Annotated in this window: 52 protein-coding genes (1 of these 52 cut by a window edge); 21 read left to right on the top strand and 31 right to left on the bottom strand. The window is 72.2% G+C overall.

All coding sequences use genetic code 11. The features are described 5' to 3' along the window. Positions 1-202 precede the first annotated feature (202 nt). Positions 203-1,675 carry an SDR family NAD(P)-dependent oxidoreductase gene (locus ABH928_RS32950; protein ID WP_370072363.1) on the top strand — a complete coding sequence of 491 codons (1,473 nt, stop codon included), beginning with the start codon at positions 203-205 and terminating at the stop codon, positions 1,673-1,675. A 25-nt stretch (positions 1,676-1,700) separates the two neighbouring features. Here the strand turns inward: ABH928_RS32950 and ABH928_RS32955 are convergent, their stop codons facing one another. Then, complete coding sequence (locus ABH928_RS32955) at positions 1,701-3,722, bottom strand: FAD-dependent oxidoreductase (RefSeq protein ID WP_370072364.1); 2,022 nt, start codon at positions 3,720-3,722, stop codon at positions 1,701-1,703. Between the two features lie 183 nt (positions 3,723-3,905). On the opposite strand from ABH928_RS32955, the gene ABH928_RS32960 reads away from it, so the two are divergent. Beyond that, on the top strand, positions 3,906-4,277 hold the full coding sequence (locus tag ABH928_RS32960; protein ID WP_370072365.1) for a cyclophilin-like fold protein: 372 nt from the start codon (positions 3,906-3,908) through the stop codon (positions 4,275-4,277). Between the two features lie 18 nt (positions 4,278-4,295). Here the strand turns inward: ABH928_RS32960 and ABH928_RS32965 are convergent, their stop codons facing one another. Continuing rightward, on the bottom strand, positions 4,296-5,567 hold the full coding sequence (locus ABH928_RS32965) for a methyltransferase (RefSeq protein WP_370072366.1): 1,272 nt from the start codon (positions 5,565-5,567) through the stop codon (positions 4,296-4,298). 164 nt (positions 5,568-5,731) lie between these two features. Here ABH928_RS32965 and ABH928_RS32970 point away from each other — a divergent pair, with 164 nt between their 5' ends. From ABH928_RS32970 to ABH928_RS32980, 3 genes are all read left to right on the top strand, one after another. Then, positions 5,732-6,706 (top strand): phosphatase PAP2 family protein, encoded by a 975-nt coding sequence (locus ABH928_RS32970; protein ID WP_370072367.1) that lies wholly within the window; start codon positions 5,732-5,734, stop codon positions 6,704-6,706. 92 nt (positions 6,707-6,798) lie between these two features. Further along, the gene (locus tag ABH928_RS32975; protein WP_370072368.1) at positions 6,799-8,418 is read left to right on the top strand and encodes an MDR family MFS transporter; all 1,620 of its coding nucleotides are present in this window, start codon (positions 6,799-6,801) and stop codon (positions 8,416-8,418) included. A 53-nt stretch (positions 8,419-8,471) separates the two neighbouring features. Beyond that, entirely contained in the window at positions 8,472-9,323 is an 852-nt protein-coding gene (locus ABH928_RS32980; RefSeq protein WP_370072369.1) for an MBL fold metallo-hydrolase, read from the top strand. Positions 9,324-9,398: 75 nt separating this feature from the next. Here the strand turns inward: ABH928_RS32980 and ABH928_RS32985 are convergent, their stop codons facing one another. The 4 genes from ABH928_RS32985 to ABH928_RS33000 form a co-directional block, all read right to left on the bottom strand. Next, positions 9,399-9,746 carry a hypothetical protein gene (locus ABH928_RS32985; protein WP_370072370.1) on the bottom strand — a complete coding sequence of 116 codons (348 nt, stop codon included), beginning with the start codon at positions 9,744-9,746 and terminating at the stop codon, positions 9,399-9,401. Continuing rightward, entirely contained in the window at positions 9,743-10,354 is a 612-nt protein-coding gene (locus ABH928_RS32990; RefSeq protein WP_370072371.1) for a DUF6232 family protein, read from the bottom strand. The genes ABH928_RS32985 and ABH928_RS32990 overlap by 4 nt, the downstream gene beginning before the upstream one ends. A gap of 251 nt (positions 10,355-10,605) precedes the next feature. Further along, entirely contained in the window at positions 10,606-11,613 is a 1,008-nt protein-coding gene (locus ABH928_RS32995) for an NADPH:quinone reductase (protein ID WP_370072372.1), read from the bottom strand. Positions 11,614-11,655: 42 nt separating this feature from the next. Further along, positions 11,656-12,573, bottom strand: coding sequence for a S41 family peptidase (locus tag ABH928_RS33000; protein WP_370072373.1), 918 nt, complete (start codon positions 12,571-12,573; stop codon positions 11,656-11,658). Between the two features lie 198 nt (positions 12,574-12,771). Between ABH928_RS33000 and ABH928_RS33005 the strand changes: the two genes are divergently transcribed. The 4 genes from ABH928_RS33005 (at position 12,772) to ABH928_RS33020 (ending at position 16,917) form a co-directional block, all read left to right on the top strand. Further along, positions 12,772-13,344 carry a hypothetical protein gene (locus ABH928_RS33005; protein ID WP_370072374.1) on the top strand — a complete coding sequence of 191 codons (573 nt, stop codon included), beginning with the start codon at positions 12,772-12,774 and terminating at the stop codon, positions 13,342-13,344. A gap of 25 nt (positions 13,345-13,369) precedes the next feature. Next, complete coding sequence (locus ABH928_RS33010) at positions 13,370-13,999, top strand: class F sortase (protein ID WP_370072375.1); 630 nt, start codon at positions 13,370-13,372, stop codon at positions 13,997-13,999. A 123-nt stretch (positions 14,000-14,122) separates the two neighbouring features. Continuing rightward, the gene (locus tag ABH928_RS33015) at positions 14,123-15,796 is read left to right on the top strand and encodes an MFS transporter (protein WP_370072376.1); all 1,674 of its coding nucleotides are present in this window, start codon (positions 14,123-14,125) and stop codon (positions 15,794-15,796) included. Positions 15,797-16,044: 248 nt separating this feature from the next. Continuing rightward, on the top strand, positions 16,045-16,917 hold the full coding sequence (locus tag ABH928_RS33020) for a phosphatase PAP2 family protein (protein ID WP_370072377.1): 873 nt from the start codon (positions 16,045-16,047) through the stop codon (positions 16,915-16,917). 19 nt (positions 16,918-16,936) lie between these two features. Here the strand turns inward: ABH928_RS33020 and ABH928_RS33025 are convergent, their stop codons facing one another. From ABH928_RS33025 to ABH928_RS33045, 5 genes are all read right to left on the bottom strand, one after another. Next, complete coding sequence (locus ABH928_RS33025) at positions 16,937-20,020, bottom strand: bifunctional [glutamine synthetase] adenylyltransferase/[glutamine synthetase]-adenylyl-L-tyrosine phosphorylase (RefSeq protein WP_370072378.1); 3,084 nt, start codon at positions 20,018-20,020, stop codon at positions 16,937-16,939. Between the two features lie 293 nt (positions 20,021-20,313). Continuing rightward, positions 20,314-20,802, bottom strand: coding sequence for an RDD family protein (locus ABH928_RS33030; RefSeq protein WP_370072379.1), 489 nt, complete (start codon positions 20,800-20,802; stop codon positions 20,314-20,316). Between the two features lie 43 nt (positions 20,803-20,845). Then, positions 20,846-22,207, bottom strand: a complete 1,362-nt coding sequence (locus tag ABH928_RS33035) for a glutamine synthetase family protein (RefSeq protein WP_370072380.1) — start codon at positions 22,205-22,207, stop codon at positions 20,846-20,848. Between the two features lie 151 nt (positions 22,208-22,358). Next, positions 22,359-23,252, bottom strand: a complete 894-nt coding sequence (locus ABH928_RS33040) for a C40 family peptidase (protein WP_370072381.1) — start codon at positions 23,250-23,252, stop codon at positions 22,359-22,361. A 92-nt stretch (positions 23,253-23,344) separates the two neighbouring features. Further along, the gene (locus ABH928_RS33045; protein ID WP_370072382.1) at positions 23,345-24,490 is read right to left on the bottom strand and encodes an SPFH domain-containing protein; all 1,146 of its coding nucleotides are present in this window, start codon (positions 24,488-24,490) and stop codon (positions 23,345-23,347) included. A gap of 310 nt (positions 24,491-24,800) precedes the next feature. Between ABH928_RS33045 and ABH928_RS33050 the strand changes: the two genes are divergently transcribed. Further along, positions 24,801-26,576 (top strand): NAD+ synthase, encoded by a 1,776-nt coding sequence (locus tag ABH928_RS33050; protein ID WP_370072383.1) that lies wholly within the window; start codon positions 24,801-24,803, stop codon positions 26,574-26,576. Between the two features lie 14 nt (positions 26,577-26,590). Here the strand turns inward: ABH928_RS33050 and ABH928_RS33055 are convergent, their stop codons facing one another. Then, positions 26,591-26,992 (bottom strand): DUF4345 domain-containing protein, encoded by a 402-nt coding sequence (locus ABH928_RS33055; RefSeq protein ID WP_370072384.1) that lies wholly within the window; start codon positions 26,990-26,992, stop codon positions 26,591-26,593. A gap of 92 nt (positions 26,993-27,084) precedes the next feature. On the opposite strand from ABH928_RS33055, the gene ABH928_RS33060 reads away from it, so the two are divergent. Beyond that, positions 27,085-27,684 (top strand): TetR/AcrR family transcriptional regulator, encoded by a 600-nt coding sequence (locus ABH928_RS33060; protein WP_370072385.1) that lies wholly within the window; start codon positions 27,085-27,087, stop codon positions 27,682-27,684. 39 nt (positions 27,685-27,723) lie between these two features. Here the strand turns inward: ABH928_RS33060 and ABH928_RS33065 are convergent, their stop codons facing one another. Further along, positions 27,724-28,698 carry an endonuclease/exonuclease/phosphatase family protein gene (locus ABH928_RS33065; protein WP_370072386.1) on the bottom strand — a complete coding sequence of 325 codons (975 nt, stop codon included), beginning with the start codon at positions 28,696-28,698 and terminating at the stop codon, positions 27,724-27,726. Between the two features lie 279 nt (positions 28,699-28,977). Here ABH928_RS33065 and panB point away from each other — a divergent pair, with 279 nt between their 5' ends. Both panB and ABH928_RS33075 read left to right on the top strand, forming a co-directional pair. Beyond that, a complete protein-coding gene (gene panB, locus ABH928_RS33070) occupies positions 28,978-29,847 on the top strand; it encodes a 3-methyl-2-oxobutanoate hydroxymethyltransferase (RefSeq protein ID WP_370072387.1) in 870 nt (289 codons plus the stop codon). 171 nt (positions 29,848-30,018) lie between these two features. Next, positions 30,019-30,822: a site-2 protease family protein gene (locus tag ABH928_RS33075; RefSeq protein WP_370072388.1), complete on the top strand. Its 804-nt coding sequence runs from the start codon at positions 30,019-30,021 to the stop codon at positions 30,820-30,822. 8 nt (positions 30,823-30,830) lie between these two features. Here the strand turns inward: ABH928_RS33075 and ABH928_RS33080 are convergent, their stop codons facing one another. Further along, the gene (locus ABH928_RS33080; RefSeq protein WP_196196544.1) at positions 30,831-30,992 is read right to left on the bottom strand and encodes a hypothetical protein; all 162 of its coding nucleotides are present in this window, start codon (positions 30,990-30,992) and stop codon (positions 30,831-30,833) included. A gap of 117 nt (positions 30,993-31,109) precedes the next feature. Continuing rightward, entirely contained in the window at positions 31,110-31,838 is a 729-nt protein-coding gene (npdG, locus tag ABH928_RS33085; RefSeq protein WP_370072389.1) for an NADPH-dependent F420 reductase, read from the bottom strand. Between the two features lie 47 nt (positions 31,839-31,885). Here npdG and ABH928_RS33090 point away from each other — a divergent pair, with 47 nt between their 5' ends. Together ABH928_RS33090 and ABH928_RS33095 are read left to right on the top strand one after the other, a co-directional pair. Next, positions 31,886-32,482, top strand: coding sequence for a hypothetical protein (locus ABH928_RS33090; RefSeq protein WP_370072390.1), 597 nt, complete (start codon positions 31,886-31,888; stop codon positions 32,480-32,482). Positions 32,483-32,601: 119 nt separating this feature from the next. Continuing rightward, positions 32,602-33,663 carry a hypothetical protein gene (locus ABH928_RS33095; protein ID WP_370072391.1) on the top strand — a complete coding sequence of 354 codons (1,062 nt, stop codon included), beginning with the start codon at positions 32,602-32,604 and terminating at the stop codon, positions 33,661-33,663. A gap of 13 nt (positions 33,664-33,676) precedes the next feature. Here ABH928_RS33095 and ABH928_RS33100 read toward each other — a convergent pair whose 3' ends face one another. The 6 genes from ABH928_RS33100 to ABH928_RS33125 all read right to left on the bottom strand — a co-directional run bounded on the left by ABH928_RS33100 (position 33,677) and on the right by ABH928_RS33125 (position 38,778). Continuing rightward, entirely contained in the window at positions 33,677-34,321 is a 645-nt protein-coding gene (locus tag ABH928_RS33100; RefSeq protein ID WP_370072392.1) for a hypothetical protein, read from the bottom strand. Next, positions 34,318-35,652: a DUF58 domain-containing protein gene (locus ABH928_RS33105; RefSeq protein ID WP_370072394.1), complete on the bottom strand. Its 1,335-nt coding sequence runs from the start codon at positions 35,650-35,652 to the stop codon at positions 34,318-34,320. The genes ABH928_RS33100 and ABH928_RS33105 overlap by 4 nt, the downstream gene beginning before the upstream one ends. Beyond that, entirely contained in the window at positions 35,649-36,752 is a 1,104-nt protein-coding gene (locus ABH928_RS33110; protein WP_370072395.1) for an AAA family ATPase, read from the bottom strand. The genes ABH928_RS33105 and ABH928_RS33110 overlap by 4 nt, the downstream gene beginning before the upstream one ends. A gap of 66 nt (positions 36,753-36,818) precedes the next feature. Further along, the gene (locus ABH928_RS33115) at positions 36,819-37,490 is read right to left on the bottom strand and encodes a hypothetical protein (RefSeq protein ID WP_370072396.1); all 672 of its coding nucleotides are present in this window, start codon (positions 37,488-37,490) and stop codon (positions 36,819-36,821) included. Beyond that, on the bottom strand, positions 37,490-38,452 hold the full coding sequence (locus ABH928_RS33120; protein ID WP_370072397.1) for a DUF4129 domain-containing protein: 963 nt from the start codon (positions 38,450-38,452) through the stop codon (positions 37,490-37,492). Before ABH928_RS33120 ends, ABH928_RS33115 begins: the two co-directional genes overlap by 1 nt. A 134-nt stretch (positions 38,453-38,586) precedes the next feature. Then, positions 38,587-38,778: a hypothetical protein gene (locus ABH928_RS33125; RefSeq protein WP_370072398.1), complete on the bottom strand. Its 192-nt coding sequence runs from the start codon at positions 38,776-38,778 to the stop codon at positions 38,587-38,589. A gap of 70 nt (positions 38,779-38,848) precedes the next feature. Between ABH928_RS33125 and map the strand changes: the two genes are divergently transcribed. Continuing rightward, positions 38,849-39,706 carry a type I methionyl aminopeptidase gene (map, locus tag ABH928_RS33130; RefSeq protein WP_370072399.1) on the top strand — a complete coding sequence of 286 codons (858 nt, stop codon included), beginning with the start codon at positions 38,849-38,851 and terminating at the stop codon, positions 39,704-39,706. An 18-nt stretch (positions 39,707-39,724) separates the two neighbouring features. Here the strand turns inward: map and ABH928_RS33135 are convergent, their stop codons facing one another. The 8 genes from ABH928_RS33135 to lysA all read right to left on the bottom strand — a co-directional run bounded on the left by ABH928_RS33135 (position 39,725) and on the right by lysA (position 48,121). Further along, positions 39,725-40,441, bottom strand: a complete 717-nt coding sequence (locus ABH928_RS33135; protein WP_370072400.1) for a bifunctional DNA primase/polymerase — start codon at positions 40,439-40,441, stop codon at positions 39,725-39,727. Between the two features lie 226 nt (positions 40,442-40,667). Beyond that, positions 40,668-41,249 (bottom strand): hypothetical protein, encoded by a 582-nt coding sequence (locus ABH928_RS33140; RefSeq protein WP_370072401.1) that lies wholly within the window; start codon positions 41,247-41,249, stop codon positions 40,668-40,670. A gap of 129 nt (positions 41,250-41,378) precedes the next feature. Continuing rightward, complete coding sequence (locus tag ABH928_RS33145) at positions 41,379-42,023, bottom strand: response regulator (protein WP_370072422.1); 645 nt, start codon at positions 42,021-42,023, stop codon at positions 41,379-41,381. Between the two features lie 59 nt (positions 42,024-42,082). Then, positions 42,083-43,402 carry a sensor histidine kinase gene (locus tag ABH928_RS33150; RefSeq protein WP_370072402.1) on the bottom strand — a complete coding sequence of 440 codons (1,320 nt, stop codon included), beginning with the start codon at positions 43,400-43,402 and terminating at the stop codon, positions 42,083-42,085. 41 nt (positions 43,403-43,443) lie between these two features. Next, positions 43,444-44,274: an ABC transporter permease gene (locus tag ABH928_RS33155; RefSeq protein ID WP_370072403.1), complete on the bottom strand. Its 831-nt coding sequence runs from the start codon at positions 44,272-44,274 to the stop codon at positions 43,444-43,446. Positions 44,275-44,304: 30 nt separating this feature from the next. Further along, a complete protein-coding gene (locus ABH928_RS33160) occupies positions 44,305-45,102 on the bottom strand; it encodes an ABC transporter ATP-binding protein (protein ID WP_370072404.1) in 798 nt (265 codons plus the stop codon). A gap of 139 nt (positions 45,103-45,241) precedes the next feature. Next, complete coding sequence (locus ABH928_RS33165; RefSeq protein WP_370072405.1) at positions 45,242-46,717, bottom strand: amino acid permease; 1,476 nt, start codon at positions 46,715-46,717, stop codon at positions 45,242-45,244. A gap of 105 nt (positions 46,718-46,822) precedes the next feature. Continuing rightward, positions 46,823-48,121: a diaminopimelate decarboxylase gene (gene lysA / locus ABH928_RS33170; protein WP_370072406.1), complete on the bottom strand. Its 1,299-nt coding sequence runs from the start codon at positions 48,119-48,121 to the stop codon at positions 46,823-46,825. Positions 48,122-48,262: 141 nt separating this feature from the next. Here lysA and ABH928_RS33175 point away from each other — a divergent pair, with 141 nt between their 5' ends. Beyond that, a complete protein-coding gene (locus ABH928_RS33175; RefSeq protein ID WP_370072407.1) occupies positions 48,263-49,483 on the top strand; it encodes a PucR family transcriptional regulator in 1,221 nt (406 codons plus the stop codon). Positions 49,484-49,605: 122 nt separating this feature from the next. Beyond that, positions 49,606-51,237, top strand: coding sequence for a phytoene desaturase family protein (locus tag ABH928_RS33180; protein WP_370072408.1), 1,632 nt, complete (start codon positions 49,606-49,608; stop codon positions 51,235-51,237). A 52-nt stretch (positions 51,238-51,289) separates the two neighbouring features. On the opposite strand, the gene ABH928_RS33185 is transcribed toward ABH928_RS33180, so the two are convergent. Further along, positions 51,290-51,943 (bottom strand): TetR/AcrR family transcriptional regulator, encoded by a 654-nt coding sequence (locus ABH928_RS33185; protein WP_370072409.1) that lies wholly within the window; start codon positions 51,941-51,943, stop codon positions 51,290-51,292. A 205-nt stretch (positions 51,944-52,148) separates the two neighbouring features. Between ABH928_RS33185 and ABH928_RS33190 the strand changes: the two genes are divergently transcribed. The 3 genes from ABH928_RS33190 (at position 52,149) to ABH928_RS33200 (ending at position 56,430) form a co-directional block, all read left to right on the top strand. After that, entirely contained in the window at positions 52,149-53,567 is a 1,419-nt protein-coding gene (locus ABH928_RS33190; RefSeq protein WP_370072410.1) for an aldehyde dehydrogenase family protein, read from the top strand. Positions 53,568-53,632: 65 nt separating this feature from the next. Next, positions 53,633-54,721 carry a Zn-dependent alcohol dehydrogenase gene (locus ABH928_RS33195; RefSeq protein WP_370072411.1) on the top strand — a complete coding sequence of 363 codons (1,089 nt, stop codon included), beginning with the start codon at positions 53,633-53,635 and terminating at the stop codon, positions 54,719-54,721. Positions 54,722-54,816: 95 nt separating this feature from the next. After that, a complete protein-coding gene (locus ABH928_RS33200) occupies positions 54,817-56,430 on the top strand; it encodes a peptide chain release factor 3 (protein ID WP_370072412.1) in 1,614 nt (537 codons plus the stop codon). A gap of 21 nt (positions 56,431-56,451) precedes the next feature. Here ABH928_RS33200 and ABH928_RS33205 read toward each other — a convergent pair whose 3' ends face one another. Further along, positions 56,452-56,767: the 3' portion of an alpha/beta fold hydrolase gene (locus ABH928_RS33205; protein WP_370072413.1), read on the bottom strand. The gene runs 566 nt beyond the window's last position; the window shows 316 of its 882 coding nt (coding positions 567-882); the start codon falls outside the window, past its right edge; the stop codon is at positions 56,452-56,454.

The following is a 56,767-nucleotide window of genomic DNA, read 5'->3' on the forward strand; positions in this document are numbered from 1 at the left end:
ACTACGGCGTCGTCGGCGACCTCTTCCAGGTCCTGCCCCAGCTCACCGACGAGATCAAGACCCGCAAGGGCTGACCCCCAACAAGCCCCCACGGTCGCTGAAGCACCGAAATCCGTTCGAAGCGCACGTCAGGCGAGCTCTAGGCTGACGTGCGCTTCGAACGTTTCGAGCGTTTCGGCACACAGGAGTTGGGGGTAGGGCGGTGCAGGACATACAGCCGGTCGGGATCTCGGACGCGGAATTCGCCACCTTTGAGGGGCTGGTGGGTCGTTTCCGCGCACTGCCCTCGGGCGACGCACGCCGGATGCGGGCGGAGGAGCTCGCCGCGCGGTTCGTGCGGCAGGGCCGGAACGGGCGGCGAAAGCAACTGCGGGCGGAACGGCGGATCGCCGACGCCCGGTTGGCCGCCGCGACCGTGACCGGCGCGCCGGACCGGGTCGAGGACGCGCCGCTGACGCTGCCGCAGAAACCAGTGGCTGTCGGGAAGTTGCAGCCTGTCGGGGAGTTCCAGTCCCTTAGGAAGTTGCAGACCGTCGGTGAGTTGCAGAAACCGCGGCGCTGCTACGTCTGCAAGTCGCTCTACCGACAGGTCGACGGCTTCTACCACCTGCTCTGCCCTGTCTGTGCCACCGACAACGCGACACGGCGCGGGCTGACCACGGACCTGCGCGGGCGGCGGGCGCTGCTGACCGGTGGGCGGGTGAAGATCGGGTTCCAGCTGGCGTTGATGCTGCTGCGGGACGGGGCCGAGCTGATCGTGACCAGCCGGTTCCCGCACGACACGGTGCGACGGTTCCAGGGCGAGCCGGGCAGTGACGCGTGGCTGGACCGGCTGACCGTCGTCGGGATCGACCTCCGGGACCCGCGTCAAGTGCTGGCGTTCTGCGATGAGTTGCGCAGCGAGGGGCGTCCGCTGGACATCCTGGTCAACAACGCCGCACAGACCCTGCGTCGACCGCCGGAGTCCTACACCCGGCTGGCGGCCGGGGAGTTGACGCCGCTGCCCGCCGCGCTGCGGGGACTGGTTCGACACGCGCCGGGCTTCCGGCCGATGCCCGCTCTCGCACCGGCGTGGCCCACGGCGGAGTTGGAGTCGGGCACCTACCCGGGGCGGCCGTGTCCCACATCGCCGCAGGAGCTCCCACAGCAACTCCAACAGACCGACGAGGCCGGGCTGTTGCCGGACCTCTCGGCGGAGAACTCGTGGTCGGCGAGGCTCGGCGAGCTGGACGCGGCCGAGGTGCTGGAGACGCAGCTGGTCAACTCCATTGCCCCCGCGCTGCTCTGTGACCGGTTGCTGCCGCTGCTGCTCGCCTCGCCGTTTCCCGCGCGCTACGTCGTCAACGTCACGGCCGTCGAGGGCCGGTTCACCGTGCGCAACAAGACGGCGTGTCACCCGCACACCAATATGGCCAAGGCCGCGTTGAACATGCTCACCCGCACCAGCGCCGAGGAGTTGGCTCGGCAGGGCGTGCACATGTGCGCGGTGGACACCGGGTGGATCACCGACGAGAATCCGGCGCCCAAGAAGGCCCACGAGGCCGCGCGCGGCTTCCGCCCGCCGCTGGACGTCGTGGACGGGGCCGCTCGCGTCTACGACCCGATCGTGCGCGGCGAGGCCGGCCACCCGGTGTCCGGGGTGTTCCTCAAGGACTACCGGGTGGCCGACTGGTGACCCTCGACCGAGAGCCCCCGGGTGCTTACAGCTCCGCGGCCAGGCGGGTCCCCTGGTCGATGGCGCGCTTGGCGTCGAGTTCGGCCGCGACGTCCGCGCCACCGATCAGGTGGGCCTTGATGCCGCGGTCGGCGAGCTGCTGGTGCAGGTCGCGGCGGGGCTCCTGGCCGGTGCAGAGGACGACGGTGTCGACCTCGAGCAGGCGGTCCTCGCCGTCGACCGTGAGGTGCAGGCCCGCGTCGTCGATACGGCGGTAGGTGGCGCCGGCCACGGAGACCACGCCGCGGTGCTTGAGCTCGGCACGGTGGATCCAACCGGTGGTCTTGCCGAGGCCCTGGCCGACCTTGCTGGTCTTGCGCTGGAGCAGGTGCACCTGGCGTCCGGCGCGGGAGCGACGAGGGGCGGTGAGGCCGCCCGGCGTGGTGTGCTCGGTGTCGACGCCCCACTGGGCGAAGAAGACCTCGGGGCGCTGGCTGGCCTGCTCGCCCGGGTCGGTGAGGTACTCGGCGACGTCGAAGCCGATCCCGCCCGCGCCGAGGATCGCGACGCGCTCGCCGACCTGCGCGTCGCCCCGCAGCACGTCCGCGTAGCCGACCACGCTGGGGTGGTCCACGCCGTCGATCTCCGGGACACGCGGGGACACGCCGGTCGCCACCACGATCTCGTCGAAGCCGCCTTCGGCGAGCGTGTCCGCACCGACCAGCGCGCCGAGGCGCAACTCCACGCCATGAGAGTCGAGTTGGTGGCGGTAGTAGCGCAGCGTCTCGTTGAACTCCTCCTTGCCCGGGACCTGACGGGCGAGGTTGAGCTGACCGCCGACCGTGTCGGCGGCGTCGAAGAGGGTGACCGCGTGGCCGCGTTCGGCGGCCGAGACGGCGCAGGCGAGCCCGGCCGGACCGGCCCCGACGACGGCGACGCGCTTGCGCAACCGGGTCGGCGCCAGCACCAGCTCGGTCTCGTGGCAGGCACGCGGGTTGACCAGGCAGGACGCGATCAGCAGCGAGAAGGTGTGGTCCAGGCAGGCCTGGTTGCAGCCGATGCAGGTGTTGACCGCCTCGGGCGTGCCGGCGGCGGCCTTGGCGACGAAGTCGGGGTCGGCGAGCAGCGGACGGGCCAGCGAGACCAGGTCGGCGGTGCCGGAGGCGAGCAACTCCTCGGCCAGTTCGGGGGTGTTGATGCGGTTGCAGGTGACCAGCGGGACGGAGACCTGACCCATCAGCTTCTTGGTGACCCAGCCGAAGGCGCCGCGCGGGACGGAGGTGGCGATGGTCGGGATGCGGGCCTCGTGCCAGCCGATGCCGGTGTTGATGATCGTCGCACCGGCTGCCTCGACCGCCTTGCCGAGCTGGACCACCTCGTCGAAGGTCGAGCCGCCGGGGACCAGGTCCAGCATGGAGAGCCGGTAGACCAGGATGAAGTCCGACCCGACCCGCTCCCGGACGCGCCGCACGATCTCGACCGGGAACCGCATCCGGTTCTCGTAGCTGCCGCCCCAACGGTCGGTCCGCCGGTTGGTGGGCGCGGCGATGAACTCGTTGACCAGGTAGCCCTCGGAGCCCATGATCTCGACGCCGTCGTAGCCCGCCTGCTGGGCGAGCTCGGCGCAGCGGACGAAGTCCTCGACGGTCTGCTCGACCTCGTCGTCGGTCAGCTCGTGCGGGACGAAGGGGCTGATCGGCGCCTGCAGCGCGCTGGGCGCGACCAGGTCCTGGTGGTAGGCGTAGCGGCCGAAGTGCAGGATCTGCAGCGCGATCTTCCCACCGGCGGCGTGGACGGCGTCGGTGATGACGCGGTGCTGCTCGGCCTCGGCCTCGGTGGTGAGCTTGGCCCCGCCCTCGAAGGGGCGGCCGACCTCGTTGGGCGCGATGCCGCCGGTGACGATCAGACCGACGCCGCCGCGCACGCGGGTGGCGTAGAACTCGGCCATCCGCTCGAAGCCGTTCGGGGCCTCCTCCAGGCCGACGTGCAGCGAGCCCATGATGACCCGGTTCGGGAGCGTGGTGAAACCGAGGTCGAGCGGGCGGAGCAGGTTCGGGTACGCGGTCATGGCGCGGCGTCTCCTCGCGGGGGGCACGGCGGGATGCAGGGGTAGGGCAGGGGTCGGACAGGACCACGGTAGGGCCACGCCGGGTGTTATGCAACAAGGTGCAAAACACCGCGACGACAGGCGCCCCTTCCACCCCTCGGGCACTCGTTGACAAAATGTTGAAGGATTGGCTTGTCTGCCGCCATGAAGATTCGCATCCTGTGGCCTGCCGGCTCCGTCACCGCCACCCTGCGCGAGACGCCGACCAGCAAGGCGCTGCTCGCCGCCCTCCCGTTCCAGGCGAACGCCCACACCTGGGGCCAGGAGGTCTACTTCCGCACGCCGATCAGCCCGGAGCTGGAGAGCGACGCCCAACAGGTCGTCGAGCCGGGCACGGTGGCGTTCTGGACCGACGGCGACAGCCTGGCGCTCCCCTTCGGACCGACGCCGATCTCGCGCGGCGACGAGTGCCGCCTGGCCAGTCCGTGCAACCTGCTGGGCACGATCGACGGCGACCCGTCCGCCCTGGGCACGGTGCGTGAGGGCGCGGCGATCCGCGTGGAGGTGATGGACTGACGAGCCGTCAGTTGGCGGTCAGCCGTTCTTGACGGCCCGTAGGATCACGAACTTCGGGTTTCCGGCCACGGTCCGGCAATTGCCGAAGATCCGGCGCAGCCGGACGTGGTAGCCGAGGTGGCGGTTGCCGACGACCCACAGCTCACCGCCCGTTCGCAGCGCACGGCGTGCGCCGGCGAACATACGGTGGGCGGTGGCGTCGGTTGCCGCCTGGTAGCTGTGGAACGGGGGGTTGTTGAGGACCAGGTCGACCGAGCCGGGGGCCAGGTCGCCTGCACCGTCGCCCGCCAGGAACCTCGCCCGGCGCGCCGTGGCCTCGGGGACATTGGCCCGGAAGGTCTCCTCGGCCGAGGCGACCGCGCCGAACGACTCGTCGACGAAGGTGAGTTCGGCGTCCGGGTTGGCCAACCCGGCGGCCAGGCCCAGGATCCCGTTGCCGCAGCCCAGGTCGACGACCCTGCCCGCCCCCTCCGACGTCGGCAGGTGCTCCAGGAAGAACCGGGTGCCGATGTCGAGGCGCTCGGCGGAGAAGATGCCCGCGTGGTTGGTCACCGTGCGCCCGGCCAGCAGACCCGTCTCCGGCGGGAGCGGGTAGCGGCGCGGCCAGGGGTTCTCCGGGCGCCCAGCCAGCACCTCCGGGTCCGGGGTGCAGAAGATCAGCCGGGCCTTGCGCCTGGCCAGTGAGGTGCGGGTCGGGCCGAGGATCCGCTCGAAGAGCTGGAGCGTCGAGGTGTGGATCTCGGTGACCATTCCCGTGCCGACCACGACCGTCCCCGGATGGACGGCGGGCGCCAGACGCAGCAGCTGATCCTCCAGCAGCGCCAGGCTCTTGGGGACGCGGACCAGCAGCAGGTCGACCCGCTCCGGCGGGGTCTCGCGGCTGGAGAGCAGGCGGACGGCGTCGGCGGCGAGCCCGTTGCGGGCCAGGTTGGCCTCCGTCGCGCGCTGCGCGAGGTAGGAGTCGGTGATCTGCACCGGACGTACCGCAGGGTCAGTAGCCAGGTCAGTGGCCAGGTCAGCGGCCAGGTCAGTGGCCAGCGCAGTCGCCAGCGCGCCCCAGCGGTCGCCCAGCACCACGGGCGCGGACGCGAGCGGCTGCGCCGCGTCGGCCGTCTCCGCCAGGTGATGCAGCAGGTACTCGTCCGCGGCGTCCCAGGCGCGGAGCCGGTCGCGGGGGTCGACCGGGAACCGGCGCAGCTCAAGCTCCGGTCCATGGGGAAGGGCGAGGCTGGTCGTGCTGACGGGAGTGCTGGGGCCGGCGGGCGAGCTCTGGTCGCTGGGGGTGCTCATGGTGGTGCCAGTCTGCCCGATCCCGCCCGTGGTCAGCACTTCCCGGCTCCACGCCGAAGATCGCCGAGCCGGTTGCAGGAGCAGTTAACGTACGGCGTACGGTAGAGCCTGACCACAATGTGCCCAACCACGATGTGAAGCGAGATACGGGGGGACCTGGCGCCATGGCAGGAACCAAGGTCGGGGACCGCCCCGACTCAAGCGGTACGGCCTCCAGCCGTACGGCCGCCGGCGGAACGGCCGCCAGCGGCACGGCGCCGGGCCACCCGGGTTCGGGGCGTACGAAGCGGTCCGGACCGCGCCGCTTCGAGCGGCTCCGGCGGTGGAATCCGCGCCAGTGGGGCCTGGAACTGGTGCTGTTGGTCTACGCCGCCTACGACGGCAGCCGGCTGCTCGTCCACGGCAAGGAGACCGAGGCCCGGCATCACGGCGAGCTGCTGCTGCGCGCCGAGCGCCACCTGCACGCGGAACCCGAGCACGCGCTCAACAGCCTCTTCGCGCACCACGCCTGGCTCGGCATACCGGCCGACTTCGTCTACGCGAGCCTGCACTACGTGATCACGCCGCTGGTGCTGTTCTGGCTCTACCGCAGCCGCCGGGCCCACTACGCCTTCGCCCGCACCTGGCTCTGCCTGGCCACCGCGCTGGGGCTGGTCGGTTACGTCCTCTTCCCCACCGCCCCGCCGCGCCTGCTGGCCGACCCGGACGGGTTCCTGGACATCATGGCCCAGCACTCCTCGATCGGCTGGTGGGGCGGAAGCGGCAGCGCGCCCAAGGGACTGGCCGACATGACGAACGACTTCGCGGCGATGCCCAGCCTGCACTTCGGCTGGGCGCTCTGGTGCGGACTGCTGGTCTTCAAGCACGCGCGCCACCGCTGGGTCCGGGTGGTCGGCCTGCTCTACCCGCTGCTGATCGCGGTGGTGGTGATGGGCACCGCCAACCACTACCTGCTGGACTGCGTCGCGGGCGGCGCGGTGGTGTTGATCGGCTGGGCGCTGACCGGCCCGCTGACCCGCCTCGCGCACCGGCTGCGACGCCGAGCTCGCCGAGGTCGCCCAGGTCACGCGGCGGCGCCCGCCGTGCCCGACTATCCGGAGGCCGCTCGCGTGGTGGCGCCGCGCGCGCCCGTGGAGTGACCGGCCGCCGACCACTCCCACCACAGCAAAGTCATCCCATGAGAGGCTGACCCTGCGGGGGCGCACACGGGGCTTGGGGAGGGTGGTCGTTCATGGGCAACGGCGGCAGCGGCACCGAAGGGGAAGCCCGCCAGGACCGACTGAACCGTCAGGACCCCAAGGACCGCCAGGGCCCGGCCGTCCGAGGCGGGCAGGCCGTACCTGACGCCCCGCCCGGCGACGGGCGGCGGAAGCTGGTCGTCGCCGCGCTGATGCTGTCCATGGCGCTGGTCGCGCTCGACTCGGCCTGCGTCTCCACCGCCGTCCCGCAGATCGTCAGCGAGCTGGGCGGCTTCAGCTACTTCTCCTGGATGTTCTCCGGCTATCTGCTGGCGGTCACGGTCACGCTGCCGATCTACGGCAAGCTGGCCGACGCGCGAGGACGCAAGCCGGTGCTGCTGATCGGCTCGTCGATCTTCCTGATCGGCTCACTGCTCTGCGCGGGCGCGTGGAGCATGACGGTGCTGATCGTGTTCCGGCTGGTCCAGGGGCTCGGCGGCGGAGCGATCCAGGGGACGGTGCAGACGCTGGCGGCCGACCTCTACCCGCTGGAGAAGCGGCCCCGGATCCAGGCCGCGATGTCCACGGTCTGGGCCGTCTCCGCGGTCCTCGGCCCGGCGCTCGGCGGGGTGCTGGCCACCTACGCCAACTGGCGCTGGATCTTCCTGATCAACCTTCCGGTCGGTCTGATCGCGCTGGTGCTGCTCAAGCGGAACCTGCGCGAGCCGCAGGTCGCGGCGGCCACCCGGTCGCGGATCGACTGGCTGGGCGCGGTCGGGCTCTTCCTGACGACCGGTCTGCTGCTCTTCGCCATGGTCCAGGGCGGCGTCGCCTGGCCCTGGCTGTCGGCCCCCAGCATCGGCCTCTTCGCCGCCTCCCTGCTGGCGGGCGTGGCGACCTACGGGATCGAGCGGCGTGCCGAGGAGCCGATCATCCCCGGCTGGGTCTGGCGACGGCGGGTCATCGCGGGCGTCAACCTGGCCCTGGGCTGCCTGGGCCTGCTGATGATCGCCCCGATGGTCTTCCTTCCCACGTACGCGCAGTCGGTGCTGGGACTGGCCCCGGTGGCGGCGGGCTTCGTGCTGTCGGTGTGGACGATCAGCTGGCCGATCTCCGCCGCGCTCTCCAACCGGCTCTACCGGCGGATCGGCTTCCGCAACACCGCGCTGATCGGCGCGGCCGTCGGGACCGCGCTGCTGGCCGCCTTCCCGCTGCTCCCGTATCGCGGCGCGGCGTGGCAGCCGGCCCTGCTGATGCTGATCCTCGGCGCGGGTCTCGGGCTGTTCCAACTGCCGCTGATCATCGGTGTGCAGAGCAGCGTGCCGTGGCACGAGCGCGGCACGGCGACGGCCTCCATCCTGTTCTGCCGTCAGGTCGGCCAGAGCGTCGGCGGCGTGATCTTCGCGGTGATCGCCAACGCCACGCTGACCGATTGGCTGCGCTCCGCCCCCGCCGCGCTGCACGGCAGTCTCCCCCAGGGCCTGGACCAGATAGCGGGCGCGCTGCTGCACCCGACGAGCACGCTCAGCCCCTCCGGCGCGGACTACCTGCGACACGCGCTCGCCTCGGCCGTCAACCACGTGTACGTGGGTGCGGCCGTCGCCGCCGCGCTGGCGGTGGTGGTGCTCGCTACAGTGACGCCGAAGCGCTTCCCTCTCGCCGAGGGCAGCTGACGCAGGCAGAAACGACGCAGACGGAAACGACTTGGGCAGAAACGGGGAGCGTGATGTCGGGCACCGGCTGGATCGAGGTCGGCGACCGGGTCTACCAGCGCCGGTACGACCCGTGCGACGTGACGGTCTCCGTCGTCGTCGGCACGGACGGCCTGCTGGTCGCCGACACCCGGTGCAGTCTCGCCGAGGCGCGTGAACTGCGGGAGCACCTGCGCGCGTTGTCGGCCACCCCGGTTCGGTGGGTGGTCAACACCCACATCCACTGGGACCATGTCTGGGGCAACGCGGAGTTCGTCGCCCCGCGCCAGCTACCCCCGGCCGAGGTCTGGGGCAGCGCGCAGACGGTCACCGCGATGCGCGCCGAGGCCACCGATCCGGAGGCCGCCGCCTTCCGCGAGCGGATGGCGCGCCGCAGCGCGACGTGGGCGGCGAAGATGGCCGAGTTGGAGGAGTACGTGCCCGACCACGAGGTCCACGGCGCGCACGACCTGGACCTGGGCGACGGCCGCACCGTGTCCCTGCGCCACGTCGGCCGCGGCCACACCGCCGGCGACCTGCTCCTCCATGTCCCGGACGCGGGCGTGCTGCTGACGGGCGACCTGGTCGAGGAGTCCGGGCCACCGGCCTACGGCTCCGACTCCTTTCCCCTTGATTGGGCCCCCACGCTGGACGCCGCGCTGACCCTCGCCGGTCCGGACGCCCGGTACGTCCCCGGCCACGGCGCGACGGTCGACGCGGCCTTCGTCCGCGCGCAGGCGGACGCGATCCGCGCGGTCGCGGAGCAGTGCCGGGCGCTGCACGCGGCGGGCGTCGCGGCCGACGAGGCGCTGCAGGCGGGCGAGTGGCCCTTCCCGCCCGAGGCGCTGGGCAGCGCGATCCCGCGCGCCTACGGGCAGTTGGGCTGAGCCCCGGCACTGCTCGCCCGCTGCTGACGTGCTGTTGACGTGCTGTTGACGTGCTGTTGACGTGCTACTGACCTGCTACTGGTGCGGGTTGACCAGATCCAGGATCTTGTTGACCAGCTCGACCACCGGTGCGCCCAGCACCCCGACCGTCTGGGCGATGGCGCGGATGCTCCGCAACGCCCGGCTCCGGCGGTCGGGTTGTCTGTCGTCGGTCGCCTCGGCCAGATGGGCGTCCAGGTCCTCGGCGACCTCCGGCGCTACGGCGGCGTCGCCGCGGAGAGCGGCCACCAGACCGCGCAGCTGCGCCAACTGCGCGGCGAGCTCCGGGACCTGGCCGGCGCCGTACTGGTTCTTGACCATCCCGATGTTGTTGCTGCCGCCCTCGATCCGGACGACGTCACCGAAGTAGCTGTCTCCGCTCACGACTTCACCATCCCCATGTTGCTGGAGCCGCCGTACATGTTCACGACGTCGCCGAAGTAGTAGTTGGACGGCTTGCTGATGTGGAGCCGCTGCACCTGGTAGATGGCCTCGGGGCCCGGGTGCTCGATCGCGCCCACGATCGCGTCGACCAGCCGGTCCAGCTCCCGCCGCTCGGGGAGGGTCACCAGCGCGGTCGACGGACCCGAGGTCTCGATCGCCAGGGCGGGGTGCGGGTTCTCGGACAGCACCTGCACCAGCTGCACGACATAGGTGATGATCAGAGCCACCCCGACGAACCACAGGAAGACCAGCCACCCGCTGACGCCGGACTGCTGGCCCGTCTGGTCTCCGGTGCTGTTGGCCAGGGCGTCGAGAAGGCTGAACATCCCCAGGGCCGCCAGCGTGACGGCCGTACGCCAGAAGAACCTGAACACCGCCAGGCCGTAGCGGGGCCGCAGCTCGAAGGTGAACACCCGCGCGATGTTCCGGATCGGATAGGCCGCGTGCCCGACCCAGAGCACCCGCTCGGTGACCCGCAGGTCCAACTCCCGCCGGGGCGACGCGGACGGCCTCCCGATCGGCGGCGGTGGCGTCGCGGTACGCCGCACCGGCGGCGGTTGTTCCGCGGGCGGAGGTGCCTGCTCCGAAGGCGCTGGTGGTTGCTCCGGCAGTCGTGGCTGCTCCGTCGGCGGTGGTGGATACTCCGCGCTCACCCGTACAAGCCCCCGTTCCCCTGGCTTCCCAGGATCGATCTGCGATCGTTCGATCACCGACAGAGCATAGTTACTGTCGGCAACGGGGAGCCAGGGGAATGACGTTGACGTGACATCAGATGTCGCCGAGTTGTGATCGGGCGCGATCAGATGTCGATCAGCACCTTGCCGACCGCCCCGCCCTGGACGGCGTCGTGAGCCGCCGCCGTCTGCGCGAGCGGAAAGCGGTGCCAGGGAAGACCGGCCTCCGCGCCGCCGCGGAGCGCCCCCGCCGCCACCGCGTCCCGGATCGCGGCGACCGCCGCGACCTTCGCAGTGTCAGGGATGGTGTACACCAGAACGCCCAACCAGCGGAGGTTGCGGAACATCGACGGGCGGACCGGGAGGGTGACCTCCGCGCCGCTGCCGTCGGCGTAGAAGGCGACCGTGCCGTTGTCGGCCAGCACGGCCAGATCGAGGTCCACGTTGGCGGTGACCGCGACCTCGACCACCACGTCGACCCCCTCCGGCGCCAGCCCGCGGATCACCGCCGCCGCGTCCTCCGCACGGTAGTCGACGACGTGGTGCGCGCCCGCGGCCTGCGCCAGCTTGGCCTTCTCGGGGCTGCTGACCGTGGTGATCACCGTCGCGCCCGCCCAACGGGCCAGCTGGATCGCGGCGTTGCCGACCGCACCCGCGCCGCCCGCGACCAGGACGGTCCTCCCGGCCAGCGCGCCCGGTGCCAGGAGCGCGGGCGCGTCCTCGGCGAGGGTGAGGGCGCGGTGCGCGGTCATCGCGGGGATGCCGAGGCTCGCGCCGAGGTCGAAGGAGGCGTGCTCGGGCAGCGCGACGGCCTGGCGTTCGGGGAGGACGACGTACTCCTGCGCCGTCCCGTCGGGTCGCTGCCAGGCCGACTCCCAGATCCAGACCCGCTCGCCGACGCGGCCCGCGTCCACGCCGGGACCGACCGCGTCGACGACGCCCGCGCCGTCCTGGTTGGGGACCTGCTGCGCACTCAGCCCCGGACCACCCGAACGGGACTTCCAGTCGGTCGGGTTGACGCCGGAGACGACGACGCGGACCCGGACCTCGCCGGGACCGGGCTCCGGGACGGGGCGGTCCGCCAGGGAGAGGACGTCGGAACCGCCGCTGCGCTCGTACACGATTGCCTTCATGTCCGGCGCAACCGCCCGCACGCGGCCGATGTTCCCGCTGCCTCAGCGATTCTCGGCCAGCCGGCCCAGCGCCTCGCGGTGGGCGCGGTCCAGCGCCTGCGCCGCCGGGACCTCGATGTCCGGGGTGATGCCGGTGCCCTCCCAGTCCGTGCCGCTGGTCGGGTTGATCGAGCGGCCGACGGGGATGGTGGCCTCCAGGTGCGGGTGGACCGTCCAGCCGTTGCGCGGGTGCGCACCGCCCTTGGTGCGCTCGCCGACCACGACGGCGCGGCCGAGCTGCTGCAGGTCGTAGGCCAGCTCCTCGGCGCCGGAGAAGGTGGTGGCGCTGGTCAGCAGGTAGACCGGCTTCTGCTGCCCGAGTCGGCGGCCCGGGACGTGGGGCAGCGTCCAGGACTGCTCCTCCTGGTCGCCCTCACGCCAGTACTGGGTGTTGATGTGGGTCGGCTGGTCGAAGAAGTAGCTGCACAGGTACTGGACGGTGTGGGGGTCGCCGCCCTCGTTGCGGCGCAGGTCGACGACGAGGGCGCGCGCCTGGGCGGCCAGGGTCATCGCCGCGGTCAGCGAGTCCGCCGAGAGGTGCAGCGGGAAGATGATCGGCGCGAGCTCCAGCACCGCGACGCCGCCCTCCAGCAGCTCGAAGCGCGGGACGCCGCCGCAGGACTCGGCGGAACGGCGCTCCATCATCTGCCCCGCCGCCGCGTCCTGACCGTCGGGGACCTCGTCGGCGTGGAAGGCCAGCCTCAGGTGCTTGTCTCCGTTGACGGACTGCAGGTCCTCGGTGACCAGTGCGCCGAGCCGCTCGACGTCCCCGGCCGCGCCGGCCTCGGTGTACCGCCCGGCTGCCAGCGCCGCGCGGAGCTGAGCGGCGATCTTGTCGCCCTGCTCGGGGAAGACGTAGTGGGCGGTCACCAGGTCGGCGGTCCGCTCGACTATGCCCACGTGATCGAGTGTCGAATTCATGATCGGCAGTAAAGCGGTCCCGGGCCGAACCGAACAGGGTTTCCGCAGCTCGCCGACTGCATCGATCGGATTAATTGTGTGACCGGAACGCTTCAATATGCGCACGGACGGTGACATATGGCCCCAGACAGTCGCGGTGTGTCCCCCGTACCCCGGGCCCGACGCCCGAGGTCCGCACCCGACGCCCGGAGGTGCCGGATGCGCCGCATACCGCCCCGCCCCACCCGCCGTCGCGCCGCCGCACTCGCTGCGGCCACCGCGGCAGCCACCGCGTTCGCCCTCGCCCCGGCCGTCGCGCTCGCGCCGACCGCCTGGGCCAGCGGCGTCAACGGCGCCGACATCACGCTCAGCCCGGACACCGTCGACCCGGGCGACACGGTCGGCCTGATCGTCAACTGCAGCTCGTCGTACTTCGGCACGCCGAACCCGACGATGGTCTCCTCGCTGGCCTTCGTCACTGCGGTCAAGCTGCACCCGATGCCGGGTCAGGCGGGCTTCTTCTCCGGCGCGGCCACGGTCAGCCACGACGTGAAGCCCGGCGACTACAACGTCTCCGGCGCGTGCCAGGTGACCAACACCTCCCTCTCCGGATTCAACGCGACGGTGACGGTCAAGGGCCACGAGCACGAACACCCGCACGGCCCGGTGCACACCGGCGTCGGCGGCAGCGTCGACCCGGGCAACGGCACGCAGGTCGCCTTCGGCCTCGGCATCGCCGGTCTCGGCGGCGGCGCGCTCTACTGGAGCCGTCGGCGCGGCGGGCAGCACTGACACACCGACCGGTGAGGGGTAGCGGATGGGCCCTGCGGGGCGGCGGTTCGTCGCGCGCGCGGTGCTGGTGCTCGGGCTGGTGATCGCCGGGCGCGGCGTCGGGTCCGCCCCGCCGCAGCCGGACGCGAGCGCGGTCTCCTCCGACAACGGCGTCTACTGGTACAGCGACGAGGACCGTCCCGCCCCGCCGCTGCCCGCGTCGAAGCCGCTCCGCGTGCGGATCCCCTCGATCGGCGTGGACGCGCCCCTCACCGCGCTCTCGCTGGACAGCGGCGGCCAGCTGCGGCCGCCACCGGAGAGCCGGAAGAACCTGGCCGGCTGGTTCGCCGACGGGACCGCGCCCGGCAGTGCCGGACCGGCCATCATCGCCGGGCACGTGGACAACGCCCACGGCCCGGCGGTCTTCTACGGTCTCGGCGCACTGCAGCGCGGCGACACGGTCGACGTGCTCCGCGCCGACCGCCGTACGGCCGTCTTCCTGGTCGACGACGTGGCGGTCTTCCCCAAGAACGCCTTCCCTGACCAGCGCGTCTACGGGCCGACCCCGCTGGCCGTGCTGCGGCTGATCACCTGCGGCGGCGGATACCGCGCCGGGCAGGGCTACCTGGGCAACGTGGTGGTCTTCGCGCATCTGGTGAAGCGTCAACCCTCCTGACAGAAGCGGGAATGAGGATGGTCCTGATTCTTCGCACACGTTCGGTGCTGCAGACGTCTAGGCCGTACCGACTGGTCGGTACTACCCTCCTGGCACACTCCGGCTGCCACCCCGGGAGGGCCCATGGCCACTGCCACCGCTCCTGCCCCGCTCGTGCTCCACCGACTGTGGAGACGCGAACTCGCCCACTACCCCGACTCCGCCCGGCGTTACGTCTACCTCGGCATCGTGGTGCTGACGACCGTCGTCCTCTACTACGCGCTCTACGTCCAGTACGCGGTCGCGACCTCGATCATCACCCACTACCAGATGAGCTACCGCTACTTCGTCTGGATCAGCGTCGTCGGCAACGCCGTCGGCGCGTTCGCGTCCCTGATAGCCGGGCTGGCGGACCGTTGGGGGCGGGCCAACATGGTCGTCTACGGCCTGCTGGCCACCGGCCTGCTGGTGCTCTTCGGGCTGCCCAACGCGCCGGACCAGGGGACGTACCTGGTGCTCTTCGCACTGGTCGGCTTCGTCGAGGGCCTGGTTCTGGTCGCCACGCCCGCGCTGATCCGCGACTTCTCACCGCAGTTGGGGCGGGCGGCGGCCATGGGCTACTGGACCATGGGCCCGGTGCTCGGCAGCCTGGTGGTCACCGAGGTCACCTCGCACACGCTCGGCTCCGGCGCGGGCAGCGCCACCTGGCAGGACGAGCTGCGCTACGCGGGCATCGCGACGCTGCTGGTCTTCCTGGTCTCGCTGTTCGGCCTGCGCGAGCTCGCACCGAGACTGCGCGACCAGCTGATGGTCAGTCTGCGCGACCGCACGCTGGTCGAGGCCCGGGCCAAGGGACTCGACCCGGACGCGGCGCTGAGCGGCCACTGGCGGCAGATGCTGAAGCCCGACGTGATCGGATCGGCCCTCGCCATCAGCGTCTTCCTGCTGCTCTACTTCGCCGCCGTCGGCAACTTCGTGGTCTACTTCGCCACGAACTTCGGCTACAGCGAGCAGCGCGCCGACGCGCTGGCCAACTGGTACTGGATCAGCAACGCGATCGCGCTGGTGATCGCGGGACTGGCCTCGGACCGGCTTCGGGTCCGCAAGCCGTTCATGCTGGTCGGCGGGATCGGCAGCATCGTGGCCACCGTGCTGTTCGCGCTGCGCGCGACCCAGGCCACCACCGGCTACTACACCTTCGCCTGGCTCTCCGTCGCCATCGGCGTGCTGGGCGGGCTGACCTACGCGCCGTGGATGGCGAGCTTCACCGAAACCGTGGAGCGCCGCAATCCGGCGGCCACCGCGACCGGGCTGGCGGTGTGGGGCTGGATCATCCGCGTGGTCGTCGCGGTCTCGGCGGCGTTCCTGCCGGTGGTGGTCACCTCGGTGACGCCGCTGGTGGAGCACGGCTCCGAGGTGGCGGCGGCCCAGGCGCGCGCCGCGAAGGCCTTGGCCGTCGTAGACGCCCACCCGCAGCTCTTCGCGGAGCTGGCGAAGTACCAGCCGAACGCGATCCCGCCCGCGCTGCTGGGACAAGCCGTCCAGCAGGTCGGCCTGCCGGGCCTGCAGACCGTCCAGGCCGAGCAGTCAGACCTGGCGCTGCTGCAGAAGTACGGGCCGCAGGTGGCCGCGGCGGCGAAGGACAACCCGCACGACTGGCAGGTGTGGTGGTGGGTCTGCGTGGGCGGCCAGGTGCTGTTCCTGCCGTGCGTGCTGCTGATGGCCGGCCGCTGGAGCCCGCGCCGGGCGCGTGAGGACGCCGAGGCGCACCAGCAGGCCGTCGACGCCGAGTTGGCGGCGCTGACCGGCGAAGCGTGACCGAACGTGAACAGTGGGGCCCGGAGCGCATCGCTCCGGGCCCCACTCCATGCAGTGAAAAATTCAACGAAAGCGCGACCGTTCGATAAGAAAGTGTTGCTGCTCCGTTCGGCCTATTCCCCCGTTCGGAGCAATGTCATGACCATCCCCGCCGGGCGCTCGCTGCAGGTATTTGGTCCACTAGGACTTGAGGGGTATTTCGTTCGAAGAATCCCCGACCAGAGGGTGATCAGAAGATCCCAGGCCGCATGGCAGACTACTCACCCATGGGGAAAGCAATGGAAGCCCGCGACCTCACCAGCAGCCCGTTGGGCCACTGGGCAGGATCGGTGCGTGGCCACTTCCGTTCGCCCGGTCGCCCCCGATTGTGGGTCGAGCTGCTGCTGATTGCCGTGAGCTACTGGATCTATTCGATGGTCCGCAATGCGGTGCCCGAGATGGAGACCCGCGCCCAACAGAATGCCCACGACATCTGGTCGCTCGAACAGACGCTGCACATTGATGTTGAACGATCGATCAACCACGGCTTGGACTCGATCGGCTGGTTGATCACCGGGCTCGACTACGACTACGCGACCCTGCACTTCATCGTCACCATCGCGGTTCTGGTGTGGTTGTTCCGCGCCCATTCCGGGCGCTACGCCGCCGCCCGACTATCACTCTTCGTGACTACGGGCATGGCTCTGGTGGGGTACTACTTCTTCCCCCTTGCGCCGCCCCGGCTGATGACCCACGGCGGTTTCGTCGACACCGTCGCCACGCACCACACCTGGGGCTCCATGGCCTCCGGCGACATGGCCCACGTGTCGAACCAGTTCGCCGCCATGCCGTCCATGCACATCGGCTGGTCGCTGTGGTGCGGCATCACCATCTGGTTCCTGGCGAAACGCCGCTGGGTCCGCGTGCTCGGCGTGATCTATCCGGTCACCACGCTGGTGGTCATCGTGGCGACGGCCAACCACTTCTTCATGGACGCGATCGCCGGCGCGGTCTGCACCGGCATCGGGCTGACCAGCTCCCGGCTGGTCTACCGGCGCTGGCCCTACAGCTTCCCGAAGGCCGCGCCGGTGCCGACGCCGCTGCCCGAACCGGTCAAGGAGCCGGTCGGCGCGTCCCGCTGAGGACCCTTCTCAGGTCTTCTCAGCCCTTCTCGCCGTAGACCCGGTTCTCCATGACCTCGCGGGCGAGCCGGGCCGTGCGGCGGTAGTCGTCGACCATCTCGCCCGCGTGGCCCTCGCCGTAGCCGAGGTAGCGCGCGACGCCGGCCAGCTCGCGCGACTCCGCCGGGAAGCTGTCGCCCGGCCGTCCGCGCACCAGCATCACCGCGTTGCGCACCCGGGTGGCCTGTACCCAGGCGGCGCTGAGCGCCTCCGCCTCGTCGGCGGCCAGCAAGTCGGCCTCCAGGGCAGCGGCCAGTGCGCGCAGGGTCCGGGTGGTGCGCAGGCCGGGGACCTCGGCGGCGTGCTGCAGCTGGAGCAGCTGGACCGTCCACTCCACGTCCGCCAGCCCGCCCCGGCCCAGCTTGGTGTGGGTGGTCGGGTCCGCACCGCGCGGCAGCCGTTCGGTCTCGACGCGGGCCTTGATCCGGCGGATCTCCAGCAGCTCGGCCTCGTCCAGCCCCGCCTCGGGGTAGCGCAGCGGATCGATCAGCGCGGTGAACTCCGCCCCCAGCGCGACGTCGCCCGCGACCGGCTTGGCCCGCAGCAGCGCCTGGCTCTCCCAGGTGCGCGACCAGCGGCGGTAGTAGGCGGCGTAGGAGCCGATGGACCGCACCAGCGGGCCCTGGCGGCCCTCCGGGCGCAGGTCGGCGTCGATCAGCAGCGGCGGCTCGGTCGAGGGTACCTGGAGCAGGCGGCGCAGCTCCTCGAAGACCTGGCGGGCGGCGTTGCTCGCCGCCGTCTCGTCCGCGCCCGGCAGGGGGTCATGGACGAACATGACGTCGGCGTCACTGCCGTAGCCGAGCTCGTGGCCGCCGAAGCGGCCCATGGCGATGACCGCCAGCCGGGTCGGCAGCGGTTCGCCGGTGGCGGCCTCGGCCGCGGCGACGCAGGCGGCCAGCGCGCCGCTGAGGGTGGCCCGGTTCAGGCCGGTCAGCGCCAGCCCGGCGGCCTCGACCGCGTCGGCCGGCGTGTCCCCGAGACGGCCCAGCACGTCGGCCGCCGCGGTGCGGAACAGCTCGCGGCGGCGCACCGACCGGGCCGCGGCGACGGCCGCCGGCGCGCCCTCCGCGCGCCCGACGGCGGAGGCCACCTCCCGGTCCAGCGCCTGCGGCGAGCGCGGGTCCAGGCCGTCACTGTCGCCGAGCAGGGCGACTGCCTCGGGGGCGCGCAGCAACAGGTCCGGCGCCAGGCGGCCGGAGGAGAGGATCCGGGCCAGGTTCTCCGCGGCCGCGCCCTCGTCGCGCAGCAGCCGCAGGTACCAGGGCGTCGAGCCGAGGCTGTCGGAGACCTTGCGGAAGCCGAGCAGCCCCGCGTCCGGGTCGGCGGAGTCGGCGAACCAGCCGAGCATCACCGGCAGCAGGGTCCGTTGCAGCGCGGCGCGGCGGCTGACTCCGGTGGCGAGCGCCTGCAGGTGACGAAGGGCGTCGGCGGGCGCGGTGTAGCCGAGGGCGGCGAGGCGTGCCTGGGCCGCCGAGGCGGAGAGCGCGTTGCCGCCCTCCAGACGGCCGGTCAGTCCGGCCTCCTCCAGATCCAGCTCGGCCACCGCGTCCAGCAGCGGGCGGTAGAAGAGCTTCTCGTGCAGCCGGCGCACCTCGCGGCTGTGGCGCTTCCACTCGGTCAGCAGCGCGGCCACCGGGTCGGCGCGCAGTCCCAGCGAGCGGCCCAGCCGCCGCAGTTCCTGCTCCCCGGTGGGGACGAGGTGGGTACGGCGCAGCTGGAACAGCTGGATCCGGTGTTCCAGCGTGCGCAGGAAGCGGTAGGCACTGTCCAGCGCGGCGGCGTCGGCCCGGCCGACGTAGCCGCCGACGGAGAGGTCGGCCAGCGCGGTCAGCGTGGTGGCGCTGCGCAGCGACTCGTCCGTCCGGCCGTGCACCAGCTGCAGCAGCTGCACCGAGAACTCGACGTCGCGCAGTCCGCCGGGCCCGAGCTTCAGCTCGCGGTCGACCTCGGCGGCCGGGATCGCGTCGACGACGCGACGGCGCATCTGCTGCACGTCCTGGACGAAGTTCTCCCGCTCGGACGCCTGCCACACCATCGGCATGACCGCGTCCACATAGGCGCGGCCCAGCTCCGCGTCGCCCGCGACCGGGCGCGCCTTGAGCAGCGCCTGGAACTCCCACGTCTTGGCCCAGCGCTGGTAGTACGCGAGGTGGCTCGCGAGGGTCCGCACGAGCGGGCCGTTCTTGCCCTCGGGGCGCAGGTTGGCGTCGACCTGCCAGATGGTGCCCTCGCGGGTCGTGTCGGAGCAGAGCTGCATCATCCGGGCGGCGAGCCGGGTGGCCGCCTGGATCGGGTCCGCCTCCCCCGCGGGCCGGCCTTCGGGCCCGTCCTCGCGCTCGTCACGCTCCTCGCGCGGCTCGGCGACGAAGACCACGTCGACGTCGGAGACGTAGTTGAGCTCGCGTCCCCCGCACTTGCCCATCGCGATCACTGCCAGCCGGCAGGCCCGGGCGGCGGCCGGGTCCTCCTCGGCGGCGATGTCGAGAGCGGCCTGGAGGGTCGCCCCGGCCAGGTCGGCGAGCTCGGTGGCGGTCTGGCCCAGGTCGGCGGTGCCGGTCAGGTCCCGGGCGGCGACGGTGAGCAGCAGGCGGCGGTAGCCGGAGCGCAGCGCGTCCGCGCGGGGCGTGTCCGCGTTCTCCTCCCAGATGTGCCGGTAGAGGCGGCGGACGAACTCCTCCGGCCCGGGGTGGATGTCGTGCAGCTCGAAGGTGACCAGCTCGTGCCAGTCGTGCGGGTGCCGGCGCAGGTGGTCGCCGAGGGCGGCGCTGGCGCCGAGCACGCCGAGGAGCCGGTCGCGCAGCGGCTTGGCGGTGGTGACGGTGTCGAGCAGGGCGTGCCGCTCGGCGTCGGTCGGGCAGGCCTCGACCAGCTCGGCGAAGCCCTGCAGCGCCTGGTCCGGGTCGGCGGTGGCGGCGAGCGCGTCCAGCAGCACGCTGTCCGAGGCGTGCGCGGCCAGCGTCGGCTCGGCGAGCCGCTGGGCCGCCGCCTCGGGGTCGGTGAACCCGCGCCGGATCAGCCATCCCAGTGGATTGCTCCGCCGCGCCCCGCCGTGCACCTGCTCCACGCTTCTCGCCTCCGGCCGACCGCCTTCGCGGACCTCGCTGTCGATCCTCCCCGACCCTACGGGGTTCGAACACTCGACACAGCGACCGTCCGCGCAGGCGCTAGGCCCTGTCTGACAATTCCCGTCGGATCAGCCCGGGTCGGCTGGCGCGGTCAGCTGCAAGGCGGAGGATCGCCCTCGTACTGGGCCGTACTTGGGCGATTCGACAACGCAGCATGGGGGCACCCCCTAGCCGAAGGCCGGGGGAGGCCGTGCCAGGCGGGTCGGGCCCGACGGGAATTGTCAGACAGGGCCTAGGCCCGGACGACGACCGTGCGGGCGGCCTTGTCGTGCAGGGTCTGCTGGTTCGGCCGGTCCCACAGCATCCAGAGGCAGTCCAGCATGCTCAGGTACGCGCCGACCCCCAGCACCGCGGCGGGCAGGACGTACACCGCCGTCCGCAGCCACGCCTGACCGGCCGTCAGCCGGCCCGCGCGCTCGGTTCCGATCGGCACCACCCGGATGCGGAACGCCCGCATGCCGAGCGTCCGGCCGCCCCCGAACTGCAGCTGGAGCGCGCCGTAGAGCAGCCGGATCCCGGTGAGGACGAGCAGCACGAGGACGCTGTTGGTCATGCCCGGCAGCCGCAGGCTCGCCAGGTACAGCACCACGATCACGACCATGTCGACGGCGGCGGCACCGAGCCGCGCCCCGAACGAGGCCAGGTCGTGGCCGCCGACGACACGGAGCTCGGAGACAACGGTTCCCGCGGCGAACGGGCTGTCGACAGGGTTCTTCTGCACCGCGGCATCCAAGCACGCGACCCTGACCTGCGACAAGCAGCCGTTACAGCACCGGGAGGTTCTTCTTCAGCTCGAAGGGGGTGACCTCCTGGCGGTACTGCTCCCACTCGTCGTGCTTGTTGCGGAGGAAGAAGTCGAAGACGTGCTCGCCGAGCGTCTCGCGGACCAGGTCGCTGCGCTCCATGAGTTCGATGGCCTCGCCCAGGTTCTGCGGGAGGGGCTCGATGCCCATGGCGCGGCGTTCGAGGTTGCTGAGCGCCCAGACGTCGTCGTCCGCCCCCGGAGGGAGCTCGTAGCCCTCGGCGATGCCCTTGAGACCGGCGGCCAGCACCACCGAGTAGGCCAGGTACGGATTGCAGCCGGTGTCGAGGGAGCGGATCTCGACGCGGGTCGATCCCTGCTTGCCCGGCTTGTACATCGGGACGCGGACCAGGGCCGAGCGGTTGTTGTGGCCCCAGCAGATGTAGGACGGCGCCTCGCCGCCCGCGCCCGCGGCGCGCTGCGAGCCGCCCCAGATGCGCTTGTAGGAGTTGACCCACTGGTTGGTGATCGCCGAGGTCTCCGCCGCGTGGCGGAGCAGACCGGCGATGAAGGAGCGGCCGACCTTGGAGAGCTGGTACTCCGCGCCCGCCTCGTGGAAGGCGTTGCGGTCGCCCTCGAAGAGGGAGAGGTGGGTGTGCATGCCGGACCCCGGGAAGTTGGAGAACGGCTTCGGCATGAAGGTGGCGTGGACACCCTGCTCCAGCGCGACCTCCTTCATGACCAGACGGAACGTCATGATGTTGTCGGCCGTGGAGAGTGCGTCCGCGTAGCGGAGGTCGATCTCCTGCTGGCCCGGGGCGCCCTCGTGGTGGCTGAACTCCACCGAGATGCCCATCGACTCCAGCATGGTGATGGCCTGTCGGCGGAAGTCGTGGCCGACGCCGCGCGGGGTGTGGTCGAAGTAGCCCGAGTGGTCCGCCGGGGTCGGCGGGGTGCCGTCCGCGGGGAGGTCGTTCAGCAGGAAGAACTCGATCTCGGGGTGGGTGTAGAAGGTGAAGCCCAGGTTGGACGCCTTCTCCAGGGTCCGCTTGAGGACGAAGCGCGGGTCCGCGAAGGACGGCGAGCCGTCCGGCATCAGGATGTCGCAGAACATGCGGGCCGTCCCCGGCGCCTCCGAGCGCCACGGCAGTATCTGGAAGGTCGCCGGGTCCGGCTTGGCCAACATGTCCGACTCGTACACCCGGGCGAAGCCCTCGATCGCGGACCCGTCGAACCCGATGCCCTCCTCGAAGGCCTGGTCCAGCTCGGCCGGAGCGACCGCGACGGACTTGAGGAAGCCGAGGACGTCGGTGAACCAGAGCCGGACGAACCGGATGTCACGCTCTTCGAGAGTGCGGAGCACGAACTCCTGCTGCTTGCCCATGACTACAGTCTCACCTCTGCGCTTTACGGATGCGTTAACGCGGAAGCGCCGTCGGGCGCGTCGTCCACTGTGCGCATCATTGCAGATTATGAGGCTGGTGGGACGATCCGAATGTCGCCCCGCCCGTCACCCCGCTCGTTACGCTGCCGCGTCAGCAGACGCGGCCGAACTGGGTCGGGTAGTAACCGGTCGACAGGACCGAGATCCGGACGTCGGCACCGGGGTGGGGCGCCTCGATGTACCGGCCGCCGCCGAGGTAGATCGCGACGTGGTGGATGCCGGAGGCGCGGCTGCTGGAGGACCAGAAGACCAGGTCACCGCGCCGTAGCCGGCTCGCGGTGATCGGGGTGGTCGCCCGGTACTGGTCGGCGGCCACCCGCGGCAGGCTGACCCCGGCCCGCTGGTAGGCCTGCTGGACCAGACCGGAGCAGTCGAAGCCGTAGGGTCCGTTGCCGCCCCACACGTAGGGCTTGCCCAGCTGCGCCTCGGCGTACCTGATGGCCGCCTCGAGGCTGCCCGCGCTCGGGCCGGGGGCCGGATTCGGCTCGGGGGTCGGGCTCGGGGACGGAGTCGGATTCGAGCTCGGGCTCGGGGAGGGGTGTGCGCTGCCGACGTGGGCGAGGTAGATGTCGTAGTGCGTCGTCCAGCGCCACTCGCCGTTCTTGCGGAACCAGTAGCGGTGCCCGTCCCAGCCCTGGCGTATGCCCCCGCTGGTCGCGGCGGCACCACCGCCGGACCCGCCGCCGCTGCTGTGGCGCAGGTAGATGTCGTAGTGCGAGGTCCAGCGCCATTCGCCGTTCGCGCGGAACCAGTAGCGACTGCCGTCCCAACCCGCATGCGCGGGGGCCGGGTCCGCGTGCGCGGCCGGGGCGGATATCAGCGCGACGCCACCGCCGACCGCCAGCATCGCGGTCGTCGCAGCGGCCCGCGCCAGGGGACGCACGTGCGGTGTGACCGGGGGCGTCGGGGATGCCGGGGTGCCGTGGGTGCGGCAGTGGACACAGGTGCAGCCGGTCGTGTCCAGCTCGGCGAATGCGGTGCTCATGGCGGACGGGCTCCGTTCTCTTCGGGACGGGGGTGCTTACGGCGTCACGGAAGGTCTGCGTCGCTGAAGGTCTGCGTCACGGAAGCTCCGCGTCACTGAGGTTCTGCGGCGGACGGTTCGGTTACGGAGAGCGGGACGTCCGGTCGGCGCAGGGCGGGGAGGCCGCCGCCGATGTCCTCCAGTGGAATCGCTGTCACCGAACCGGGGGTTGGCGGCTCGGCTGCTGTCCGGTCCGCGTCGGCGGTCCGGCTCGGCGGGCTCGACGGGCTCGGCGGGGTCGGGACCGCAAGGAAGGCGGTCACCAGGTCCCGCGTCAGCAGCGTGCGAAACTCCGCATCCAGGGCCATCCCCTGGTCCCGCTCGAACTGACGCAGCGTCAACCCGGCTGTCTCGACCGCGTCGCCGACGATCACCTCACGGGTGCCGGCGTCCAGCTCGGCGAGGCGGCGACGACGCATGCCGTCGGCGAAGTCGGCGCGGTAGTCGAGGCCGACGGCCTGGACCGAGTAGACGGCGATGCCGACGGGCGCCATCTCCGCGCCCAGCAGGCGGGTCAGTTCACCGCCGAGCCACTGGCCGTCGCGCAGCGAGGGGCCCGGGGTGACGAAGCTGTCGCACGGGAGCGTGGAGGCGACCCGGCAGAAGACCGCCTCGGCGCTGGCCGCCAGGTGCCTGCCGTGGTCGTCGACGGCGAAGCGGGCGCGGGCGGTGTCCTTGACCTGCCAGACCAGCATCAGCTCGGCCGTGATCGGCGAGCCCTCGCGGTCGGTGGCCTGGATCGCCTCGCTGCGCCAGTGCCGGATCCGGACGTCGATCGGCCGCCGCTTGAGCAGCGGGTTCACCCAGACCAGCCCGGAGCGGCGGACCGTGCCGCGGTAGCCGCCCCAGCGGCTGAGCACGCGGGCGGTGCCCACCGGATTGGCCATCAGCCCGAAGAACCCGACAACGGAGACCAGCGCGCACAGCCCCTGCAGTACGACGGCGGTACGCGAGGCCAGCGCCGGCCCGCTGCCATGGAGGGCCTGCGCACCGGGCACCCAGCCCGGCAGGCCGGCGGCCCGGGCCTGGACCAGCGCCGCCGCGAGTGCGGCGGCCGGAATCAGCAGCAGGGCGACCCACCCGGGCACGACGCCACGGGCCGGACGCTCCCTCAGTTCCGCGTCCGAGCGGGGCGGTCGGCGTACCGCCCAGGGAGCGGTGGCCTGACGTTCGGCCGACTGGTCCACCGACTGGTCCACGTGGTCCATCCCCTCTGCAGGCATCGCGCCCCGCGATCGACTTCGCAGGCGATCTTCAGGCGGCACGAACGTACCCTTAATTCGAACATACCGTCAATACAGCTATAACTCAGTAGTAATACCGGCATGCCCTGATCATTCGGACAGTCAAACGCATCCGAACGAAGGACATCCGGGACATGGCGAAGCCCCGCCGACTCCCGCCGGGCACAGGCCTTCGGCGATCGCCAGTGCACGAACGAAGCTTCCCCGCGCTCCTGTCCGAGCATTCCGGCAGACATCTCGTCGGACAGACGATTACTGTGGAGTCATGCCTTCCCTTCGTCTCGCGCTGAACCAGGTCGACAGCGTCGTCGGCGACCTCGACGGCAACGCCGAGCTGATCGTCCGCTGGACCAGGCACGCCGCCGAGCAGGGCGCCCACCTGGTGGCCTTCCCCGAGCTGACCCTCACCGGCTACCCGATCGAGGACCTGGCGCTGCGCCCGTCCTTCATCGAGGCCTCGCGCGCGACGCTGGTCGCGCTGGCGGCCCGGCTGCAGGCGGAGGGGCTGGGCGAGACCCCGGTCGTGGTCGGCTACCTGGGCAAATCGCTGACCGACACCCCGGGGCCGGGACCCGAAAGGACGTTGGGTCTGCCCGCCGGCTCGCCGCAGAACTGCGCCGCGCTGCTCCACAAGGGTGAGGTGGTCACCAGGCTGGCCAAGCACCACCTCCCCAACTATGGCGTGTTCGACGAGTTCCGCTACTTCGTCCCCGGCGACACGCTGCCGGTGGTCCGGCTGCACGGGATCGACGTCGCGCTCGCCGTCTGCGAGGACATCTGGCAGGACGGCGGCCGGGTCCAGGCCGCACGCCAGGCCGACGCGGGACTGCTGCTGGTGGTCAACGCCTCCCCCTACCAGGCGCGCCGCGGGGCCGAGCGGCTGGAGCTGGTCCGCAGGCGGGCGGCGGAGGCCGACTGCACCCTCGCCTACGTCAACCTGGTGGGCGGCCAGGACGAGTTGGTCTTCGACGGCCAGTCCGTGGTCGTCGCCGCGGACGGCACCGTGCTGGCCCGCGCGCCGCAGTTCGAGTCCGGCTGCCTGCTGCTCGACCTCGACCTGCCGGAGGCGACGGCGCCGCTCGACGACACCACCCGGATCGTCGCCGACGGCCTGGAGATCCGCCGCACGGTCCTCTCCGAGGAGCCGCTCCCCGCACCGGACGAACCCGTCGCGCCGGGCCGGGCGCCCGAGATGGACGAGCTGGAGGAGATCTACGCCGCGCTGGTCTGCGGGCTGCGGGCCTACGTGGAGAAGAACGGCTTCACGTCGGTGCTGATCGGCCTCTCCGGCGGCATCGACTCGGCGCTGGTCGCGGCGCTCGCGGTGGACGCGGTGGGGGCGGAGCACGTCCAGGGCGTCTCCATGCCGAGCGCGTACTCCTCGCAGCACTCACAGGACGACGCGGCCCAGTTGGCGGAGAACACCGGGCTGCGGTTCCGGACGGTCCCGATCGCGCCGATGTTCGACGCCTACATGTCCGCGCTCGGCCTCAGCGGTCTGGCGGAGGAGAACCTGCAGTCGCGGCTGCGCGGCACGCTGCTGATGGCGATCTCCAACCAGGAGGGCCACATCGTCCTCGCCCCGGGCAACAAGAGCGAGTTGGCGGTCGGCTACTCGACCCTCTACGGCGACTCGGTCGGCGCGTTCGGACCGATCAAGGACGTCTACAAGTCGCTGGTCTTCCAACTGGCCCGCTGGCGCAACGAGGCCGCGGCCAAGCGCGGCGAGACGCCGCCGATCCCGGAGAACACGATCACCAAGCCGCCCTCCGCCGAACTGCGGCCCGACCAGGTCGACACCGACTCCCTGCCCGAGTACGACGTCCTGGACGCGATCCTCACGGCCTATGTGGAACAGGACCGGGGCCGCGCCGAGATCGTCGCCGGGGGGTACGACCCGGCCCTGGTCGAGCGGGTGATCCACCTGGTGGACACGGCCGAGTACAAGCGGCGGCAGTACCCGCCGGGGACGAAGATCTCGTCCAAGAACTTCGGCCGCGACCGTCGGCAGCCGATCACCAACCGGTGGCGCGAGCGGTAGTCAGGCAGCGGCAGTCACGCGGCAGCAGTCACGCCTGCGGACGCCCGCTCGTCGGCGTCCGCCAGCCAGAAGTAGACGGGCGGCAGGCCGAGCTCGATCACCGAGAGCACGATCTGGAACCACTGCGGCCAGCCGTGCAGGGCGAGGGAGAGCACCCGGCCGAGACCCCCCAGCAGGAAGACACCCGCCAGCCAGCGCACGGCGGTGGCCGGGACGGGCCGCTGCCGCGCGGCCCAGAGCCAGGCCAGGCCGTAGCCGCAGAAGCTCGCGCCCATGAAGCGTCCCCAGCTGTCGACGGTCGTCCCGGCGTTGCCCGCGCCGGGGATCGCCGCGTTGCCGAGGGCCACGTGGAACAGCCCGATCGCCACGCACGCCCAGCCCATCAGCTGGACGAGCAGTCGGAGAGTCCTGGCCATGACGCACCACCAGCCTTAGTTGACATATGTCTACTAGCCCTGGAACCCAGGGTAGGCCCGCCTGGTAGACACGTGTCAAGTAATCTGGTGACGTGCCACCTCCCCGCCGGCGACTCAGCCCGGCCGACCGTCGCGCCCAGCTCCTCTCCGTCGGAGCCGGGATGTTCGCGGAGCACCCCTACGAGGAGGTGCTCATGGACGAGGTCGCCCAACGGGCCGGGGTCTCGCGGGCGCTGCTCTACCGTCACTTCCCGAGCAAGCACGCGCTCTTCGCCTCCGTCTACCAGGAGGCGGCCGACCGGCTGTTGGTCGAGACGCGCATCGACCCGGCCGACTCCCTGCGCCAGCAGCTCGTTCAGGGCATGGACGTGCACCTCGACTACTTCATCGCCAACCGCAACGCCGTGCTGACCGCGAACCGGGTCCTCGCGGGGGACCCCGTGATCCAGACGATCATGACCGGTGAACTGGACGCCCTCCGCGCGCGCTTGCTCGGCGTCCTGCCGCCGGCCGACGACACCACCCGCGCGGCGGTGTCGAGCGTGCTGAAGAGCTGGCTGGTCTTCGTCCAGGTGCTCGTCGTGGACTGGCTCGCCGACGAGACCTGCAGCCGGGACGAGATGCGCGACATCTGCGTTGGCGCGGCCCTCGGCGCGCTGCGCCCGCTGCTCCCGGAGGCCGCGTCGGCCTGAGGCGTCCCGCCGTCGGGCGCGGCCCCGCCTCCTCCGGGCCTACAGCTCGAAGTGCGCGGCGATCGGCCGGTGGTCGCTGCCCGTCCGGGGCAGGACCCAGGCCGAGGTGGGCGTGATGCCCCGGGACATGATCTGGTCGATCCGGGCCATCGGGAACTGGGACGGCCAGCTGAAGCCGAAGCCCCCGCCCGCGCTCCCCTGCGCGGACTGGAGCTGCATGGTGACCGGGGCCAGCGCGCGGTCGTTCATCGTGCCGTTCATGTCGCCGAGCAGCAGCACCTTCTTCAACGGCTCCGCGCTCAGCGCCTCGCCCAGCGCCTCCGCGCTGTGGTCGCGCTGGTTGGCGGTGAAGCCGTTGTCGAAGTTGACCCGGACCGACGGCATGTGGGCCACGTAGACGGCGAGCGGACCCTGCGGGGTCTGGACGGTGGCCCGCAGGGCGCGGATCCAGCCGATCTTGATGTCGACGGGCTGGATGTCCGTCAGCGGGTCCTTCGACCAGAGCCCGACGGTGCCCTCGACCGCGTGGTACGGGTAGCTGCCGCCCAGCGTCCGCTCGATCGTCGGGAGTTGGGCGGAGGTGATCTCCTCCAGTGAGATCACGTCCGGCTTGGCCTGCATCAGCGTGTCCATGGTGCTGACCACCTGGGTGTTGGACGCGTCGATGTTGTGCTGGACGGCGGTGAAGTCGTACGAGCCGCCGCTCTTGTCGGTCAGCAGCCCGCCGAAGAGGAGCAGCCAGACCAGCGTGGGCGCGAGCAGCGCCGCCAGCGCGGTCGCCGAGCGGCGCAGCAGCGCGACCACCAGCAGTACCGGGACGGCCAGCCCGACCCACGGCAGGAAGGTCTCGGTCAGGCTGCCGAAGTTGCCGAGCTGGTCCGGGATCTGCCGATGGAAGGCCAGCACAGAGCCGACCAGCAGGGCCAGCCCGGCAGCGACCCAGCCCCGGCGCCAGGTCGAACGGCCCTTGCCGTCCCGTCCGCGCCAGTGGAGGTCCCTGCCGACGAAAGCCATGCGTTGTTCCTCACCCTCTGGGCCTTTTGGCCTGTTTGCTGCCGTTCAGCCTATGGGTGAGGAGACGCCGACAACCGCAGTCGGGTTCCCGTGGCCAAGGTAAGTGCTTCCTGAGGAGGCGTCCCTACGGAGCGGCCTGCACAGTGACCGACACAGTGACCGACACGACTCGCGACTGGCCGGTCTCTCCCCTTCCCGTCCTTCGCCACGACGTGTCAGCATGGACGTGATCCGGGGACGCCGCACGGCGCCACGAGACCACGACACAGGAGACAGACCATGCAGAACGGTTCGCTTCCGCCTGCCCAAAAAGCCTCCGGCACAGCCTCCCTCTACGGCGGGGTCACTGGCCGCCGGGTGACGGTCCGGGACCTGGCCGCCGCCAAGACCCGGGGCGAGCGCTGGGCCATGCTCACCGCCTACGACGCGCCGACCGCCGGCGTCTTCGACGAGTCCGGCGTGCCGGTCCTGCTCGTCGGCGACTCGATGGGCAACTGCCACCTCGGCTACGACACCACCGTGCCGGTCACCATGGACGAGATCGCGATCCTCTCCGCCGCGGTCGTCCGTGGGTCCAAGCGCGCCATGGTCGTCGCCGACCTGCCGTTCGGCAGCTACCAGGAGTCCCCGGCCCAGGCGCTGCGCAGCGCCGTCCGGCTGATGAAGGAGGCCGGGGTCCACGCGGTCAAGCTGGAGGGCGGCGAGCGCTCGGCGGCCGCCATCGAGCTGCTGGTCCAGGCTGGCGTCCCGGTCATGGCGCACCTGGGCCTGACCCCGCAGTCGGTGCACGCGCTCGGCGGCTACCCCGTCCAGGGCCGGGGCGACGAGGCGTCGCACCAGCTGCTGCGCGACGCCAAGACGGTGCAGGCGGCCGGGGCGTTCTCGGTCGTGCTGGAGGCCGTGCCGGCCGAGCTGGCCGCGCAGGTCACCAAGGAGCTGCACATCCCGACCGTCGGCATCGGCGCGGGCGTCGGCTGCGACGCGCAGGTGCTGGTCTGGACGGACATGGCCGGCATGACCGACGGCCACGTGCCGCGCTTCGTCAAGCAGTACGCCAACCTGCGCGCGGAGCTGGGCCGGGCCGCACGCGAGTACGTGGACGAGGTGCGCGGCGGGACCTTCCCGGCCGAGGAGCACAGCTTCCACTGAGCACGTTCCACTGGTACGGCACTCCGGCCGGACCCGGCGCGCCGCGCGGTGGGCACGCACGCCGCCACGCGCCGGGCCTGGCGTTACCGTCGCCGACCCGGCATCATCGGCACTCCATGCCGTTCCGGGAGACGTTCCCGGGATGCCGTCCGACCGGAGCCCTGTCACCCCATGAGCTCGTTCGCCAGTCACCAGCACTCGGAACGCCGGATCAGCGTCGTCTTCTGGGTGCTGCTCGCAGTCTTCGCCGCCTCCGGCGGGGCCCTCTGGACGGACTGGGGCAACCCCCGCGTCGGGGTCTTCCTCTTCGTCTGCGCGGGCTGGCTCATCTCGCTCTGCCTGCACGAGTACGGGCACGCGCGCACCGCGCTGCACGGCGGTGACATCAGCGTCGGAGCCAAGGGCTACCTGACGCTGAACCCGCTCAAGTACACGCATCCCGTCTACAGCTTCGTGATGCCGCTGATCTTCATCATCCTGGGCGGCATCGCGCTTCCGGGCGGCGCGGTCTTCATCGACCGCAGCAAGATCCGCAGCAAGGTGAAGAACAGCCTGATCTCGGCGGCGGGCCCGCTGACCAACGTGGTGTTCGCCCTGGTCCTGCTGCTGATCGTGGGCGCGGTGCCGGTGACCACCGGGCACGTCAACTTCTTCGCGGCGCTGGGCTACCTGGCGCTGCTGCAGCTGATGGCGGCGATCATCAACCTGCTGCCGGTCCCCGGCCTGGACGGCTACGGGATCATCGAGCCCTGGCTCTCCTACGAGACCCGCCGCTCACTGTCGTTCATCGCGCCCTACGGCATGATGATCGTCTTCCTGCTGCTGTGGAACCAGCGGGTCGGCAGTTGGTTCTTCAACGACGTGATCTACAAGATCCTCGGCTGGTTCGGCAACACCGGGGACTTCGCCCAGCTCGGCAACGTCCTCTTCCACTTCTTCAGCCTGAACCTCGGCGGGATCTTCGGCGGCAGCTGAGCCGAGGCTCAGGCCCGGGCACGCTTCCACTGCACCCAGCCGACGTTGCTGGCGACACCGGCCAGCAGCACGAAAGCCAGCCCGAGCCAGAACTGCGCCAGCACCGACACCACCGCGGCAGCCAGGGCCAGCACGGCGAGAACGAAGGCGAAGAGCGCGAAGCGGGGCATCGGGGGAACTCCAGCGGTACGAACGGAAGGGCACGAGCGAGCCCGGACGAGGACCATTCTCCCCCGTCCGGACCGTTCCCCCGTTGCCGGGGTGCACAGCAGGCTCACACGCCCGCGTCACACGTCGGTGATCCGCAGGCCCGCGTGCGCCTTGTACCGGCGGTTGACCGAGATCAGGTTGGCCACCAGCGACTCGACCTGGTGGGCGTTGCGCAGTCGGCCCGCGAAGACACCGCGCATGCCGGGGATCCGGTCGGCCAGCGCCTGCACCACGTCCGTGGCGGCCCGCTCCTCGCCCAGCACCAGCACGTCGATGTCGATCTCCTCGACCTCGCGGTCCTCCAGCAGCACCGCCGACAGGTGGTGGAAGGCCGCCGTCACCCGCGACTCCGGCAGCAGCGCCGCGGCCTGCTGTGCCGCGCTGCCCTCCTCCGGCTTGAGCGCGTAGGCGCCCTGCTTGTCGAAGCCCAGCGGGTTGACGCAGTCGACGACGATCTTGCCCGCCAGCTCCGCACGCAGCGACGCCAGCAGCTCGGCGTGGCCCTCCCACGGCACCGCGACGATCACCACGTCCGACCGGGCCGCGACCGAGGCGTTGTCCGCGCCCTCGACGCCGTGGCCCAGGTCGGCGGCGACGGCCTCGGCGCGCTCCGCGCTGCGCGAACCGACCAGCACCCGCTGACCGGCCTTGGCCAGCCGGTACGCCAGCCCGCGCCCCTGCGGGCCGGTCCCGCCCAGCACGCCGACGACCAGGCCGGAGACGTCCGGCAGGTCGAACGGCGACCGGGCCGCGGTGGAGGTGGTGGCGGCAGCGGCGCCACCGGACGCAGCATCAGATGTACTCATGGCCAGATCCTCCCATTCCGCCGCCGCGGTGCGGGAGCATGGCTGCCATGGATGCGGTGAGGGTCACAATGCTGCGCGAACTGCTCGCGGACACCGCCTGGCCGGAGCGGGCCTGCGGGTTCGGCGGCGCACTGCGCGAGGCGGCGACACCGGGCGGGCTGCTGCTGGTGGGCACCGAGCAGGAGGAGCCGTGGCACCTGGCCGCCCACCTCACCGACGAGGCCGCCTACGCCGACCTGCCGGGCCTCGCACCGACGCTGGTGCGGCACCGCGTCCCGCCGGGCGCCCCGCCGCACCTCTCCGTGCCGCTGGCCCGGCTGGAGCAGGCCCGCCGCGGTGAGACGGTCTTCGTCGTCGCTCCGGACGCGACCGACGAGGGCCTGCTGGAACGCGTCCACGACGCCCGCCGGATCGGCGCGACGGTGCTGGCGCTGGAGGCCGACGACGTGGAGCTGCGCGGCCTGGCCCACGAGGCGCTGACGGTCCGCCGGGATCCCGCCACACCCTCGTTCGAGCTGGTCCAGCACCTGGTCAGCGCCGCCGCCGGAGAGCCGGTCTGCCGCCCGCGCCGACGCGGCGTCAGGGACCGGCTCTCGCAGCTCGTGGACCGCCTGACCGCACCGCCCCCGCCACTGGGCTGGTAGCCCCGCCGCAAGCCCCTCCGACGACTCTGCGACCACTCGCGCAGCGCAACCGCCGTGCCGGAGCCGGGTTCGCGTCGTTGGGCCCGGGACGACGCAGCCGCGCCCGCGAGGAGAAACGCATGAGCTCAGCCACGGCACCGACGGTCACGGCGGTGACGCCTCCCGTGCTCGACCTCCTGCTCCCGCACGGGCAGTTGCTCGCCTCCCGGGTGCACCCGCAGGCCGACGCGGTCCGGCGCGAGCACGACGCGTGGTTCCGGCAGGCCCTGGCGGGGCTCCAGCTGCCGGGCAGCGAGCGGCTGTTCGGGCCGTGCGAGGGCGTCAGCCTGATGTGCCGGGTACTGCCGGACGCGGACCCCGAGCGGCTGGTGGGCATCTGCGTGGCCGCCTCCGCGCTCTTCCTGCTGGACGACGTGGCCGACGACGAGGCGGTCGAACGGGCCCGCGCGGACGACTACCTGGCCGTACTGCGTGACGCCGCGCCCAGCACCTCCTCCGCTCCGCTGCTGCTGCTCGCCCGGACGCTGACCCGGGCGCGGCAGGGCGTGGCCCCGCGGATCTGGGCGCGGTTCGTCAGCGGCTTCTCCGAGGTGATCGCGGCGGGCGCCGGCAAGTCCGGGACGGCGACCCGGATCGACGGCTACGACGCCTATCTGGCGGCCCGCCGCGCGGACTCGGCGATCGACCTGGTCGGCGTGGCCATCGAGCACGGGCTCGGACTGGATCTCGATCTGACGGTCCGTCAAGTAGCTCGTGAGGTAGCGGACGCCGGTCCGGCAGGAGGCCTTCCGACGTGGGAGGAGTTCCACAACGCCTGTTTCCGGCACACCATCCTGGTCAACGACCTGCTCTCGTTCCGCAAGGAGTTCTTCGGCGGCGAGCCCATGAACGCCGTCACGGTCCTGTGCGAGCAGGAGGGCCTGCCGCTGCAGCAGGCCGTGGACGCGGTGTGCATCCGGATCGCGCGGGCCGAGGCGGACTTCCTGTCCTCCGCCCGTGCGCTGCGCGAGCTCGGGACGCCCGAGCTGGACGCGTACCTCACGGCCTGGGAGCTGATGTTGAGCGGCAACCTGGTCTGGTCCCTGGGCTGCCCCCGCTACCACGGCGCGGACGCCCGCCCCTGGCCGTCCGGCGTCCCGAAGCGGATGGAGCTGCACCGGGACCGGACGGTCTTCAGCTGACGTCAGCTGAATGTCAGCCGGCGTCCCCGGGGGCCCCGCCTCGCCCGCCTCGCCCGCGGAGCAGGGCCAGGCCCGTCGCCGCGCCGACCAGCAGCACCAGCAGCGCGGCGACCACCCGCGCCCACGCACCGGTCGCCGCGACCGAGACGGTCGCCCCGGCCAGGACCAGCGCCTGGGCCGCGACCGCGCAGCACAGCAGCGACCCGTCGCGCAGCTGCGCCGCGCCCGGCGGGCCGCCCGCGACGGCGTCCACGAAGACCAGGTAGGCCAGCAGCAGCCCGGCGTCGCAGGCCATCAGCCAGACCGGCGGCGAGCCGATCGCCGCCACCAGCACGAAGCCGACCGCGACCGCCGTGTTGCGGTGCCGCGCCAGTAGGGCGTGCCAGCGCGCATCGCCGCTGACCGGACGGGCCACCACCGGTGGCGCGCCGAACCAGCCCAGCAGCACCAGCACCGCCAGCGCGACGGTGCGGCCCGCGAGGTCACCGAAGGAACCGCCGCTGCTCGGCAGGCCGGACCGGACCAGCGACACCGGGTCGCTCGCCGCGCACGCCAGCGCCACACCGAGCGCGCGGGCCGCCCACAGCTCCACGGCACCGGTCCGTCCGCCGTGGGTATGTGACGTTACGTCAGCCCCCGCGCGGTGGAAAACGGTCATCGCAGCCTCCCCTGGATACGGGTGCGCATGAGCGGCGCGAAGCTCAGGTCGAGGGTGCCGCCCTCCCAGGGCGTGACCGGGATGCCCTTCTCGGTCAGGCTGAACCGCAGCGCCTGCCGGTCCAACCGCCACAGTCGCCGCGCCAGTTGGTCGAGGACGTTGCTGGCGTCGACCCTCGGGTCGCCGATCGGGATCTCCACCACGACCACCGGGTTGCCGCGCTCGGCCAGTCCGCCGAGGACACCCATCATCCGGTTGTCCGCCAGCGGCGTCACCGCGTGGACCAGTGCGCCGTGCGGCAGCGCGGGCGGGGGCAGCCGGTTCAGGTCCGGCGTGTCGTAGGCGAGGTCGCGGCGGACGTCCAGCACGGTCTGCACCAGGCGGTAGAAGTACTGGTCGCCCTGGCCCGGTTGGAGCCAGTGCAGCCGCCCGCCGACGGAGACCACGCCGACCCGGTCGTGGCTGCGCAGATACGCGCGGACGATCCCGGCGGCCACGCGCAGCGACTCGTCCAGGCTGGAGACGCCGGTGGACGGGTCGCGCATGTCCGCGAAGGCGTCCAGCAGCACGACCACGTCGGCGGCCCGCTCGGAGGCGAACTCCTGCAGCTGGATCGCGCCGCGGCGGGTGGTGGCGGACCAGTTGATCCGGCGCTGCCGCTCGCCCCAGACGAAGGGCCGGACGCCGACGATCTCGACGCCCTCGCCCAGCTGTCGCGAGGTGTGCTCGCCCAGGTTGCCCGGCAGCCGCACCGGAACGGGCGTCAGACCGCCCTCCGACGGGACCGGGAAGATCTCGACCTGGCCCAGCTCGACCCGGACCGTCCGGCGGCGCAGCCCGCCCAGGTCGTAGAGGTCGACGTCGACGGTGCCCAGCGACCAGCGTCCCCAGCGGCGCGCGAGGAAACCCAGGATCAGCTCAGCGCCGTCGGTCTCGACGGAGACCAGCTCCGTGCCCGCGCCGGGGACCAGGCCCGGGTCGATCCAGTCGGCGGACCCGGCGAAGGCGACGGTGAAACGCGCCGTGATCGGCTCGCCCTCGAAGACCCGGTCGCTGGAGCGACGCACCCCATCGCCCGCCAGCGTGGGCCGGGAGGTGATCCGGTGCGGGGCGAGCGCGGCGAAGAGCAGCAGGCAGAGCGGGGCCGCCGCCAGGGCCAGCAGCCACGGCTGGCCGGTCAGCAGCGCCGCCACGACCGCCGCGACCGCCACCGACCCGAGCCGGAGCGCGCGTTCGCCCGGCCGGACGCCCTCCTCGGTCCGCGCCGGGGTCTCCTCGTGCCCGACGCCCTGCGGCTGGCCGTCCAGGGCCCGGGCGACCGGGTGGATCATGCCCGGACCGGCGCGTCGGCCGGCAGAGCGGTCGTCCCACCCGCGGTCGACTCACCGGCGGCCGACCCACCGGCGGCCGGCTTGCCCGCGACCGGGCCGCCGGAAGCCGCCTGCGCGGGCGTCCGCGGAGTCGTCCGCGGGGTGGGGACGCGCTGCACGACCCCGGCGACGACGTCGTCGGCGGTGATCCGGCGCACCCACAACTCCGGCTTGAGGGTGACCCGGTGGGCCAGCCCGGGAATGGCGACGGCCTTGACGTCCTCCGGGACGACGTAGTCGCGTCCGGCCATCACCGCGCGGGCGCGGGCCAGTTGGACCAGCGCCAGCCCGCCACGCGGGGAGGCGCCGACCTGGATCTGCGGGTTGTTGCGGGTCGCGTCGATCAGCGCGACCACGTAGTCGACCAGGTCCGCATCGACCTCGACCCGCTCCAACGCGTCGCGCATGGCGACCAGTTCGGCCGGGGTGCCGAGCGGCGTCAGCACCGCCTCGGGGGTGCTGCGGTCGAGGCGGCGGCGGAGCATGGCCGCCTCGTCGGCCACCGGCAGGTAGCCCATCCGCGCCCGCAGCAGGAACCGGTCGAGCTGGGCCTCGGGCAGCGTGTAGGTGCCCTCGTACTCGATCGGGTTGTCGGTGGCGATGACCACGAACGGCTCCGGCAGCCGACGGGTGGTGCCGTCGACCGAGACCTGACCCTCGGCCATCGCCTCCAGCAGCGCGGCCTGGGTCTTCGGCGGCGTGCGGTTGATCTCGTCGGCCAGCAGCAGGTGGGTGAAGACCGGGCCGGGGCGGAAGACCATCTCACCGCTGCGCTGGTCGTAGAAGGGCGCGCCGGTCACGTCGGACGGCAGCAGGTCGGGGGTGAACTGGATACGGCGGAAGTCCAGGCCGAGCACGGTCGCGAAGGAGCGCGCCAGCAGCGTCTTGCCGAGGCCCGGCAGGTCCTCGATCAGCACGTGGCCGCCCGCCAGCACGCCGAGCATCACCAGCTCCAGCGCGGCGCGCTTGCCGACGACTGCGCGCTCGATCTCGTCGAGGACGGCGTGGGCGCGGACGCCCGCCTGCCTGGGGGTCAGCTGGTCGGTCTCGGGGCCGCTCACGGTGCTCCTCTTCGGCGGATCAGGTCTTCGGCGGTTCGGATCTTCGGCGGATCAGGTAAGCGTCGTTCAGAGGGATTCCAGGCGGGCCACCAGCGCTTCGAGCACCGCCTGTGGCACCGGCCGGGAGATCGGCAGGTCCTGCGTCCCGGCGGCGCGGGCGACGCGCAGCGCCCTGGGCGTACGGGGCAGGCGCGGGTCGAGCCACGGCCACAGCTCGCGGCCGATCACGGCGGCGGCGCGCTCCGGCTGCGCCCGCAGTGAGATGCCGTGCTGCTCGGCGAGCCGCACCTCGTAGAGGCGCAGCAGCAGCGGGTAGAGGTGCAGGCCGTAGCCCTCGGGGGTGTTGGCCGCATCGGAGAGCGCCAGGCCCCAGTAGCGCAGAGTGGGTTCGCGACCGACGGCCAGCCGGGTACGACGGCGGTAGCCGCTGTCCATGCCGGAGGCGCCGAGCGCCCAGCGCGTCCCCCAGAACAGGGCGCCGACCAGCACCGCGCCGCCCACCGACGCGCCGGCGACCCCGCCGACCAGCCCGAGCGCGGCGACGCAGACGGCCCCGAAGCCCAGCAGGATCAGCAGCGGCACCCCGTCCGCGCCGAGCAGACGTGAGCGCGCGGACGCGTCCCGGCCCCAGTCCCCGTCCGTGTCCCCGTCTGCAGGTGCCTGCGTGTGTGCCTGCGTCTGTGCGTGCGTGTCCGCGTCCGGAGCGGAGGTTGCCCGGGCGGGCAGGTGATCGGCCATCAGAGCTCGGCCTCCTCGGGCACGCGGATCCCGCCCTCGGCGGCGGCCCGGGCCAGCTCGGCGGCGATGGCGTCCAGCGCGGCGCCGGCCTGGTCGCGCTGGTGCTCGGCCATGGGGTGGGTGGAGTACCGGGCCTCGCGGAACAGGTCGGTGAGCGTCCGCACCGACGCCTCGTCGACCGCGCCGGAGAGCACCACCCGTTCGAGCAGCTCGGCCGGGGTGTCGGCGGTACGGCGGCCGAGGCCGCCCTCGGCCAGCGAGTCCTCCATGGCGGCGTAGCAGGCGATGATCGCGGCGCGCGCATCCGATCCGGCGAGGGCCTGCTGACCGGCCGTCACCGCCTCGGCCAGCGCCTCCTCGGGCTCCCCCACGACCGGCTCGGCGCCCAGCGCCTGCCCGGTGCGGGAGCCGACGGAGACCCACCGGCTCAGCATCACGGCGAGCGCCACCACCAGCGCGATCCCGGCCAGGGCCAGCACCACGAGCAGCAGGGTGGAGAGCGAGAACGGCAGGTGCGCTCCCCCGCCCGACCGGCCCGGCTGGGTCACCGGCTCCTGTGCCTGCGACGGCCCGGGGTGCGGGGTGAGGCTGGGCATCACACCGGGCTGATCCGGGAACTCGTCGGCCCCCGGGGTGTGCGTGCCGAGCAGCGTGAGCCCGACAGTGGTCACCACGGCGGCCAGCACCACCCCGGGCACGACCAGGGAATCGATTCTGTCGCGGACCGGCCCGGCCTCCGTCGCCCGGTCCTGCCAGGCGCGGAACCGTCCCACCAGCACGAAGGCGAGCACCACCACGGCCAGGATCGCCAGCGGCCAGTCGGACTTGACCGGGCCCATGCCGTAGGACGAGGCGCCTTGCGCGGCGTTGAGCGAGAGCGCGGCAAGGGCGAGCGCCACCGCCGCCGTCAACACCGCACCCAGGCGCGCGCCCTTCCGCCGCTGCTGACTGCGCTGTGCCACGTACGTTCCCCCGGCTCGCCCCTGTTGTGGGGACACCCTGCCACAGCTGCGCCACCCCCGTCAGGGGGGCATCAGGGATTCGCCCGGGAAGGGGCGTATACGTCCCGTCTCGGGCGGATCACTGCTCGCGCGGGCTACTTCCAGCGCGGGTCGTTGTCCCACTCCTCGTTGCGCTCGGCAGCGCGCTCCAGCGCGTGCGAGGCGGCCTCCGCCGTCGGGTAGGGGCCGAGCCGGTTGCGCGCCGGGCACTCCGGGCCCTCCTCGACCGCGGCGTGCTTGAGACACCAGAACCACTCGCCGGGTTTGCCGGTCGGCTGCTTCGCCATCGCGTCCTCCTGCTGCTCGTGCTGTATCGCTGTCGCTGTCGTCCAGGGTGATGCTTCCCGCCTGACTAGGATGACCACCATGGCGCCTCTCGTCCCCGGAACGCTTTCGCCCACCCGTACCGTCCCGGCCCACATCCCGCGGCCCGAGTACGTCGGCAAGAAGGCACCCACGCCCTACACCGGTCCCGAGGTGCAGACCGCCGAGACCGTCGAGAAGATGCGGATCGCCTCGCGCATCGCCGCCCGGGCGATGGACGCCGCAGCCGCCGTGATCGCACCGGGCGTGACCACGGACGAGCTGGACCGGATCGCGCACGCGTACATGTGCGACCACGGCGCCTACCCGTCCGACCTCGGCTACCGGGGCTTCCCCAAGTCGATCTGCACCTCCGTCAACGAGGTGATCTGCCACGGCATCCCGGACTCGACCGTGCTGCAGGACGGCGACATCGTCAACCTGGACGTGACCGCGTTCATCCACGGCGTCCACGGCGACCTCAACGCCACCTTCCTGGTCGGCGACGTGGACGAGGAGTCCAAGCTACTGGTCGAACGGACCCGCGAGGCAACGCGGCGCGGCATCGCCGCGGTCAAGCCGGGACGGCAGGTCAACGTGATCGGCCGGGTGATCGAGTCCTACGCCAAGCGCTTCGGCTACGGCGTGGTCCGGGACTTCACCGGGCACGGCATCAACACGTCGTTCCACTCCGGGCTGATCATCCCGCACTACGACAGCCCCTACGCGACCACGGTGATGCGTCCGGGCATGACGTTCACCATCGAGCCGATGCTGACGCTGGGCGACCACCGCCACGACGTCTGGGACGACGGCTGGACCGTGGTCACCAAGGACCGCAAGCGCACCGCCCAGTTCGAGCACACGCTGGTCGTCACCGAGACCGGCTCGGAGATCCTGACGCTGCCGTAACGGCTGGGCGGACGGGGCTCAGCGGATCATCCACTGCTCGCCGAGCGCCGGGGCGCCAACCGCGGCGCAGGCGTCGGTGAGCACGTCGAGCAGGCGGACCGGGTCCGGCAGCGGCTCCTCGGGGCCGCGGATCCACCCGGCCTCGGTGCCGTCGACCAGGCGGGACGGCGGCAGCAGCACGTAGCTGCCGCGGGTGTGCCAGCGCAGTCCGGGGTGGTCGATCTGGTCGTCCTCGGGGAGGGTGTCGAGCTCGGAGGTCCACCACTCGTCCTCGTCCAGCGGGGAACGGGTCGTGGTGAAGAAGAGCCAGCGGTCCTGGCCGACCGAGGCGACCGGTCCGGCGGCGACACCGGCCTCGGCGAGCCGGTCGAGGGCGAGGCGGCCGGCCTCGGCGGGGACGTCCAGGACATCGTGGACCCGGCCGGTCGGGGTGATCGCGTTGGCGTCGGGGTCCCGGCTGAGCCAGTGGGCGATCTGGTCCGGGTCGGTGGTGGCCTGGGTCTTCCAGGCGAAGGAGAGCGGGTGCTGGGCCGGAGCCGGACAGCCGACCCGCTCACAGGAACATCGGAAGTCGACCGCGTGCGCGGCCGGGGCGACCGGGAAACCGGCCCGTGCGGCGTCGAGCAACGCGCACAGCCGTCTGGCGCGTTCCGCAGCGGCATCCGCCTCGGCCGGGCGACCGCCCGGACGGACCCACCTGCGCCAGAAGGCGCCGATCCTGCCCGCCGAATCCACTCGAGCCCCTTTCGCGCCCGCGCCCGGGATCACCGGGGCACGTACAGAGCAGGATACGGCTGCGCGGCACCCGACATGTGCCAACGGTGCCCGTCCGGGACGAGAGATGGGTCTCACCCACCGTTCCCATCACGCGCACGGGCACCTGGAGTTGGGCACGAGCACCCCGACTGCGGGGCCGGACTGCAGGGCCGGACTGCGGGGCCGGACTGCGGGGCCGGACGGCTCAGCTGTTGACCATCTGGGTCAGCTGGCTCGCGGCCGGGACCTGGTTGGTCACGTTCAGACCGTTGGCCGCGCCGGTCTTCTTCACGCTGTCGACCACGTTGTTGACCTGGTTGAAGTCGGCGTCGGTGGCGTTGCCGCCCTTGATCTTCTGCGGCAGGTTCTTCAGGCTGTCCACCGCGCCCGAGAGCGCGTCCGTCGCCTTGGAGAGCGTCGGGTCGCCCTTGGCGTCGTTGAGCGCGGCCTTCAGCCGGTTGTACGTGAAACCACCGGCCAGCGCGCCCTTGACCAGGGCGAGGGTCCGGCCCTTGGCGCCCTTCTTGAACGTGCCCGCCTTGAAGGGCTTGTAGAGCCACTGGTAGGCCGCACCCGCCGCCAGCGAGGCGTTCAGCACGAACTTGGTCTTGGCCAGCTTGACCCGGTCCGCGCTGCTGGTCGGCGAGGCGGTCGCGGCGACCTGACCGGCGTTGATGCTGCCACTGGCCGACTTGCTGCCGGACGAGCAGGCGGGCAGCACCAGCAGCGCGCCTGCCGTGGTCAGGGCGACGAGGGACGTACGGACGCGAGCGGTTTGCAGCGACACAGTGAGGCCTCCGTTGGTTCGGGCACGTCTTGGGCAACGCTCACATGTCCCCGGCGCTCCGGCGCGCTACTGTCGCCCGAACGAGTGATCCCGACGCGAGCTGCGCTTGCGCGCCCCGCAGCCTCGCACTCACGCCCCCAAATAGCGCAGTACGGCCAGCACCCGCCGGTGGTCCGCCCCCGACACCGGCAGGTCCAGCTTGAGGAAGATGTTGGCGACGTGCTTCTCCACCGCGCGCTCGGTCACCACCAGCTGCGCGGCGATCGCCGCGTTGGAGCGTCCCTCGGCCATCAGCCCCAGCACCTCCTGCTCGCGCGGGCTGAGCCGGTCCAGCGAACCCCGGGCCGGGCTGGCGCCGACCAGCTGGGTGACCACCTCCGGGTCCAGTGCGGTGCCGCCCGTGGCGACGCGCTCCAACGCGTCGACGAAGTCGGCGGTGTCCAGCACCCGCTCCTTCAGCAGATAGCCGACGCCCGCCGAGCCACTGGCCAGCAGCCGCGCGGCGTACTGCGTCTCCACGTACTGGGAGAAGATCAGCACCGGCAGGCCAGGACGCTGCCGCCGCAGCTCGATCGCGGCGCGCAGGCCCTCGTCGGTGTGGGTGGGCGGCATCCGGACGTCGCTGATGACGGCGTCGGGCGCGTGCTCGGCAGCGGCCGCGAGGAGCCCGGACGCGTCGGGCACGGCGGCGACCACCTCGTGGCCCTCGTCCTCCAGCAGCTGCACCAGGCCCACCCGCAGGATCGCGGTGTCCTCGGCGACGACGATGCGCATCCGGTCCCTCTCCTCTGTCATCTGTCATCCATGCTCGTCAGCAGCTCGTCGGCGACCCGTCAGCACCCGTCGAGCTCGACCGTGACCGTGGTCGGGCCGCCCGGCGGGCTGTCGACGACGAGGGAGCCGTCGGCGACCCGGACCCGCTCCGCCAGGCCGCGCAGGCCGGAGCCCGCGCCCGCGAGCGTCGCGCCGCCTTGGCCGTCGTCGGTCACCAGCAGCCGGAGCCGTCCGTCGCCCTCCAGCACCGCGATCGACGCCGAGCGCGCCGCACCGTGCTTGGCCGCGTTGGCGAGCAGCTCGGCGGCGGCGAAGTAGAGCATCGTCTCGACCGCCGCCTGCGGTCGCCCGGCGACCGCGACCCGCACCGTGGTGGGCAGCGGCGCGCGTGCGGCGAGCGTGGTGAGCGCGGCCTCAAGGCCGGAGTCGAGCGCCGGCGGGTGGATGCCACGGACGAGTTCGCGCAGCTCCTGGACGATCTCCCGGGTCTCGGCGCGGGCCTCGGCGATCAGTTCGGCGGCCCGTTCCGGCTCGCCCCTGGTCAGCCGGGACTCGGCCCGGCCCAACCGCATGCCCAGCGCGACGATGCGGGCCTGCGCGCCGTCGTGGAGGTCGCGCTCGATCCGGCGCAGCGTCGCGGCGGCCTCGTGGATGACCAGTTCCCTGGTCTCCTCCAGCTGGGCGACCCGCTGCTGCGCCCGGGAGGGGCCGAGCAGCCGGAGCATCAGCGCCTTGTCCAGCGCCAGTGGCGCCCGCGCCACCCACGGCCAGGCCAGCAGCACCAGGGCGCCGAAGAGGACCACCAACAGCGCGCGCGGCCAGGTGTCGAAGGCGAAGCCGGCGATCGCCAGGCCCGCGTCGCCCGGGTGGGCGGCCGTCTGCGCCTGGAGCTGCCAGATCAGCGGGTAGAGCAGGAAGACCGTGCCGTAGACCCACCAGACGAAGCCCAGCACGAACTGGACCAGCCCGAGCGGGAAGCGGATCGCCAGATAGCCGACGGCCCGCCAGGACGCCACATCGGCCAGGTTGCGGACCAGATAGCCGGGAAAGCCGTGCCCGCTCGGCGGCCTCGGCGGCGCCGGGATCTCGACACCCAGCAGCACCCGCGCCGTCCCCCGGTACGCACCGGCCAAGGACCGGTCCAGCGCCAGGAAGAGCGGGAGCAGCGGCAGCAGCAGCACCCCGGCCGAGAGCAGCCCCAGCACGCAGGTCACCAGCACGGCGGCCAGGCCGACCAGGGCGAAGGGCGCGCTCAGCAGCGAGTAGAGCAGCTCCCGCCAGGTGCGCGCGGAGAAGGGTTCCCGCAGCGCCCGGAGGGTGACGCTCCCGGCGTTCACGGACTCGGACGGCTGCGCGGACATGGGCACAGTCTCGCTCATTCCTTGATCGCACGAGCTGTGCGACGACGGCTCTGCAGCGTTCAGACGTTGCGTCGACGGAGCGTCAGATGCGCGGCGGCGTAGAGGACGGCCGTCCAGCCGAGCAGGATCAGCGCGCCCTGCCACGGCGAGTAGACGTCCGAGGCGTTGTGCCCGCTGCCGAGCATCACGTTGGCCGCGGCCGGCAGCGCCTGCGCGATGTGGGCGCCGACGTTCCCGGGCACAGCCTGGAACGCGGCCGGGAGGACGAACTGCAGCGCCAGGACGGTCGTCACCGCTCCGGCGGTGTGCCGGATCAGCGCGCCGATGCTCAGCGCCAGCACCCCGGTCAGCGCCAGGTACACGCCGAAGCCGAGCACACCGCGCACGGTGGTCGGGTCCGCCAGCGGGAGCGAGGCGTGGGCGGCGGTGATCGAGGAGCCGATCAGCAGCGACGGCAGTGCGATCAGCACGCCGAGCACGAAGAGCACGGCCGCGAAGACGGCGGCCTTGGCGGCGAGCACGGGCGTCCGGCGCGGCGTGGCCAGCATGGTGGAGCGGATCATCCCGGTGGAGAACTCCGAGGCGACGAAGAGCACGCCGAGCACGCAGGCGGCGATCTGCGCCCACTGCGCGCCGGGTTGGAGCACCAGCCCGAGGGTGTCGCGGACGAAGTCCTGCCGGGTGCCGGGGCCCATCGTGTTCCAACTGCTCGTGATCAGCGCGGGCACCAGGATGTTGAAGCCGATGCCCAGCACGGTCAGCACGCCCAGGCACCACCAGGTGGAGCGCAGGCTGGTGAACTTGGTCCGCTCGCTGCGCAGCAGGTCGCGGAAGTCCGGTGTGTGCCGAGTGGTGGCCGGTCCGGTCGGAACGGCAGCAACGGTGGTCATGTCGACGGATCCTCTCTGGCTCAGGCCGGGTCAGGCGGCGGCGTACTGGACGCTGTCGGCGGTCAGGCGCATGAACGCCTCCTCCAGCAGTGCCGGGCGGGCGACTTCCGGCGTCGCGGCGTAGACGTCCGGGTCGGTGTGGCGCTCGATGAACTCGGCGGTGCTGCAGTCGGCCAGGAGTCGGCCGCGGCCGATGACGAGCAGGTGGTCGGCGGTGACGGCCATCTCGTTCATCAGGTGCGAGGAGACCAGCACGGTGCGGCCCTCGGCGGCGAGGCGCTTGATCAGGGTGCGGATCCAGAGGATGCCCTCGGGGTCGAGGCCGTTGACGGGCTCGTCGAGGATCACGATGCGCGGGTCGCCGAGCAGCGCGGCGGCGATGCCGAGGCGCTGGGCCATGCCGAGCGAGAAGCCGCCCGCCCGCCGGTCGGCGGCCTCGGCCAGGCCGACCAGGGCCAGCACCTCGTCGACGCGGTCGGCCGGCAGGCCCTGGGACTGGGTCAGGCAGAGCAGGTGCTTGCGGGCGGTGCGGCCCTTGTGGAAGGCCTTGGCCTCCAGCATCGCGCCGACCTCGGTGAGCGGGCGGGACAGCTCCGCGTAGCGGCGGCCGTTGATCAACGCCTGGCCCGCGTCCGGGCGTTCGAGCCCGAGCAGCAGCCGCATGGTGGTGGACTTGCCCGCGCCGTTGGGGCCGAGGAAGCCGGTGACCTGGCCCGGTCGGACCTGGAAGGTGAGGGAGTCGACGACGGCCCGGCCGCCGTAACGACGGGTCAGGTTGCGCGCCTCGACGGCGGGTGGGGCGGACCGGGTGGATCGGGAGGAGGTCATGCCTCCACCCTGCCGAGCACGGGCAGGGCCGGACGAGGGCGCAGCCACCCGTTCCGGGAGGTGGGGCTACCACGAACCCGGGACGGGTGACTGCACGTCGTGACTCTCGAAAGGGCAGGTCAGCGCGGTGCTGCGGAAATCAGTCGGCCATGACCGGCCCGGTGGCGAGCGCCTGCTCGTCGTCCTTCTCGCGGCCGAGCCGCGAGTGCTTGCGGCTGTAACCGAAGTAGACGACCAGGGCCAGCACCAGCCAGCCCGCGAAGAGCAGGAAGGTGTTGGCGGGCAGGTTCCAGATCAGGTAGAGGCAGAAGACCACGGACAGCGCCGGGACCACCGGGTAGCCGGGGACCTTGAAGCCGCGCTTGAGCAGGGGCTCGCGCACCCGCAGCACGATCACGCCGACGGAGACCACGGCGAAGGCCACCAGGGTGCCCATGCTGGTCAGGTTGGCCAGCCAGTCCAGCGGCACGAAGGCGGCCAGCACGGCGATGAACGCGCCGACGATCAGGGTGTTGCCGACGGGGGTGCCGGTGCGCGGGTTCACCTTGCGGAAGACCGGCGGCAGCATGCCGTCGCGGCCCATCGAGTAGAGGATGCGGGTCTGGCCGTAGATGACGACCAGGGTGACCGAGACGATGGAGATGACCGCACCGGCGGAGAGGAGCGCGCCGGGCCAGTTCTGGCCGGTGACCCGCTGCAGGATCGCGGAGAGGCCCGCGTCCTGGCCGTTGAACAAGGTCCACTTCTGCGCGCCGACGCCGACCAGGGCGACCACGCAGTAGAAGGCGGTGACCACGACCAGCGCGCCGATCAGCGCGCGCGGCAGGGTCTTCTGCGGGTTCTTGACCTCTTCGCCGGCCGTGGAGACGGCGTCCAGTCCGATGAAGGAGAAGAAGACCGAGGAGGCGGCGGCGCTGATGCCGGCGAAGCCCATCGGGGCGAAGGGGTGCAGGTTGGCCGAGTGGAAGCCGGTGATGCCGATGATCACGAACAGGACCAGCACGGCGAGCTTGATCAGCACCATGATCGTGTTGATCAGCGTCGACTCCTTGGAGCCGCGCATCAGCAGCAGGCAGCAGAGCACCACCAGGACCACGCCGGGCAGGTTGACGTAACCGCCGTCGCCGGGCGGCGCGGAGATCGCCGCGGGCATGGTGACGCCGAAGAGCCGGTTGGTCAGGTCGTTGAGGTACTGGCCCCAACTCACCGCGATCGCCGAGCCGGAGACGGCGTACTCCAGCAGCAGACAGGAGCCGACCACCCAGGCCGCCAACTCGCCGAGGGTGGCGTAGGCGTAGGAGTAGGACGAGCCGGAGACCGGCACCGCCGAGGTGAGCTCCGCGTAGCAGAGGGCGGTCAGCGCGGCCGTGATCGCACCGATCACGAAGGAGAGGATGACGGCCGGGCCCGCCTCGGGAACGGCCGTGCTCAGGGTGAAGAAGATGCCCGTACCGATGGTCGCCCCGACGCCGATCATCGTGAGCTGGAAGGTGCCCACGGTCCGGCGCAGCCCGCCGCCCTGCTGGCTTTCCGCCGCCTCGGAGTCGGCCAGGAAGGCCGCTACCGGCTTGCGCCGCAGCATCTGCTGGCGGAGCCTCACATCGTTCGGGGGCATTGGCACATGGCCTTTCACTGGGCAGGGCGGGTGGTTCGCCGTTCCCGGACGTGAGGTACGGGACGGGGAAGTGCGTGGGGGTGAGCCCTCAGCTCGGGTGGGGGGTTACGGCAGGTCGCGGCGCATCAGGTCGGCGTAGGTCTCGCGACGGACGACGGCGCGGTGCGCCCCGTCCTTGACGAAGACCACCGGGGGCCTGCGGGCGCCGTTGTAGTTGTTGCTGAGCGCGTACGTGTACGCGCCGGTGACCGGGACCGCGATCAGGTCGCCGACCTGCGGGTCCTGGAGCGGAACGCCGGCGCTGAGGGTGTCGCCGGACTCGCAGTGGCGGCCGACCAGGCGGCACTGCTCGCCCTCGCCAGTCGGACGGGCGGCGACGGCGGCCTCGAAGCGCTGCTGGTAGAGGGAGACCTCCAGGTTGTCGCCCATGCCGCCGTCGACGGCGAGGAAGGTGTGGCCGCCGCCGCGCTTGACCGAGACGACCCGGTAGAGCGAGACCCCGGCCTCGGCGACCATCGAGCGGCCCGGCTCGATCAGGATCCGCGCGTCGGCGGGCAGCAGCCGCTTGGCCACGTCGATCATCGCGTCCAGGTAGTCCTCCACCGTCGGCGGCCGGTCCGCGTAGGTGTAGCGGGAGCCGAGCCCGCCGCCCAGGTCGTAGACGGCGAACTCACCCAGCTCGGCGACGGCCTCGACGGCCTGCGCGAACGGCGCGGTGTCCAGGATCTGCGAGCCGACGTGGACGTGGACGCCGTCCAGCCGGAGCCGGTCGCTGGCGCGCAGCCGGGCGATGGCCGCACGGGCCTGGGGCAGCAGCAGGCCGAACTTGGAGCCGTTCTGGCCGGTGGAGATCGCCTCGTGGGTGTCGGGGCGGATGTCCGGGGTCACCCGGACCAGCACGCCCTGCTCGCCGCCGGTGGTGGCGTTCGGGGTGTCGCGGAGGATCGACTCCAGCTTGTCGATGTCGTCGAAGTTGTCGACGACGATCGTGCCCGCGCCCGCCTCGACGGCGAGGCGCAGCTCCTCCTCGGTCTTGGCGTTGCCGTGGACGACCAGTCCCGCCGGGTCCGCCCCGGCGGCGACGGCGAGCGTCAGCTCGCCGCCGCCCGCGACGTCGATGCCCAGGCCCTCCTCGGCCAGCAGCCGGTAGACGGCGGTGCAGGGGAAGGCCTTGGACGCGAAGGTCGCGCGGGAGTTCGGCCAGCGCGCGGCCAGACCGTCGGCATAGCGGCGGGCACGGGCGCGGATCGCGGCCTCGTCGACGACCAGCGCGGGGGTGCCGTAGGTCGCGGCGAGCTCCGAGGCCGGGACGCCGCCGAGGACCAGGGCACCCGATCCGTCGAGAGTCGTGCCGGGCGGAAAGAGGCCCACCAGATCAGCCGCTGGATCCCGCTGCGCCGCCATGGGCATCTCCTCGCGTCTGTCCCGTGTCATGCGGGTTCTTCCGCATTTTTGGCTTCTGTTGTCACTCCCCCGAAAAGTGCTCGCCTTATGCTCAGGCCCACGTCATGTCCAGTCATTGGCGATTTCGCCTAAGATCGCTGCATGAAGATGGCGAATCTGCCGACCCATAGTGGGACAAGCGAGGAGTTGTACGCCCTGGCCGACGCCATCGGGGCGGTCACCGGCGGGGCCGTGGCCATCGAGGACCTGGACCACCGGATCCTCGCCTACTCGACCCTGCCCGACCAGCGGATCGACGAGCACCGCCGCCGGGGCATCCTGGAGCGCCGGGTCCCGAACCACCAGCCCGAGCAGCTGTCCCAGTACCGCGCGGTCATGGCCGCGCCGGGCGTGGTCCGGCTGCCGGTCCTGGCCGAGACGGAGCTGCCGCGCGCCGCCGTCGCGATCCGCGCCGGGCACCGGCCGCTCGGCACCATCTGGGCCATCGAGGGCGAGAACCCGATCGACGCCGACGGCGAGCGCGCCATGGTCGACGGCGCCCGGCTGGCCGCGCTGCACATGCTGCGCCGCCGCAGCGCCGCGGAGCTCGACGTCCAGGCGCGCGAGGACGCACTGCGCGCCGCGCTCCGGGGCAGGCGCACCGCGCGCGAGGTCCGCTTCGAGCTGGGACTGCCCGGCCAGCGCCCGCTCGCGCTGCTCGGCTTCGCGCCGGTGCTCGACGCGGGCGACGCGGCCGGGGACGACCTGCTGGTCCGGCTCGCCGCGTCGTCCACCCGGCACTGGCCGGCCGTCCACGCGGAGGCCTCGGTGGCCACCGTCGGCCGCACCGTCTACGTGCTGCTGCCGCTCGACGACGCGGTCTCCGCGTTCGCCACCGCGCGCCGCCTGGGCGAGCAGGCCGCCGCCGTGCTGGACCTCAGCATGGAGACACCGCTGCGCGCCGCCGCCTCCCGGATCGCCTACGGGCCCGAGGAGCTGCCCGACCTGCGGGCCGAGGTCGACGACGTGCTCCGGGTCACCACCGCCGACCCGAAGGCGCCCGGCTTCGCCACACTGCAGGACACCCACGCGCGGGTGCTGCTCGCGCACGTCGCCGACGAGCTGGCCCGCCGTCCCCGGCTGCGCCACCCCGGCATCGACGCGATGCTGGAGCACGACCGGGCCAAGGGCACGTCCTTCGCCGCCTCGGTCACCGCCTGGCTCGACGCGGTCGGCAACATCGGCGAGGCGGCGGCCAAACTGACCATCCATCCGAACACGCTCAAGTACCGGCTGCGGCGCGCGGGCGAGCTCTTCGACATCGACCTGGACCACCCCGACGACCGGCTCTCCTGCTGGCTCCAGCTGCGGATGCCGCGGTAGGTCCCGTCGGCCGGGCCGACCGGGAGCCGCCGACGTCCAGGCGAAATCCGGCTGATCCAGCCGGCATTGATGACCGGCACGAACCTGGTGGCACGCCGGAAAGCACTGGTAGGACCGTCCCCATGAACCCGAACGCCGCATCCGCGCCCGCCCGTTCCCTCGCGAGTTCCCGCTACGACGTCGTCGTGATCGGCGGAGGCCACAACGGTCTCGTCGCCGCCGCCTACCTCGCCCGTGCCGGGCGACGGGTCGCCGTCCTGGAGCGCCAGGACCACGCGGGTGGCGCGGCCGTCTCCGCCCAGGTCTTCGCGGGCGTCGACGCCCGGCTGTCGCGCTACTCGTACCTGGTCAGCCTGCTGCCTCGGAAGATCGTCAGCGACCTCGGCCTGCGACTGGACCTCAAGCGCCGCCGCTACTCCTCCTACACCCCCTACGGCGCGGGCGACGGCCTGCTGGTCGACAACGGCGACGACGCGGCCACGGCGGCCGGCTTCCGCTCGCTGACCGGCGGGGACCGGGAGTTCGCCGCCTGGCAGGAGTTCTACGGCCGCACCCGCAAGGTCGCCGACGCCGTCTTCCCGACGCTCACCGAGCCGCTGCCCGACCGCGACCAGCTGCACAAGCTGGTCGCCGACGCCGCCGGCGAGGAGACCTGGCAGGCCCTCTTCGAGCGGCCGATCGGCGAGGCCGTCGAGGCCGTCTTCACCGACGACGTCGTCCGCGGCATCGTCCTGACGGACGCGCTGATCGGCACCTTCGCCTCCGCACACGACGCGTCGCTGCGTCAGAACGCCTGCTTCCTCTACCACGTGATCGGCAACGGCACCGGCGACTGGGACGTCCCGGTCGGCGGGATGGGCTCGGTCACCGGCGCGCTCACCGCCACCGCGCGAGCCGCCGGAGCCGAGCTGCTGACGGACTGTGAGGTGACCTCCGTCCAGGCCGACGGCCACAGCGCCGAAGTGCGCTTCGTCGACGCGCGCGGGGCGGAGCGGACCGTCGGCGCGGACCACGTGCTGTGCAACGCCGCTCCGCGCGAACTGGCCCGACTGGTCGGCGACACCGCGCCGCAGGAGTCGGTCGAGGGCGCGCAGCTCAAGGTCAACATGCTGCTGACCCGACTGCCCCGGCTCCGCGACAGGTCCGTCGACCCGCACGCGGCCTTCGCGGGAACCTTCCACATCGCGGAGTCCTACCGGCAGTTGGAGACCGCCTACCGGCAGGCGGCCGACGGCTCGCTGCCGAGCCCGGCGCCGTCGGAGGTCTACTGCCACTCGCTGACCGACCCGAGCATCCTCGGCCCCGAGCTCCGCTCCCGCGGCTACCAGACGCTCACCCTCTTCGCGCTGCACCAGCCCGCGCGCCTCTTCGCCGAGTCGACCCGCGACGCCCAGCACGAGTCAGCACTGCGGGAGGCCGCCCTGCGGGCGGTGCTGGCCCCGCTGGACGCGGTGCTGGACGAGCCGATCGCCGACTGCCTGGCCGTCGACGCCGACGGCCGCCCCTGCGTCGAGGCCCGCACCCCGCTCGACCTCGACGCCGACCTGGGCCTCCCGGGCGGCAACATCTTCCACCGCCCCCTCGTCCTGCCCTTCGCCGAGGCCGCCGAGGCGGCGTCACCGAGGGCCGGCCGCTGGGGCGTCGGCACCCCGTACGCCGCCAACCTGCTCCTCTGCGGCGCGGGCGCCCCGCGCGGCGGCGGCGTCAGCGGCATCCCCGGCCACAACGCGGCCATGGCGGTGCTGGGACGGTGATCCGCGGGTGATCCGCAGGTGATCCGCGGGTGACCGACCCCAGGGCCTGGGCTCAGCCCTCGTAGCGGGCGCCGCGGAGGCGGGGTTCGAGGCCGATCCAGATGACCGACATCAAGCGCCGGGCCGTCTCCTCGGGCGGCTCGGGGCCGGTGTCCAGGACCCAGCCCGCCAGCGCGTCCGCAGCGCCGACGATCACCTGCGCTATCGCCGCCGCCTCGCCCCGGTCCGGGCCGACGTCCTCACCGTCGGTGCGGTGGGTGTGCTCGCCCGCCGCCTCCCGGACCGCGCGGCGCAGCAGGGCGGTGACGGCGGAGGCGACCTCGCGGCGCGCGGCCGTGACGTCCTCGACGACCGGCTCGCCCTGGGCGCGGGCCTGCTGGTAGAGGACGATCCAGCTCTCCCGGTGCTCGGCCACGAAGCCGAAGAACGCGGTGAGCCCGCGGAACAGCTGCTCCCCCGGATCCAGCGACGGGTCGGCGGCGCTGGCGAAGGCGCTGATGATCCGGTCCGCCTCGCGCCGGATGCAGGCGGCGAAGAGCTCCTCCTTGGACCCCAAGTAGAGGTAGAGCATCGGCTTGGAGACGTCACAGGCCTCCGCGATCTCGTCCATCGACGCCGCGTGGTACCCGGAGCGCGAGAAGATCCGCACGGCCGCGTCGAGCATCTGCTGCTCGCGCTGGGCCCGCGGTACGCGCTTGGCCTTCACAGGGGCCCCTTCCCGGGCATCCGATCGCATTCTGCGAGTCTATGGGGTCAGCCTGGGAACTCTTGGCCAAAGCCGGGTACGCAACCGCATGCGCGGAAGTTGCAACGTGACCCGCTGCACCCACGTGGGACCTTGCATCCCGGCCCACGAGAGATTTAACTAGCATCGCTAATTAACTTCACGACCCGGCCCGGAGGGACTCGCGGTGGAGACCTACAGCGACCAGTACATCAACGGCGGCTGGACCCCCTCCCGCGGCGGGGGCGCGATCACCGTGCTGAACCCCGCCACTGAGGAGCCGCTGGCCACCGTCCCCGCGGGGACCGCCGAGGACGTGGACGCGGCCGTCGCCGCCGCACGAGCGGCTGCGCGGACGTGGGGGGCGACGGACAAGGAGACCCGGCTCGGCCACCTGACCGCGATCAGGGACGGGCTCGCCGCCCGTCAGGGCGAGATCGCCGCGACCGTGACCGCCGAGCTCGGCTCACCCATCGGGTTCGCGACCGCCGTGCAGGCCGGGCTGCCGCTCGGCGTCGCCGGCAGCTACCTGTCGACCCTCGCCGACTTCGAGTTCAGCGAGCGCGTCGGCAACTCCACCGTCTACGCCGAGCCCGCGGGCGTCGTCGCGGCGATCACGCCGTGGAACTACCCGCTGCACCAGATCGTCGCCAAGGTCGTCCCCGCGCTCGCCGCCGGCTGCACCGTGGTGCTCAAGCCCGCCGAGGACACCCCGCTCGTGGCACGGCTCTTCGCGCAGATCGTGCACGAGGCCGGGCTGCCCGCCGGGGTCTTCAACCTGGTGACCGGCGTCGGCACCGTCGCGGGCGCCGCGCTCGCCGCGCACCCGGACGTGGACCTGGTCTCCTTCACCGGGTCGACCGCCGTCGGGCGGTCCATCGCCGAGCAGGCCGGGCGCGGCATCAAGCGCGTCGCGCTGGAGCTCGGCGGCAAGTCCGCCAACGTCGTGCTGCCGGGCGCGGACCTGGTCCGCGCAGTCAACGTCAACGTCGGCAACGTCTTCGCCAACTCCGGCCAGACGTGCAGCGCGTGGACCCGGCTGCTGGTCCACCAGGACCAGTACGAGGAGGCCGTGGCCGTCGCCGCCAAGGCCGCCGCCAAGTACGTGCCGGGCGACCCGACCGACGAGGCGACCCGGCTCGGGCCGGTCGTCAACGCCAAGCAGCGCGAGCGGGTGCGCGGCTACATCCAGGCCGGCCTGGACGCCGGTGCGCGGCTGGTCGCGGGCGGCACCGACGCGCCGGAGGGCTGCGACCGCGGCTTCTACGTGCGGCCGACCGTACTCGCGGACGTCACCCCGGAGATGACGGTGGCTCAGGAGGAGATCTTCGGCCCGGTGCTGTGCATCCTCCCCTACCGCGACGAGGAGCACGCGCTGGAGCTGGCCAACGGCACCCAGTACGGCCTGGCCGGCGGCGTCTGGGCGGCCGACGAGGAGACGGCGGTCGCCTTCGCCCGCCGGATGGACACCGGGCAGATCGACATCAACGGGGGCCGGTTCAACCCGCTTGCCCCCTTCGGTGGTTACAAGGGCTCCGGCGTCGGCCGCGAGCTCGGCAGGCACGGTCTGACGGAGTTCCTGCAGACCAAGTCCCTGCAGTTCTGAGCGTCCCTGCAGTTCTGAGCCACCGCACTCCCAGGCCCACCCCTTACACACGAGAGGCTGTTCCCGTGACGACGACCGTCCGCGCCGCCCTGCTCCCCGCCGTGGGCGCCCCGCTGGAGCTGACCGAGATCGAGCTGCCCGAGCCCGGTCCGGGCCAGGTCCGGGTCCGCCTCGCGGCGGCGGGCGTGTGCCACTCCGACCTGTCCCTCTCCAACGGGACGCTGCGCGCGGCGACGCCGGTCGTGCTCGGGCACGAGGGCGCGGGGACGGTCGTCGCCGTCGGCGAGGGCGTGACCAAGGCCCGCGCCGGCGACTCCGTGGTGCTCAACTGGGCCCCGGCATGCGGACACTGCCACCTGTGCGAGATCGGCGAGCCGTGGCTCTGCGAGAACTCGTACGCCGCCTCGGTGGAGACCTACGCCGCCCTGAAGGACGGCACCGGCGTCTTCCCGGGGCTCGGCGTCGCCGCCTTCGCCGAGGAGACGCTGGTCGGTGAGAACGCGATCATCCCGCTGCCGGAGGGCGTGCCGCTGACCTCGGCCGCGCTGCTGGGCTGCGCGGTGCTGACCGGGTACGGCGCGGTCCACAACGCCGCGCGGGTGCGGCAGGGCGAGTCCGCGGTGGTGTTCGGGCTCGGCGGCGTCGGCCTGGCCGTACTGCAGGCGCTGCGGATCGCGGGGGCCGGACCGATCGTGGCCGTGGACGTGACGCCGGAGAAGGAGGAGCTGGCGCGCCGTCACGGCGCGACCGAGTTCCTGCTCGCCGACGAGCAGACCGCCAAGGCGGTCCGCAAGCTCACCGGCGGGCACGGAGCGGACCACGCCTTCGAGTGCGTCGGGCGCGGAGCGACGATCCGCACGGCCTGGAACTCGACGCGTCGGGGCGGGCGGACGACGGTGGTGGGCATCGGCGGCAAGGACGACCAGGTCTCCTTCTCGGCGCTGGAGGTCTTCCACTTCGCCCGGACGCTGACCGCCTGCGTCTACGGCAACGGCGTGCCCGAGCGCGACGTGCCGGTGCTCGCCGAGCACGTCCGCGCCGGCCGGCTGGACCTGGAGGCGCTGATCACCGACCGGATCACGCTGGACGAGATCCCGGCCGCCTTCGACCGGATGCGCGAGGGCAAGGGCGGACGGTCCCTGGTCGTGTTCTGAGCGCGGGGCCCGGACGTTGATCATCTTCTCGGTCGGGCCGCTCGGCCCGGTAGAGTGGTGCGGTTGCCTGACCGCCGATGGACCTGAGGAACGACGTGAGCACCGACTCCCCCGCCACCGCTGCCCACGTCCTCACGGAGGCCTCGCGTCGCCGCACCTTCGCGGTGATCTCGCACCCTGACGCCGGTAAGTCCACGCTGACCGAGGCGCTCGCGCTGCACGCGCAGGCGATCACCTCGGCCGGCGCGGTGCACGGCAAGGGCGGGCGACGCGGCGTCACCTCCGACTGGATGGAGCTGGAGCGCGACCGCGGCATCTCGGTCACCTCCGCCGCCCTGCAGTTCGGCCACCGCGACCACGTGATGAACCTGGTCGACACCCCCGGTCACGCCGACTTCTCCGAGGACACCTACCGCGTCCTCTCGGCCGTCGACTGCGCGATCATGCTGGTCGACGCGGCCAAGGGTCTGGAGGAGCAGACGCGCAAGCTCTTCTCCGTCTGCCGCCACCGCGGCGTCCCGGTGATCACCTTCATCAACAAGTGGGACCGCCGCGGTCGCGAGGCGCTGGAGCTGCTGGACGACATCCAGAACATCCTGGAGATCACCCCCGTCCCGCAGGTCTGGCCGGTGGGCAACGCGGGCAACTTCCGCGGCCTGGTCGAGGCGGGCGACACCGAGCAGTTCCTGAAGTACACCCGCGTCCCCGGCGGCACCCACGAGGCAGCGGAGGAGCGGATGGACGCCGCCGCGGCCGAGGCCGTCGAGGGCGACCTGTGGCCGACCGCGCTGGAGGAGCTGGAGCTCGCGCTCGACTCCGGCCCGGGCTGGGACCCGCAGGCCTTCCGCGAGGGCAAGATCACCCCGGTCTTCTTCGGCTCCGCGCTCACCAACATCGGTGTCCGGCTGCTGCTCGACGCCGTCGTGGACCTGGCCCCCTCCCCCGACGCGCGGGAGATGGCCAACGGCGACCACCGCGCGGTCGAGGACGCGTTCTCCGGCGTGGTCTTCAAGATCCAAGCCAACATGGACCCGGCGCACCGCGACCGGATCGCCTTCGTGCGCGTCTGCTCCGGTGTCTTCGAGCGCGGCATGAACGTCACCCGCGCCGCCAGCGGCCGTTCGCTGGCCACCAAGTACGCGCACACCGTCTTCGGCGCGGAGCGCACCGTCGCCGACACCTGCTACCCGGGCGACGTGGTCGGCCTGATCAACGCGACCGCGCTGCGCGTCGGCGACACCCTCTTCGTCGGCAAGAAGGCCGAGTTCCCGCCGCTGCCCGCGTTCGCGCCGGAGCACTTCGCGGTGGCGCGGCCGAAGGACATCAGCCGGTCCAAGCAGTTCCGCAAGGGCATCTCGCAGCTGGACGAGGAGGGCGTGGTCCAGGTGCTGGTCTCGGACCGACGCGGCGACCAGGCACCCGTCCTGGCCGCCGTCGGTCCGATGCAGTTCGACGTCGTCGTGCACCGGATGGAGCACGAGTTCTCGTCGCCGATCTCGCTGGACCGGTTGCCCTACTCCGTCGCCCGCGTCACCGACGCCGAGGGCGCGGCGGTGCTGGACCGCTCCCGTCTGGTCACCGGCGAGCCGCTGACCCGCCGCAGCGACAACGCGATGCTGGCGCTCTTCGGCGACAAGTGGCAGCTCAACAGCTTCGTCCGGGGCAACCCGGACGTGAAGCTGGAGACGCTGATCGCCACGGCGGACTGAGCAAGGCGCACAGCGGCAGATTCACCGCCGCGCGAGGAACCCCTCGACGGCCTTGACGAACTCCTCCGGGCCATCGATCCACGGGTTGTGGCCGGAGCCCGGCTGCACCACCAGCTCGCCACGCGGGAAGATCTGGGCGACCCGCGCCGCGGCCGACGGGCGCGGGGAGGGGTCGAGTTCGCCCGCCAGCACCAAGACGGGCATGTCCAGCCGGGACAGCGTCGCGCGGACGGCCTCGGCGTCGTCGAAGGCGCCGGGGCTGAGGTAGCCGTCGGCCGCCTCTTCCTCGAACAGCTCCGCCACCAGGGCGGCGTGGGCCTGGGCGGCGGCGTCCCAA

The organism is Streptacidiphilus sp. MAP5-3, assembly GCF_041262505.1.
Lineage (GTDB): Bacteria > Actinomycetota > Actinomycetes > Streptomycetales > Streptomycetaceae > Streptacidiphilus.

Coding starts and splice junctions, on each gene's coding strand:
- ABH928_RS33115 (WP_370072396.1), bottom strand. CDS start 37,490: ATGGCCGATCACCTGCCCGCCCGGGCAACCTCCGCTCCGGACGCGGAC.
- ABH928_RS33055 (WP_370072384.1), bottom strand. CDS start 26,992: ATGGCCAGGACTCTCCGACTGCTCGTCCAGCTGATGGGCTGGGCGTGC.
- ABH928_RS33040 (WP_370072381.1), bottom strand. CDS start 23,252: ATGAGCACCGCATTCGCCGAGCTGGACACGACCGGCTGCACCTGTGTC.
- ABH928_RS32965 (WP_370072366.1), bottom strand. CDS start 5,567: ATGAGCACCCCCAGCGACCAGAGCTCGCCCGCCGGCCCCAGCACTCCC.
- ABH928_RS33095 (WP_370072391.1), top strand. CDS start 32,602: ATGAGCTCAGCCACGGCACCGACGGTCACGGCGGTGACGCCTCCCGTG.
- ABH928_RS33165 (WP_370072405.1), bottom strand. CDS start 46,717: ATGCCCCCGAACGATGTGAGGCTCCGCCAGCAGATGCTGCGGCGCAAG.
- ABH928_RS33035 (WP_370072380.1), bottom strand. CDS start 22,207: ATGGGCAAGCAGCAGGAGTTCGTGCTCCGCACTCTCGAAGAGCGTGAC.
- ABH928_RS33145 (WP_370072422.1), bottom strand. CDS start 42,023: ATGCGCATCGTCGTCGCCGAGGACACCGCGATCCTGCGGGTGGGCCTG.
- npdG (WP_370072389.1), bottom strand. CDS start 31,838: ATGAGTACATCTGATGCTGCGTCCGGTGGCGCCGCTGCCGCCACCACC.
- ABH928_RS32975 (WP_370072368.1), top strand. CDS start 6,799: ATGGGCAACGGCGGCAGCGGCACCGAAGGGGAAGCCCGCCAGGACCGA.
- ABH928_RS33100 (WP_370072392.1), bottom strand. CDS start 34,321: ATGACCGTTTTCCACCGCGCGGGGGCTGACGTAACGTCACATACCCAC.
- ABH928_RS32960 (WP_370072365.1), top strand. CDS start 3,906: ATGAAGATTCGCATCCTGTGGCCTGCCGGCTCCGTCACCGCCACCCTG.
- panB (WP_370072387.1), top strand. CDS start 28,978: ATGCAGAACGGTTCGCTTCCGCCTGCCCAAAAAGCCTCCGGCACAGCC.
- ABH928_RS32995 (WP_370072372.1), bottom strand. CDS start 11,613: ATGAAGGCAATCGTGTACGAGCGCAGCGGCGGTTCCGACGTCCTCTCC.
- ABH928_RS33125 (WP_370072398.1), bottom strand. CDS start 38,778: ATGGCGAAGCAGCCGACCGGCAAACCCGGCGAGTGGTTCTGGTGTCTC.
- map (WP_370072399.1), top strand. CDS start 38,849: ATGACCACCATGGCGCCTCTCGTCCCCGGAACGCTTTCGCCCACCCGT.
- ABH928_RS33150 (WP_370072402.1), bottom strand. CDS start 43,402: ATGAGCGAGACTGTGCCCATGTCCGCGCAGCCGTCCGAGTCCGTGAAC.
- ABH928_RS33075 (WP_370072388.1), top strand. CDS start 30,019: ATGAGCTCGTTCGCCAGTCACCAGCACTCGGAACGCCGGATCAGCGTC.
- ABH928_RS33155 (WP_370072403.1), bottom strand. CDS start 44,274: ATGACCACCGTTGCTGCCGTTCCGACCGGACCGGCCACCACTCGGCAC.
- ABH928_RS33005 (WP_370072374.1), top strand. CDS start 12,772: ATGCGCCGCATACCGCCCCGCCCCACCCGCCGTCGCGCCGCCGCACTC.
- ABH928_RS32980 (WP_370072369.1), top strand. CDS start 8,472: ATGTCGGGCACCGGCTGGATCGAGGTCGGCGACCGGGTCTACCAGCGC.
- ABH928_RS33010 (WP_370072375.1), top strand. CDS start 13,370: ATGGGCCCTGCGGGGCGGCGGTTCGTCGCGCGCGCGGTGCTGGTGCTC.
- ABH928_RS33020 (WP_370072377.1), top strand. CDS start 16,045: ATGGCAGACTACTCACCCATGGGGAAAGCAATGGAAGCCCGCGACCTC.
- ABH928_RS32955 (WP_370072364.1), bottom strand. CDS start 3,722: ATGACCGCGTACCCGAACCTGCTCCGCCCGCTCGACCTCGGTTTCACC.
- ABH928_RS32970 (WP_370072367.1), top strand. CDS start 5,732: ATGGCAGGAACCAAGGTCGGGGACCGCCCCGACTCAAGCGGTACGGCC.
- ABH928_RS33015 (WP_370072376.1), top strand. CDS start 14,123: ATGGCCACTGCCACCGCTCCTGCCCCGCTCGTGCTCCACCGACTGTGG.
- ABH928_RS33180 (WP_370072408.1), top strand. CDS start 49,606: ATGAACCCGAACGCCGCATCCGCGCCCGCCCGTTCCCTCGCGAGTTCC.
- ABH928_RS33105 (WP_370072394.1), bottom strand. CDS start 35,652: ATGATCCACCCGGTCGCCCGGGCCCTGGACGGCCAGCCGCAGGGCGTC.
- ABH928_RS33050 (WP_370072383.1), top strand. CDS start 24,801: ATGCCTTCCCTTCGTCTCGCGCTGAACCAGGTCGACAGCGTCGTCGGC.
- ABH928_RS33065 (WP_370072386.1), bottom strand. CDS start 28,698: ATGGCTTTCGTCGGCAGGGACCTCCACTGGCGCGGACGGGACGGCAAG.
- ABH928_RS33090 (WP_370072390.1), top strand. CDS start 31,886: ATGGATGCGGTGAGGGTCACAATGCTGCGCGAACTGCTCGCGGACACC.
- ABH928_RS33160 (WP_370072404.1), bottom strand. CDS start 45,102: ATGACCTCCTCCCGATCCACCCGGTCCGCCCCACCCGCCGTCGAGGCG.
- lysA (WP_370072406.1), bottom strand. CDS start 48,121: ATGGCGGCGCAGCGGGATCCAGCGGCTGATCTGGTGGGCCTCTTTCCG.
- ABH928_RS33175 (WP_370072407.1), top strand. CDS start 48,263: ATGAAGATGGCGAATCTGCCGACCCATAGTGGGACAAGCGAGGAGTTG.
- ABH928_RS33080 (WP_196196544.1), bottom strand. CDS start 30,992: ATGCCCCGCTTCGCGCTCTTCGCCTTCGTTCTCGCCGTGCTGGCCCTG.
- ABH928_RS33000 (WP_370072373.1), bottom strand. CDS start 12,573: ATGAATTCGACACTCGATCACGTGGGCATAGTCGAGCGGACCGCCGAC.